Source organism: Schinkia azotoformans LMG 9581, from assembly GCF_000307855.1.
GTDB classification, from domain to species: Bacteria; Bacillota; Bacilli; order Bacillales; family Bacillaceae_J; genus Schinkia; species Schinkia azotoformans.
Window position 1 is genome coordinate 1 of sequence record NZ_AJLR01000046.1, and the last position, 48646, is coordinate 48646.

At 37.2% G+C, this 48646-nt stretch carries 73 protein-coding genes and 1 pseudogene; 59 read left to right on the top strand and 15 right to left on the bottom strand.

Annotated elements, in window-relative coordinates:
* Positions 1-49 precede the first annotated feature (49 nt).
* The gene (locus BAZO_RS08120) at positions 50-289 is read left to right on the top strand and encodes a hypothetical protein (protein WP_003330919.1); all 240 of its coding nucleotides are present in this window, start codon (positions 50-52) and stop codon (positions 287-289) included.
* Between the two features lie 46 nt (positions 290-335).
* On the opposite strand, the gene BAZO_RS08125 is transcribed toward BAZO_RS08120, so the two are convergent.
* Positions 336-812, bottom strand: coding sequence for a hypothetical protein (locus tag BAZO_RS08125; RefSeq protein WP_003330920.1), 477 nt, complete (start codon positions 810-812; stop codon positions 336-338).
* A 113-nt stretch (positions 813-925) separates the two neighbouring features.
* Here BAZO_RS08125 and BAZO_RS08130 point away from each other — a divergent pair, with 113 nt between their 5' ends.
* Positions 926-1117, top strand: coding sequence for a hypothetical protein (locus tag BAZO_RS08130; RefSeq protein WP_003330922.1), 192 nt, complete (start codon positions 926-928; stop codon positions 1115-1117).
* A 107-nt stretch (positions 1118-1224) separates the two neighbouring features.
* Here the strand turns inward: BAZO_RS08130 and BAZO_RS08135 are convergent, their stop codons facing one another.
* The gene (locus BAZO_RS08135; RefSeq protein ID WP_003330923.1) at positions 1225-1647 is read right to left on the bottom strand and encodes a type II toxin-antitoxin system HicB family antitoxin; all 423 of its coding nucleotides are present in this window, start codon (positions 1645-1647) and stop codon (positions 1225-1227) included.
* Positions 1648-1723: 76 nt separating this feature from the next.
* On the bottom strand, positions 1724-1939 hold the full coding sequence (locus tag BAZO_RS08140; RefSeq protein ID WP_003330924.1) for a type II toxin-antitoxin system HicA family toxin: 216 nt from the start codon (positions 1937-1939) through the stop codon (positions 1724-1726).
* Between the two features lie 300 nt (positions 1940-2239).
* Between BAZO_RS08140 and BAZO_RS21155 the strand changes: the two genes are divergently transcribed.
* Positions 2240-2611 carry an ImmA/IrrE family metallo-endopeptidase gene (locus BAZO_RS21155; RefSeq protein ID WP_157382098.1) on the top strand — a complete coding sequence of 124 codons (372 nt, stop codon included), beginning with the start codon at positions 2240-2242 and terminating at the stop codon, positions 2609-2611.
* A 21-nt stretch (positions 2612-2632) separates the two neighbouring features.
* Here BAZO_RS21155 and BAZO_RS22665 read toward each other — a convergent pair whose 3' ends face one another.
* Complete coding sequence (locus BAZO_RS22665; protein ID WP_003330926.1) at positions 2633-2800, bottom strand: hypothetical protein; 168 nt, start codon at positions 2798-2800, stop codon at positions 2633-2635.
* Positions 2801-2893: 93 nt separating this feature from the next.
* On the opposite strand from BAZO_RS22665, the gene BAZO_RS08150 reads away from it, so the two are divergent.
* From BAZO_RS08150 to BAZO_RS08240, 20 genes are all read left to right on the top strand, one after another.
* Positions 2894-3097, top strand: coding sequence for a sporulation protein Cse60 (locus BAZO_RS08150; protein WP_003330927.1), 204 nt, complete (start codon positions 2894-2896; stop codon positions 3095-3097).
* A gap of 25 nt (positions 3098-3122) precedes the next feature.
* Positions 3123-3311, top strand: coding sequence for a hypothetical protein (locus tag BAZO_RS08155; RefSeq protein ID WP_003330928.1), 189 nt, complete (start codon positions 3123-3125; stop codon positions 3309-3311).
* Between the two features lie 90 nt (positions 3312-3401).
* The gene (gene terS, locus BAZO_RS08160) at positions 3402-4139 is read left to right on the top strand and encodes a phage terminase small subunit (protein WP_003330929.1); all 738 of its coding nucleotides are present in this window, start codon (positions 3402-3404) and stop codon (positions 4137-4139) included.
* Between the two features lie 202 nt (positions 4140-4341).
* On the top strand, positions 4342-5616 hold the full coding sequence (locus tag BAZO_RS08165; RefSeq protein WP_087946154.1) for a PBSX family phage terminase large subunit: 1275 nt from the start codon (positions 4342-4344) through the stop codon (positions 5614-5616).
* Positions 5617-5626: 10 nt separating this feature from the next.
* Positions 5627-7066 carry a phage portal protein gene (locus BAZO_RS08170; protein ID WP_003330932.1) on the top strand — a complete coding sequence of 480 codons (1440 nt, stop codon included), beginning with the start codon at positions 5627-5629 and terminating at the stop codon, positions 7064-7066.
* Positions 7059-8663, top strand: coding sequence for a minor capsid protein (locus BAZO_RS08175; protein ID WP_003330933.1), 1605 nt, complete (start codon positions 7059-7061; stop codon positions 8661-8663). Before BAZO_RS08170 ends, BAZO_RS08175 begins: the two co-directional genes overlap by 8 nt.
* A gap of 5 nt (positions 8664-8668) precedes the next feature.
* Positions 8669-8794 (top strand): hypothetical protein, encoded by a 126-nt coding sequence (locus tag BAZO_RS23190; RefSeq protein WP_268869818.1) that lies wholly within the window; start codon positions 8669-8671, stop codon positions 8792-8794.
* Between the two features lie 63 nt (positions 8795-8857).
* Entirely contained in the window at positions 8858-9064 is a 207-nt protein-coding gene (locus BAZO_RS08180) for an Acb2/Tad1 domain-containing protein (protein WP_003330934.1), read from the top strand.
* A 97-nt stretch (positions 9065-9161) separates the two neighbouring features.
* Complete coding sequence (locus BAZO_RS08185) at positions 9162-9767, top strand: phage scaffolding protein (RefSeq protein ID WP_003330935.1); 606 nt, start codon at positions 9162-9164, stop codon at positions 9765-9767.
* Positions 9768-9781: 14 nt separating this feature from the next.
* Positions 9782-10141 (top strand): hypothetical protein, encoded by a 360-nt coding sequence (locus tag BAZO_RS08190; RefSeq protein ID WP_003330936.1) that lies wholly within the window; start codon positions 9782-9784, stop codon positions 10139-10141.
* Positions 10142-10157: 16 nt separating this feature from the next.
* Positions 10158-11207, top strand: coding sequence for a major capsid protein (locus BAZO_RS08195; protein WP_003330937.1), 1050 nt, complete (start codon positions 10158-10160; stop codon positions 11205-11207).
* A 41-nt stretch (positions 11208-11248) separates the two neighbouring features.
* Positions 11249-11431 (top strand): DUF7210 family protein, encoded by a 183-nt coding sequence (locus tag BAZO_RS08200; protein WP_003330938.1) that lies wholly within the window; start codon positions 11249-11251, stop codon positions 11429-11431.
* 1 nt (position 11432) lies between these two features.
* Positions 11433-11780: a head-tail connector protein gene (locus BAZO_RS08205; RefSeq protein WP_003330939.1), complete on the top strand. Its 348-nt coding sequence runs from the start codon at positions 11433-11435 to the stop codon at positions 11778-11780.
* A gap of 1 nt (position 11781) precedes the next feature.
* On the top strand, positions 11782-12147 hold the full coding sequence (locus tag BAZO_RS08210) for a hypothetical protein (protein ID WP_003330941.1): 366 nt from the start codon (positions 11782-11784) through the stop codon (positions 12145-12147).
* The gene (locus BAZO_RS08215; protein ID WP_003330942.1) at positions 12147-12545 is read left to right on the top strand and encodes an HK97 gp10 family phage protein; all 399 of its coding nucleotides are present in this window, start codon (positions 12147-12149) and stop codon (positions 12543-12545) included. The genes BAZO_RS08210 and BAZO_RS08215 overlap by 1 nt, the downstream gene beginning before the upstream one ends.
* Entirely contained in the window at positions 12535-12948 is a 414-nt protein-coding gene (locus tag BAZO_RS08220; RefSeq protein WP_003330943.1) for a phage tail terminator family protein, read from the top strand. The genes BAZO_RS08215 and BAZO_RS08220 overlap by 11 nt, the downstream gene beginning before the upstream one ends.
* Positions 12941-13147 (top strand): hypothetical protein, encoded by a 207-nt coding sequence (locus BAZO_RS08225; RefSeq protein WP_003330944.1) that lies wholly within the window; start codon positions 12941-12943, stop codon positions 13145-13147. Before BAZO_RS08220 ends, BAZO_RS08225 begins: the two co-directional genes overlap by 8 nt.
* Complete coding sequence (locus BAZO_RS08230; protein ID WP_003330945.1) at positions 13144-14454, top strand: phage tail sheath C-terminal domain-containing protein; 1311 nt, start codon at positions 13144-13146, stop codon at positions 14452-14454. The genes BAZO_RS08225 and BAZO_RS08230 overlap by 4 nt, the downstream gene beginning before the upstream one ends.
* Positions 14455-14469: 15 nt before the next feature.
* A complete protein-coding gene (locus BAZO_RS08235; RefSeq protein WP_003330946.1) occupies positions 14470-14931 on the top strand; it encodes a phage tail tube protein in 462 nt (153 codons plus the stop codon).
* A gap of 19 nt (positions 14932-14950) precedes the next feature.
* A complete protein-coding gene (locus BAZO_RS08240; protein ID WP_003330947.1) occupies positions 14951-15352 on the top strand; it encodes a phage tail assembly chaperone in 402 nt (133 codons plus the stop codon).
* Positions 15353-15701: 349 nt separating this feature from the next.
* Here the strand turns inward: BAZO_RS08240 and BAZO_RS23395 are convergent, their stop codons facing one another.
* The gene (locus BAZO_RS23395; protein WP_420911422.1) at positions 15702-15791 is read right to left on the bottom strand and encodes a putative holin-like toxin; all 90 of its coding nucleotides are present in this window, start codon (positions 15789-15791) and stop codon (positions 15702-15704) included.
* Between the two features lie 202 nt (positions 15792-15993).
* Between BAZO_RS23395 and BAZO_RS21160 the strand changes: the two genes are divergently transcribed.
* From BAZO_RS21160 to BAZO_RS23400, 21 genes and pseudogenes are all read left to right on the top strand, one after another.
* Positions 15994-16584: a DUF4352 domain-containing protein gene (locus BAZO_RS21160; protein WP_003330948.1), complete on the top strand. Its 591-nt coding sequence runs from the start codon at positions 15994-15996 to the stop codon at positions 16582-16584.
* A 63-nt stretch (positions 16585-16647) separates the two neighbouring features.
* Positions 16648-18906, top strand: a complete 2259-nt coding sequence (locus BAZO_RS08250; RefSeq protein ID WP_003330949.1) for a tape measure protein — start codon at positions 16648-16650, stop codon at positions 18904-18906.
* The gene (locus BAZO_RS08255; protein WP_003330950.1) at positions 18906-19601 is read left to right on the top strand and encodes a LysM peptidoglycan-binding domain-containing protein; all 696 of its coding nucleotides are present in this window, start codon (positions 18906-18908) and stop codon (positions 19599-19601) included. The genes BAZO_RS08250 and BAZO_RS08255 overlap by 1 nt, the downstream gene beginning before the upstream one ends.
* Positions 19602-19609: 8 nt before the next feature.
* On the top strand, positions 19610-20569 hold the full coding sequence (locus BAZO_RS08260) for an XkdQ/YqbQ family protein (RefSeq protein WP_003330951.1): 960 nt from the start codon (positions 19610-19612) through the stop codon (positions 20567-20569).
* 14 nt (positions 20570-20583) lie between these two features.
* Positions 20584-21003 (top strand): DUF2577 domain-containing protein, encoded by a 420-nt coding sequence (locus BAZO_RS08265; protein WP_003330952.1) that lies wholly within the window; start codon positions 20584-20586, stop codon positions 21001-21003.
* Complete coding sequence (locus BAZO_RS08270; protein WP_003330953.1) at positions 20979-21392, top strand: DUF2634 domain-containing protein; 414 nt, start codon at positions 20979-20981, stop codon at positions 21390-21392. Before BAZO_RS08265 ends, BAZO_RS08270 begins: the two co-directional genes overlap by 25 nt.
* Positions 21385-22422 carry a baseplate J/gp47 family protein gene (locus BAZO_RS08275; protein ID WP_003330954.1) on the top strand — a complete coding sequence of 346 codons (1038 nt, stop codon included), beginning with the start codon at positions 21385-21387 and terminating at the stop codon, positions 22420-22422. Before BAZO_RS08270 ends, BAZO_RS08275 begins: the two co-directional genes overlap by 8 nt.
* A gap of 3 nt (positions 22423-22425) precedes the next feature.
* Entirely contained in the window at positions 22426-22830 is a 405-nt protein-coding gene (locus BAZO_RS08280; RefSeq protein ID WP_003330956.1) for a hypothetical protein, read from the top strand.
* 6 nt (positions 22831-22836) lie between these two features.
* Positions 22837-23838, top strand: coding sequence for a DUF2793 domain-containing protein (locus tag BAZO_RS08285; protein WP_003330957.1), 1002 nt, complete (start codon positions 22837-22839; stop codon positions 23836-23838).
* 12 nt (positions 23839-23850) lie between these two features.
* Positions 23851-24444, top strand: a complete 594-nt coding sequence (locus BAZO_RS08290; RefSeq protein WP_003330958.1) for a hyaluronate lyase N-terminal domain-containing protein — start codon at positions 23851-23853, stop codon at positions 24442-24444.
* A gap of 3 nt (positions 24445-24447) precedes the next feature.
* Positions 24448-25053 (top strand): putative phage tail protein, encoded by a 606-nt coding sequence (locus BAZO_RS08295; protein ID WP_003330959.1) that lies wholly within the window; start codon positions 24448-24450, stop codon positions 25051-25053.
* 15 nt (positions 25054-25068) lie between these two features.
* Positions 25069-26499, top strand: a complete 1431-nt coding sequence (locus tag BAZO_RS08300) for a pyocin knob domain-containing protein (protein WP_003330960.1) — start codon at positions 25069-25071, stop codon at positions 26497-26499.
* 14 nt (positions 26500-26513) lie between these two features.
* The gene (locus BAZO_RS08305) at positions 26514-26858 is read left to right on the top strand and encodes a hypothetical protein (protein ID WP_003330961.1); all 345 of its coding nucleotides are present in this window, start codon (positions 26514-26516) and stop codon (positions 26856-26858) included.
* Positions 26851-27132: a hypothetical protein gene (locus BAZO_RS08310; protein WP_003330962.1), complete on the top strand. Its 282-nt coding sequence runs from the start codon at positions 26851-26853 to the stop codon at positions 27130-27132. Before BAZO_RS08305 ends, BAZO_RS08310 begins: the two co-directional genes overlap by 8 nt.
* Complete coding sequence (locus tag BAZO_RS23195) at positions 27132-27245, top strand: CD1375 family protein (RefSeq protein ID WP_268869819.1); 114 nt, start codon at positions 27132-27134, stop codon at positions 27243-27245. The genes BAZO_RS08310 and BAZO_RS23195 overlap by 1 nt, the downstream gene beginning before the upstream one ends.
* The gene (locus BAZO_RS08315; RefSeq protein WP_003330963.1) at positions 27235-27444 is read left to right on the top strand and encodes a CD1375 family protein; all 210 of its coding nucleotides are present in this window, start codon (positions 27235-27237) and stop codon (positions 27442-27444) included. The genes BAZO_RS23195 and BAZO_RS08315 overlap by 11 nt, the downstream gene beginning before the upstream one ends.
* 33 nt (positions 27445-27477) lie before the next feature.
* A complete protein-coding gene (locus BAZO_RS08320) occupies positions 27478-27663 on the top strand; it encodes a hypothetical protein (protein WP_003330964.1) in 186 nt (61 codons plus the stop codon).
* 36 nt (positions 27664-27699) lie between these two features.
* The gene (locus tag BAZO_RS08325; RefSeq protein WP_003330965.1) at positions 27700-28224 is read left to right on the top strand and encodes a hypothetical protein; all 525 of its coding nucleotides are present in this window, start codon (positions 27700-27702) and stop codon (positions 28222-28224) included.
* An 89-nt stretch (positions 28225-28313) separates the two neighbouring features.
* The gene (locus BAZO_RS08330; protein WP_003330966.1) at positions 28314-28721 is read left to right on the top strand and encodes a phage holin family protein; all 408 of its coding nucleotides are present in this window, start codon (positions 28314-28316) and stop codon (positions 28719-28721) included.
* Positions 28693-29182, top strand: a pseudogene (locus BAZO_RS08335) (peptidoglycan recognition protein family protein); the annotation flags it as partial. The gene BAZO_RS08330 and the pseudogene BAZO_RS08335, both read left to right, overlap by 29 nt.
* A gap of 35 nt (positions 29183-29217) precedes the next feature.
* Positions 29218-29367: a stalk domain-containing protein gene (locus tag BAZO_RS23400; protein ID WP_235786718.1), complete on the top strand. Its 150-nt coding sequence runs from the start codon at positions 29218-29220 to the stop codon at positions 29365-29367.
* Positions 29368-29494: 127 nt separating this feature from the next.
* On the opposite strand, the gene BAZO_RS08340 is transcribed toward BAZO_RS23400, so the two are convergent.
* The 6 genes from BAZO_RS08340 to BAZO_RS08360 all read right to left on the bottom strand — a co-directional run bounded on the left by BAZO_RS08340 (position 29495) and on the right by BAZO_RS08360 (position 33129).
* Positions 29495-30304 (bottom strand): DUF3037 domain-containing protein, encoded by an 810-nt coding sequence (locus BAZO_RS08340; RefSeq protein WP_003330969.1) that lies wholly within the window; start codon positions 30302-30304, stop codon positions 29495-29497.
* Positions 30294-31118, bottom strand: a complete 825-nt coding sequence (locus BAZO_RS08345; protein ID WP_003330970.1) for a HipA family kinase — start codon at positions 31116-31118, stop codon at positions 30294-30296. The genes BAZO_RS08340 and BAZO_RS08345 overlap by 11 nt, the downstream gene beginning before the upstream one ends.
* Positions 31119-31368: 250 nt before the next feature.
* A complete protein-coding gene (locus BAZO_RS08350; RefSeq protein ID WP_003330971.1) occupies positions 31369-31584 on the bottom strand; it encodes a helix-turn-helix domain-containing protein in 216 nt (71 codons plus the stop codon).
* 189 nt (positions 31585-31773) lie between these two features.
* Positions 31774-31914: a hypothetical protein gene (locus BAZO_RS22670; protein WP_003330972.1), complete on the bottom strand. Its 141-nt coding sequence runs from the start codon at positions 31912-31914 to the stop codon at positions 31774-31776.
* A 134-nt stretch (positions 31915-32048) separates the two neighbouring features.
* The gene (locus BAZO_RS08355; RefSeq protein WP_003330973.1) at positions 32049-32666 is read right to left on the bottom strand and encodes a hypothetical protein; all 618 of its coding nucleotides are present in this window, start codon (positions 32664-32666) and stop codon (positions 32049-32051) included.
* 208 nt (positions 32667-32874) lie between these two features.
* Positions 32875-33129 (bottom strand): helix-turn-helix domain-containing protein, encoded by a 255-nt coding sequence (locus BAZO_RS08360; RefSeq protein ID WP_003330974.1) that lies wholly within the window; start codon positions 33127-33129, stop codon positions 32875-32877.
* 157 nt (positions 33130-33286) lie between these two features.
* Here BAZO_RS08360 and BAZO_RS08365 point away from each other — a divergent pair, with 157 nt between their 5' ends.
* The 7 genes from BAZO_RS08365 (at position 33287) to yunB (ending at position 38776) form a co-directional block, all read left to right on the top strand.
* On the top strand, positions 33287-33565 hold the full coding sequence (locus BAZO_RS08365; protein WP_003330976.1) for a hypothetical protein: 279 nt from the start codon (positions 33287-33289) through the stop codon (positions 33563-33565).
* Complete coding sequence (locus tag BAZO_RS08370; protein ID WP_003330977.1) at positions 33558-34706, top strand: FtsK/SpoIIIE domain-containing protein; 1149 nt, start codon at positions 33558-33560, stop codon at positions 34704-34706. The genes BAZO_RS08365 and BAZO_RS08370 overlap by 8 nt, the downstream gene beginning before the upstream one ends.
* A gap of 111 nt (positions 34707-34817) precedes the next feature.
* Positions 34818-35261: a pilin gene (locus BAZO_RS21165; protein ID WP_051015786.1), complete on the top strand. Its 444-nt coding sequence runs from the start codon at positions 34818-34820 to the stop codon at positions 35259-35261.
* A gap of 268 nt (positions 35262-35529) precedes the next feature.
* Entirely contained in the window at positions 35530-36342 is an 813-nt protein-coding gene (locus BAZO_RS08380; RefSeq protein WP_003330981.1) for a sulfite exporter TauE/SafE family protein, read from the top strand.
* 79 nt (positions 36343-36421) lie between these two features.
* Positions 36422-36724 carry a YunC family protein gene (locus BAZO_RS08385; protein WP_003330982.1) on the top strand — a complete coding sequence of 101 codons (303 nt, stop codon included), beginning with the start codon at positions 36422-36424 and terminating at the stop codon, positions 36722-36724.
* Between the two features lie 157 nt (positions 36725-36881).
* Positions 36882-38006, top strand: a complete 1125-nt coding sequence (locus BAZO_RS08390) for an HD-GYP domain-containing protein (protein ID WP_003330983.1) — start codon at positions 36882-36884, stop codon at positions 38004-38006.
* A 23-nt stretch (positions 38007-38029) separates the two neighbouring features.
* Complete coding sequence (gene yunB, locus BAZO_RS08395) at positions 38030-38776, top strand: sporulation protein YunB (RefSeq protein ID WP_003330984.1); 747 nt, start codon at positions 38030-38032, stop codon at positions 38774-38776.
* A 72-nt stretch (positions 38777-38848) separates the two neighbouring features.
* Here yunB and BAZO_RS08400 read toward each other — a convergent pair whose 3' ends face one another.
* Positions 38849-39850, bottom strand: coding sequence for a M23 family metallopeptidase (locus BAZO_RS08400; RefSeq protein ID WP_003330985.1), 1002 nt, complete (start codon positions 39848-39850; stop codon positions 38849-38851).
* 160 nt (positions 39851-40010) lie between these two features.
* Here BAZO_RS08400 and lipA point away from each other — a divergent pair, with 160 nt between their 5' ends.
* Both lipA and BAZO_RS08410 read left to right on the top strand, forming a co-directional pair.
* Positions 40011-40916, top strand: coding sequence for a lipoyl synthase (lipA, locus tag BAZO_RS08405; protein ID WP_003330986.1), 906 nt, complete (start codon positions 40011-40013; stop codon positions 40914-40916).
* 33 nt (positions 40917-40949) lie between these two features.
* Entirely contained in the window at positions 40950-41222 is a 273-nt protein-coding gene (locus BAZO_RS08410; RefSeq protein WP_003330987.1) for a YutD family protein, read from the top strand.
* Between the two features lie 261 nt (positions 41223-41483).
* On the opposite strand, the gene BAZO_RS08415 is transcribed toward BAZO_RS08410, so the two are convergent.
* Together BAZO_RS08415 and BAZO_RS08420 are read right to left on the bottom strand one after the other, a co-directional pair.
* Positions 41484-41720 carry a hypothetical protein gene (locus BAZO_RS08415; protein ID WP_051015788.1) on the bottom strand — a complete coding sequence of 79 codons (237 nt, stop codon included), beginning with the start codon at positions 41718-41720 and terminating at the stop codon, positions 41484-41486.
* Positions 41721-41865: 145 nt separating this feature from the next.
* Positions 41866-42153, bottom strand: coding sequence for a DUF3055 domain-containing protein (locus tag BAZO_RS08420; protein WP_003330988.1), 288 nt, complete (start codon positions 42151-42153; stop codon positions 41866-41868).
* Positions 42154-42312: 159 nt separating this feature from the next.
* Here BAZO_RS08420 and BAZO_RS08425 point away from each other — a divergent pair, with 159 nt between their 5' ends.
* The 3 genes from BAZO_RS08425 (at position 42313) to BAZO_RS08435 (ending at position 44385) form a co-directional block, all read left to right on the top strand.
* Complete coding sequence (locus BAZO_RS08425; protein ID WP_003330989.1) at positions 42313-42750, top strand: DUF86 domain-containing protein; 438 nt, start codon at positions 42313-42315, stop codon at positions 42748-42750.
* Positions 42751-42842: 92 nt separating this feature from the next.
* The gene (locus tag BAZO_RS08430; protein WP_003330990.1) at positions 42843-43469 is read left to right on the top strand and encodes a helix-turn-helix transcriptional regulator; all 627 of its coding nucleotides are present in this window, start codon (positions 42843-42845) and stop codon (positions 43467-43469) included.
* A gap of 145 nt (positions 43470-43614) precedes the next feature.
* On the top strand, positions 43615-44385 hold the full coding sequence (locus tag BAZO_RS08435) for a TIGR01457 family HAD-type hydrolase (RefSeq protein WP_003330991.1): 771 nt from the start codon (positions 43615-43617) through the stop codon (positions 44383-44385).
* Positions 44386-44451: 66 nt separating this feature from the next.
* Here the strand turns inward: BAZO_RS08435 and BAZO_RS08440 are convergent, their stop codons facing one another.
* Positions 44452-44952 carry a phosphatidylglycerophosphatase A family protein gene (locus BAZO_RS08440; RefSeq protein ID WP_003330992.1) on the bottom strand — a complete coding sequence of 167 codons (501 nt, stop codon included), beginning with the start codon at positions 44950-44952 and terminating at the stop codon, positions 44452-44454.
* A 150-nt stretch (positions 44953-45102) separates the two neighbouring features.
* Here BAZO_RS08440 and yutH point away from each other — a divergent pair, with 150 nt between their 5' ends.
* The 3 genes from yutH (at position 45103) to thrB (ending at position 48554) form a co-directional block, all read left to right on the top strand.
* Positions 45103-46113 carry a spore coat putative kinase YutH gene (gene yutH / locus BAZO_RS08445; RefSeq protein WP_003330993.1) on the top strand — a complete coding sequence of 337 codons (1011 nt, stop codon included), beginning with the start codon at positions 45103-45105 and terminating at the stop codon, positions 46111-46113.
* Between the two features lie 155 nt (positions 46114-46268).
* Complete coding sequence (locus tag BAZO_RS08450) at positions 46269-47570, top strand: homoserine dehydrogenase (RefSeq protein WP_003330994.1); 1302 nt, start codon at positions 46269-46271, stop codon at positions 47568-47570.
* Positions 47571-47636: 66 nt separating this feature from the next.
* The gene (gene thrB, locus BAZO_RS08455) at positions 47637-48554 is read left to right on the top strand and encodes a homoserine kinase (protein WP_003330995.1); all 918 of its coding nucleotides are present in this window, start codon (positions 47637-47639) and stop codon (positions 48552-48554) included.
* Positions 48555-48646 lie beyond the last annotated feature (92 nt).

Consider the following 48646-nt stretch of genomic DNA (forward strand, 5'->3'; position numbering starts at 1 on the left):
TTTGATGCTACTTACAAGATTCAAACTATGAAATAAAGGAGGTGGAAAGATGAGCAGTCCAATTACACCAAGTGTACATGGATTAATTAAGAAAGATGCAGATGAATTACGGGAAATAATTTCCGAATTAAAAAGACCATCATTAATGAAACTTTGTCGTGAAGCTATTCATACCATTAAAGGCAGAAATGAGTATATTGACTATATCAAGCGTGAAAACGAGGATATGTACAGAAAATTGAATAGAATTAGTGAGATTATCGAGCAAGGTAGAAAAGAGTTAGAATGATTCGCACTTCGATGATATTGCAAAGTAAAAGAGAAAATTTGGAAGGTTAAGGATTGCGCCTTCCTTCCAAATCCTTTAATGCAAGTTCACGAAAATATAAACCGATATGGATCTGCTGTTCAGCACAGATAGCCTCTATTTCTTCCCAATCATCGTCAGAAAGTCTGATTGTCGGGGAGCGCTTTCTATCGTTTGATTTTAAATGTGACTCCGGAGCCTCGTAAGACTGTAAGGCGTCATTCAGTTTACCGATTTTTATCTCGGCGGCTAGAATCATATTAATTATGTAATCTGACGTGTACAAAGGTAAATGAGCCTTATTGGTAGCAACGGAATGCAAACGAATTTCGAGATCATTTGTGCCAAGATACTCTGTTTTGTAAATATCATCTGCTAGATTTCTGTCGACAGCTAAGAGCAATGAGTATGATGATTTGATTTGTTGTTCTCGGATTCCTGATAGGGCAGAAAGTCCTTGACGGTTTAATTTATTAAGTTCGGATTTGCGGGATTCGATATCCAAATTAATCACCTCTAAGCTTAATTTAGCATAAGAGGAAAAATAGTAAATAGTACGCCAGCGCGAGCGAGAAACATGAAGATGACCTGTGTGATTTAAGAAATGGAGCTGAGGAAATGAGGCAAACATTAGTTGTAAATTTTGGTGAATATGAATTTACCAACTTTGAGCGTGCAGTTAAATCTCTTGAAGAAGAATACGGATATGAGGGCTTCGCTTGGGATATGGTTGTTGCAAGTAATGATTTTGAGATTCTGTGTGAATTTTTATCAGATGATGGAATTGATGCAGAAATAGTAATATGTTAGTTCGCATTTCGATGAAAGGTTTTCATTAAATAAAAAAAGCCTATTCCTAAATGGAAAGGCTTTTAACAGTTAACAATGTACATTTATTTATTTAATTATTATAAGCATTAGTGTTTTGAATCCTTAGTAATATCTAATGCCTCTTTGATTGCCGATTGCAACAACTGAGAAAAGTTCAATCCAGCTTCTTCAGCTGCATCCCTAAGCCATCTTGGTAAAGTACAGTTTTTCGTTACAGCTTTATTTGCATCTTCATTACGATATGGTGGCATATACACGTCTATATAATAAAGACATTCATCTGTTGATAATTCTAGTGATGCAGGGTCAGAAGGCTTAGGTAGCTCCTGTTCATTTTCTTCTAATTCAAGAATACGGGAAGCTAACATTTCTTTTGCTCTCTTAACACCATCTAAAAAGTCAGATGGAATAATTGCGGTTCCAGGAAAGTCAGGGAAGTACATGCCTTGATTACCAACTTCATCTTTTTCGTATACAACTGGATAAGTGTAATGACCTGGATATGTCATATTTATCACCTCAATATTTGTTTATTTTATTTTTTATAAAATTAGAGGTAAGGAAATTGAGTGGAACAAGAGGGGGTTAGAACTTAACCCCTGATGTCCTTTCAATACTACTTAGAGTGCCTTTAGGAATCACTCTACCATCACCGTGGAAGCTTATGTCTGCGAATCTCGTTGGGTCATCTTTATGTATGTATCTTTGATGACTGCCAGGATTTTTGTGAGTCGGCGACTTTATGAATCCTTCTTTTTTTAGTTTCTTTAAGACCTCTCGGACTGTAACTTGTTTTCCCAATTCCTTACCTCCTTTCTGATTTTATTATAACACGCAGTAATTATGCGTGTCAATAAAATAATGCGTATATATTATACGTATCAACGAAAACAGTTTTAGTTATTTTATTTTTTTGTCGTACGAAAATACATATATGAGAGGACTTTTTATTTGTGTCTTATACCGGGCGTTTTATTCTGAAATAAAAATATATATAAATAGGTGATCGATATGATAATTAGGGATCGAATCACACAACGTGAGAAACAGCAACTAGAGAAAATTAAAAAGAATAAATGAGAAAATTTAAGTGAACGACAATTGCGGGAGTTGATGGGAGAGTTTGACCAGAGGCTTGAGCGTGGAAAAGGAGCGTTGAGTATTCCAAATAAAATAAAGGTTGCAGGGATAGTATACACTGTCGAGGAAAAAGATGTAGTGATTATCGATGATTGTGCAGGCTATGTTGGTCTATATAATTATAAAGATACAAGAATTGAAATCTTGAAAGATATGACTCTACAAAGAAAACAGGAAACATTAGTTCATGAAGTTCTTCATGCAGTTTTATTTGAATTTGGATTAAAGGATCATGATGAAGAGTTAGTTGAACGTGCAGCTCAAGTGTTGTATCAAGTATTGAAGGATAATCCAAATTTATTGGGAAACTATCAAACTTCTATTGTGCAGTAGAAGCTTGATAGTTTTGTGGCATTACTTTTCAGTACGAACGCCCTTAAATTTACCACCGGTAGATTTTACGTCCATAAATCGACCTGTGGACGCATCTCTTTTCACGTAGGTATCATTTTTGGGATTGTACGTTTGAGTGCGACCGGTAACTGCACCTTTTCTGTAGCCATCGCCAGTGTTAGTTGCCATGATATCACCTCCTATCTTACAATATTCGGCAATATAAAAGGAAATTCCTTCAAGATGTCGAATTGAGTAGGTGAAAGGAGGAATTTTGAAAAAATGGTTAGAGTTAAATTAATTAAGGACGAAAATGAACAATATTTCGAGAGGCTAGTGAATGAATTTCTGTCAGAGTTATCGGAAGGGCAACTAATAAATATTCAATATGCCACTACACCAACAGCAATTGCAACTCACAGTGAATATGGTGTTTATCCAAGTGTTGAATACTCAGCTTTTATCCAGTATAAAGAATCAAAGTAATATAATAACAAAAGGAAGGTTTAATATGATCGAAGTGAGATATCGCAATAAATCAAATAACCTTGAAGTTATTTATGTAAATGAAGAAAGCGCAGAGCTGCTTAAAGACTGGATAAAAGATGGTCAAAAAGATGAAAAAAAATACTTTACTACGGACAATAATGAAAAAGTTTATTATAAACAGGTTTCCAAAATTGATTACGATTTAACATGAAGATTGTTAAAACATAAGCACTCTCATTATGAGGTGCTTTTTCTTTTGTTCAAAACAACTTAAATATTCGGGGGTGGCAGGTGATGTAGTATGGCTGAAAAATATGTACTAGCTGAAAAAGACTATGTTAAAGGCATGAAGTATAAAGACATAGCTGAAAAATATGAAGTGTCTTTGAACACAGTAAAGTCATGGAAAAAGCGTTATGGATGGAATCGCGAAAGGGGTGCACCCTCTGAAAAAGGTGTGCACACAAAAAAACGTGGTGCGCCTAAAGGAAATATCAATGCAAAGGGCAACGATGGTGGGGCACCTAAGAGAAACCAAAACGCAGTAACCCATGGATTTTTTTCTAAATTTCTTCCAGTTGAAACTCTAGAGATCATGGAGAGTATGAATAAGCGTTCCCCGGCTGATTTAATTTGGGACCAAATACAAATTCAGTATGCTGCTATTATCAGAGCCCAACAGATTATGTTTGTTCAAAGTAAAGACGAAATGATTAAAGAGCTCAAGAAAGCTAAATATGAGTACTTTGAGTTGCCAAAAGATCAGGGCGGAGGCTTTGAAAAGCAAATCACTGAGGAAGAATACGAATTCCAATTCGCTTGGGACCGTCATGCAACATTTCTTAATGCTCAGTCCCGGGCTATGAGCGAACTAAGAAGTTTAATTAAACAGTTTAATGAAATGGCCCATGAAGATGATGAGCGCCGATTGAAGCTTGAGCAAATGCAGTTGAATATCGAGAAAACGAAAGCTGAGGTTGATAAGATTTCATCAGATGATGATAAACCGATTGAAATTCTTATCAAGCGAAAGTCTTAATTTTATACGTGGATCTCGGGAATTAATTGTTTTCCAGTGTAGTAAAACCCTTATTTTTCAACAATGTATAAAAGATTGTATAACGTATCTTAATTTTAGGTTGTTTAAACCACGCAAATACAACAAGTTAGTTGTCGTATTATTACGTAATAATGTTGAATATCTATTCATGAATATGCAGTAAAGGTTTTGATAAATCATGATTGAAAAAGAGGTTAATCCGCATTTTGAAAACTTTTTGTTTGATTGGTCCACTAAGTTTCAGTTTTTAGTTGGCGGGTATGGCTCATCCAAGAGTTACCATATCGCTTTGAAATTAATACTAAAAATGCTAGAAGATAAACGTACCGCTTTAGTTGTCCGTGAGGTGTATGATACCCATAGGGACTCAACCTTTTCCTTGCTGGAAGAAATAGTGATTGACTTAGGTCTTGAAGGCCGCGTTAAATGTTTGTCATCGCCTATGCAACTAAGATTCCCAAACGGGAGTAAGATCATCTTTAAGGGGATGGACAAGCCGGCAAAATTAAAGTCTATAAACAACGTATCAATCATCTGGGTTGAAGAATGCTCCGAGGTAAAGTATGCTGGATTTAAGGAGCTCTTGGGTCGCTTGAGGCATCCAAAATTAAAGTTACACATGTTGCTGTCAACTAATCCAGTAGGTGAAGACAACTGGACATTTAAGCACTTTTTTAAAGATGAGTTGACAGGGCGCTTAGTGTTAGATGACCACGAGCTTTATGAAAAACGTACGGTTATTACAAATGATACCTACTATCACCATTCAACAGCTGACGATAATCTATTTTTACCAGAAAGCTATATCGCACAGCTTGAAGAGTTAAAAGAGTATGATCCAGACCTTTACCGCATAGCCAGGAAAGGTCATTTTGGCGTGAACGGGATTAGAGTGCTGCCACAGTTTGAGGAATGGCCACACAGGGAAGTAATGGCTGCCATTAAAAATGTTAAAAAGCCAATAAATCGTGTTGGCATGGACTTTGGATTTGAGGACTCATTTAATGCCGTTGTTCGAATGGTGATAGACCACAACCAAAAGATTTTGTATATCTATTGGCAGTACTACAAAAATAAAATGACAGATGATTTAACAGCAAAAGACCTGGAAGAGTTTAAACGGACTAAGGAATTGATTATTGCCGATAGTGCAGAACCGAAAGCCATTCAATATTACAAACAGTGCGGTTTTAGGATGAAAGGTGCTAGGAAGTTTCAAGGATCCCGATTAGCTAATACTAAAAAAGTAAAGAGATTCAAAAAAATCATTTGTTCAAAAAATTGCCCTGACGTCATTAGGGAATTAAAATATTTAACTTATCAAGTAGACAGTGAGGGGAACATTATCCCGGATGAGTTCAAGATTGACCCCCATTCGTTTAGTGCAATCTGGTACGGGCTTGATGGGTATGAAGTATCTGATCTTAAAGGCGGTTCCGTATCAGTGTTAAAGTGAGGTGAAGTAAATGTTAATTGAGGACCTATACAGGCGACCATACCATGAATACCTAAACGACATTATCAAAAATATGGTGGACGGTGTCATTTCTGAAAATGAGGTGATCGTTCAGGAAATTAAAGAATGGCTCAACAGTGAAACCAGAAAAAATATGATTATCGGAGAGTCCTATTATCGTAATAAAACTGATATCCGGGATAAAAAGAAACGGGACGTTGATTGGAAATCCAGTGTGAAGCTAGAGCACGGATTTACTAAAAAACTAGTAGACCAAAAAGTTGGGTATCTGCTTACCAAAGAGCCAACAATCGCATCTGAAAATGATTCGTATACAGAGATTTTGGGTGATATTTTTAATCGCAAATTATTAAAGACCATTAAAAATACAGGTAAAGAAGCCATTAATAAAGGTATTGCTTATTTGTATGTTTATTTTAACGAAGATGGAGAATTATCTTTCAAAAAGTTTAAGTCCGAACAGATATTGCCTTTTTGGAAAGATGATGAGCATACGGAACTTGATGCCTTTGTAAGAGTGTACGATGAATACATTTACATGAACGGCAAAAAGGAAAAGCAAACCAAAGTGGAATTTCATCACTCTACCGGCATTAATTTTTTCATATTGGATGGCGGAAAATTGGTGGCTGATGTGCCATCCGGCATAAATAGAAACTATCATTTCACTATTAACGAAGAGCCGTATTTGTGGACAAGAATCCCTTTGATACCGTTTAAGTATAACGAGGAGGAGCAACCGTTAATTGATTCTATTAAGACACTTGTAGACAATTACAACAACCAGGCATCTACAAATGCAGACCTGTTAGCCGATATTCCGAATATCATCTATAAGCTCATTAACTATGGCGGTACGGACCTAGCAGAATTTCTCGCAGACTTGAATTTTTACAGAGCTGTTAAGCTAGATGAGGATGGGGATGTTGATAAGTTGCAAGCGGATCCTGCAACGGATGCAACAGAAAAAGAGCTGGAACGTACAAGAGCAAATATATACGAATTCGGCCGCGGCTTGGATCAGAAGGATAAAGACTTGGGAAACGCTTCTGGTAAAGCTATGCGGCACAAATATGGAGATTTGGATATGGATTGCAATATCTTAGAGTCGGAGTTCCAGTCCTCTATCGATCACCTTCTATGGTTTGTTAATGAGTATTTACTCATGACAGGCAAAGGTGATTATAGAAATGTTCCAGTCAATTTTATTTTTAACCGCGATATTATCATAAATGAGTCAGAAGTCATCGCTGATTGCCAGGCATCAGTTGGGATTTTGGATGATAAAACAATCCGTGAAAACCATCCATGGTACAATAAAGAGGTTGAGCAACGCCTGGAAGAACAAAAAGCCAAAGAGCAGCAAGAAATTGATGGATACCAAGGAACATTCGGCCCCCATCCAAAAGACGTGAACGGCAATGAGTAAAGCCTATTGGGAAAACAGAGCTGCACAACGTGAATTAGAATCGCAGGTAATCGCCAGTAAATACCTTGCAAGCATGAGTCAAAGCTTAAGAGAAGCTCAACAGGATATTATACGGCAGATTGAAACATTCTACTCTCGATACGCTAATGAAAATAAGGTTACGCTTGCTGAGGCTAAAAGATATTTAACAGCAAAGGAATTGAAGGATTTTAAGAATATTGATTTAAAACGATTCCGAGAAATGTCATTATCAGGAAATCCAGAATATGAACGAATTCTTAATGCCGCTAGTTACCGTGTTCGAATCTCAAGATTAGAAGCTATGAATCTGATGATTGAAATGAGGATGGCAGAACTATATGGTGGTCCAAACGGTTTGCGGAGGTATACCTATACAGGCTTGATGGAAGTTTACCAGAACTCTTATTACAAGACCATGTTTGACTTATCTATGCAGGGAGCGATTTCTGGAAAAGTTGCGGCCCTAACCGATGAAACAATGAAAGAGGCTCTCACTTACAATTGGAGTGGTAAAGAATTCTCTGAACGGATTTGGGGCCATCAGAAAAGCACCTTCCAAAGCATTCAAAAAACACTGGAGCGAGGATTTGCAGCTGGCCATTCCATCGACAGAACAACAAAGGCGATTATGGAAGCGACAAACGTATCCTATTCCCGTGCTGAAGCATTAGTTCGAACGGAATCTAATTTTTTTCATAACTTAGCAGCTCGCAATAGTTATGCGGATGCCGGAATAGAAAAATATGAAATTCTAGCAACACTTGATCATCGAACATCGGACATTTGCCGAGAACAGGATGGGAAAATATACAGTGAAAAGGACTTTAAGCCAGGGACCAATGCGCCGCCTTTTCATGTGCGCTGCCGGACTACCACTATACCGTGGTTTGACGAGTCAAAGTACATGGATGGCGAGAAAAGGCAGTCAGCTGATGGATTAATTGATTCGATGACGTATGTAGAGTGGTATGAGAGGTATGTCATAAATCCAAACAGCCAATCATCTCAAAGTCTAAAACAAGCAAAAAATATAGGATCTAAGCATTTAATTACGGACCAAGCTATAGAAAAGGTTCCGTATATTGAAATACCTGGTTATTCGGAAAAAGAAAATAGGTCAATACAGTTAATGCATCAGGATTTATTAAGGCTTGCCAAAGAGCAAAATAATAGTGATGAGGTTATGATGATAAAACCAAAAACAGGGGCTGTCGTTACTGTTCTGGGTGATAATGATGAGGTTGATCCATCAAAAGACCATAATGCTACATTACTAATAAAAAATTCTGGAGATTCGATATTGACAGTGATGCATAATCATCCTGGTCTTAGCGGTTTTTCATTAAATGATTTAAGATTTTTTATTACAAATGATTCAGTAAAAACTTTGACTATAATTACAAACCTAGGTCAAGTGAAATTTCTTACTAAAGCTAACAAATATCATAAATCTAAAATATTTGAGTTGCTTAAAAAGCATTTCGGTGGATATACTATAGATAATGACATTGATTCCAAAATTGAAAAATTTCTTAAAGAAGCAAATGTTTATGGAATAATCTCTAAAAGGAGGTAAACCTTATGGATCTTCACCCATTAAATGATAATAATACCCAAGAAGCACTAGAAGGTCTTCTGAAAGCTGTTGAAAAATCAGTTAAAGAAGATGAAGAAAAGAAAAAACAACAAAATGTTAAAAAGGAATAAAAAGCACTTAACCAATCAAATGGTGGAGTGCTTTTTATTATGCTTTGAAAGTGTGGTGAGAAAATGAATTCACAAATTGAAAATAACTTTATGTACCATTCACCGAAGGAAGGACAGCCAGAAAAATATACTGCTATTCGAGAAAAAGCTAAAGAGCTTGCTTATCTTATTGATGAAGTTTGTCCAAATAGCCGTGAAAAGTCAGTAGCTTTTACTAATTTAGAAACGGCAGTGATGTGGGCAAATGCTTCTATTGCACGTAACGAGTAAATATTTTGTCTTTTTACCGCTATTGCAAACGTTAAAGAACAAAGGGAATACCTAACGTGTCATTGCATGTAAAAAGCGAATTAGGGGGTAAATAGGAATGAATAAAGAGCAATTAATGGCTTTAGGTCTAACGGAAGAACAAGCCAATAAAATTATCGAAGGTTTCGGTCAGATGATACCTAAATCTCGTTTAGATGAAAAAATCAATGAGGCTAAGGAATTAAAAGATCAAATGGCTCAACGTGATAAGGATCTTACTGAACTAAAGAAAAAGGCCGAAGGAAATGAGGAGCTGCAGTCCAAATTCACTGATTTGGAAAAGAAGTACAAAGATGATACGGCTGCTTATGAAGCTAAGATTAAGGAAACTCAAATGTCTAGCGCATTAAAGCTAGCTCTTGCTGGCAAGGTACATGATGCTGACCTTGTGGCCGGCCTTATTGACAAAACCAAAATTGAATTAGGTGAAGATGGCAACATCTCCAAAGGACTTGATGATCAGATTAAAACTCTGAAAGAATCGAAGTCCTTTTTGTTTACCGCGGAAACAAAGCCGAGTGGTATAAAAGGAGCTACGCCTCCTGGAGGAGATCCAACAATTCCACCAAACAACCCATCGGACAGTTTCGGCAAAAAGTTAGCTGAAGAAGCAGCAAAAGGAAATAAGGGATTAGAAGAAGCTCGAAAATCTTATTTTGAATAAGGAGGAAAAAACAAATGAGTAAATTTGTAGAAACAACCTACACGAATAAAAAAAGCATTTTAAAGTTTCCTGACCATTATGTGAATCTTACAGTTACAGTTAGCGACGCTGGCATTGTTGCAAATGCAGATGGCAAAAAGATTGTACCTGCAGGAACAATTATTGGTGGAGGATTCTTGGCAAGCGAGTCTGTGGCAGCTGTTAAAAAGAATGGGACCGGTGCCGAAGGTGTTTTATTCAATGACGTGGATGTAACTTATGGTCCTGCATCCGGCGCGGCCATGATTCATGGTTTTGTTGCACTTAATAAATTACCTGAAGCGCCAACAGCTGACGCAATTGTAGCGTTAAAACAAATTACATTTTTGAAATAAGAAAGGATGAAGAAGAATGCCAACAATTTTTGATTTAGTAAATGCAAAAGAAATTGCAACTTATTATGAAAATAACCCATCAAATAAGGTACCGTACCTTGGAGCAACACTTTTTCCAGCGAAAAAACAATTAGGTTTAGATTTGTCATGGATTAAGGGAGCAAATGGGCTTCCAGTTGCTTTGACACCATCAGAATTCGATACTAAAGCAACAGTCCGTGACCGTATTGGCTTCAGTAAAGTGCAAACGGAGATGCCTTTCTTTCGCGAGTCAATGCGTATTGGTGAAAAGGATCGTCAAGAGCTTAATAGGCTTTTAGCTTCAAACCTTGATGGAGCCTATAAAACTATTATCAATAACATTTACGATGATGTAACAACTTTAATTAAAGGTGCAGAAGTGCAGCCTGAACGCATGATCATGCAGCTGCTGTCCACAGGAAAAATTAAAATTACAGCTAATCGAGTTGATTTAGATTACAACTATCGTATGAAAGATGATCACAAGGAAATACTAACAGCCGGTGCCCAGTGGAGTGATTCTGATTCTACGCCAATTCAAGATATCTTGAACTGGATGGATACTGTGGAAGAAAACACAGGGGTACGACCAACGAATGCGATTATGACTCGTAAAACATTCGGCTATTTACTTGAGCATAAGAGTATTCGTATTGATATGAATCCGTTAGGTGGGCAAAACATCATTATGACAGATTCCATGCTAAAACAATATTTATCTACTAAATTAGGTTTATCAGTCGCCATTTATAACAAGAAATATCGTGCGGAAGACGGAGCATTGTATAATTTCTATCCAGATGATCACTTTACACTGATTCCTGACGGTAATCTTGGAAATACGTATTATGGAACAACTCCGGAGGAATCTGATTTAATGACGGGTGCTACTAAAGCCGATGTATCGATTGTTAATACAGGTGTTGCGGTTACTTCCGTGAAAGAAGAACACCCAGTAAATGTGATGTCCATTGTCAGCATGATTACATTACCAAGCTTTGAAACTATGGATAATATTTTCATAGCGAAAGTTGCAGGAAACTAAGGAGAGAGGAGCTCTCCTTTTATTAGTAGGAGGTGTTTTCAGTGGCTGATGAAAAACCAATTAAAAAGACGACAGCTAAAAAAGAAGTAAAGAAAATAATTTTTACTGAGAATATAAAGCATAATCAACATCGCTATAAAAAAGGCGAATCGGCAGAAGTGTCATTGGTTGATTATGAATTGCTTTTAAAAGCGCAGGTCATTCAAACAGAAACAGGTGATTGATGTGGGTGTTCTAGAAATTGTAAAGGCAAAATTACCTAACTCACAGCTCACGGATAATGCCTTACAAGTGTACATTGACGAGGTTAGTCAATCGATTAAGACTTATTGCAATCGTTCTGATATCCCTTCGGAGCTTGCCTTTGTTCACGCGAACATGATAGTTGACTTTATTAACGGTGAAGAAAAGAAAGCGTCTCCTGATGATCATAGAGCAGTAACAGCTATTAAAGAAGGCGATGTTCAAGTTTCTTTTGGCGGAACAGTTTCCGCTATTGGTGAAGCTGCTGTTGAAAATCTGCTTCATAATTATAAAAGCCAGTTGAATAAATTTCGTAAATTGAGGCGGTAGTATGGATATTCGCAAGTTAATGTCTAAAGCAAAAGCAGCTGCTGAATTTATGTACAATAAAACAGCCACCATCAAACGATCTGAGGAGTATACAAAAATGAATGGAGCCAATGGTATGGATTGGGTTGTTAAATACACGAACGTGCCTTGTCGCTTATCCTCTACCGGTATGCAGTCGGTGAATAATACATCTCAAGGAGAAGCAAATGTAATTCAATACGACTTGAAGATGTTTTTATCAAGTGAGTATGAATTAAAAGCCGGTGATTCCGTCATCGTCGATGGTGTTGAGTTTGAATCAGCTAAAGAGCCATTTGTATATATATCCCACCAAGAGGTTCTCATGAAGCGAAAGGGATACGCATAATGGGATTCGAATACAGCGAAATGAAGGCATTTAGGCGGCAAATTGCTGATTTACGGAAAGCTTCCTACGATATACACATGAAAGTGGCTAAACGGATTGCGCTGCTGGCTATACGAAAAGTAAAGAAGATGACACCTGTTGATACAGGTGATTTACGTAATAGTTGGGAATTTTCAGTAATCAAAAGAGGTAACGACTATATTGTTACTATTTTTAACCCTAAAGAATATACGTCATTCGTAGAAAATGGTCACCGTATAGTTGTCGCAGGGAAAACAGTAGGCTGGGTAGAAGGGCGGTTTATGTTAAAACTCACCGTGGATGAAATGGAACGAATTGCTCCCAACATGTGGAAAAAGGAAGTTGAAAAGGAGATGAGAAGAATCTTTGGTAACTAATTTAAAAACACTCATCATCCAACAAATCAAAAGCGTATTTCCAAGTGCAAAAGTATATGATGAGCCAGTGCAGCAGGGACTTCAAACACCTGCTTTTTTAGTTCTCATTATTAGTGATTCACAAGAACGAAAGTTGGGAGCAACGTCAGAGTGGGAATATGTTGTTAATATCACCTATTTCCCATCTGATTCCCGTAATACTTATTCCGAGAGTGATGACGTAAGCCGGGCATTCAAAATGAACTTCCGGTATATCGGCAATCAGTTTCATGCTAATAAACTTACAGCGGAAAAACATGACGGCACACTTGTTATTACTTTTAACGTAAAGAAATTAGTTAGGGAAATCTTCGATGAGACGAAGATGCAAACACTGCAATTTGGAGGTGTGTATAGTGAGTAAGGAACAGGAAGCAACGCCGCAAAAATTTAGTAAAGAGGCCTTTTTGGATGCCTCCAAAAGTACACAAGAAAGATTAATTTTACAAATCGTGCTACAAGATGATGTCTCTTATACAAAGGAAGATGTAGAAAAACTTGTTGGGGATTGGAAAAAGAAGCCTGTAGATGATTCGAAGAAGAGGGAGGCTAAAAAAGCATGAGTGGAGGACAATGGGAAACACAGAATAAAGTGCGCCCAGGTGCGTATATCAATTTTGAAACGAATGATTTAGTTGCTACCGGGCTTGATTCCCGCGGCACGGTTGTAGTACCAATTACTGTTGACTGGGGAGAAACTAAAAAATTTATTAAAGTTTCTCCTAATACAAAATTCACAGAGTTATTTGGTAAACCGCTGGGCGAGTTAAAGCCCATACAAGAAGCGTTTAAAGGAACAGGTAATGTTATTGTCTACAATTTGAATGGCGAAGGTGAAAAGTCTAAAGCGATAATCAACTCATTCACAGCAATAGCCGTTCATGGAGGTTCTGATGGGAACAAAATTACGGTCATAGTTACCAAATCTTTAAATGGTGGAGCTACTATAAAAACTTATTATGATGGTAGTCAAGTAGATTCACAGGTAGTAGAAAAGGCTACCGAATTAACTGCGAATGGTTTTGTTACATTTACAGGTGAGCTACCAGCTTCTGATGCAACTTTAAAGTTGACAGGTGGGAAGACGATAGCTGCCACGAATGAATCTTATTCGGATCTTGCTTCTGGTTTGGATTCACAAATATTTAAAACCATCGCTATCGGAACTGATGACGATTCTATTAAGCTTTTGTTTACATTGAAAGTGAAACAGTGGAGGGAAAACGAAGGTAAAAATGTGCACTTCATCACCAACAATTACAATGCTGCCGACCATGAAGGAGTCGTTTCAGTATTAAATGGAATTTATGATGGTGCTGAATTAATTTCAGCTAAAGAGGCTGTTTACTGGCTAGGTGGGGCTTACGCGAACGCCATTACCAATTCCCTTACTTACGCACAATATCCAGGAGCAACCGATTGCGAGCGACTGTCTCATGATGAAATTGTTAAAGCTTTGAAAGAAGGTCATATTGTCTTTACTTACAATGAAGGAGCAGATGGCATTGATCGTGTAGTAGTGGAACAAGATATTAATACGTTCCGTTCATTCACACCAAGAAAAAATCAAGATTTCCGTAAAGGAAAAATTGTTCGCCAAATGGACATCGTATCAAATAATGTGCAGCATATTTATTCGCGCTTTTTCATTGGAAAAGTGGATAACAATGAAAATGGCCGAAACTTATTCAAAGGTCAAATTATGAAAGTAGTCCTTGACCCTTTGGTTAAAAGTGGGGCTATTGATCCGTATGACCCGAATGAGATTATAATCGCGCAGGGCGCAGAAAAAGATGCAGTTGCAGTGGATATGGGTCTTAAATTTGTGGATGCAATGGAAAAACTATACATGACTGTAAAATGTAAATAACGGGGGGTGTGTTAAATGAGCGATTTAAGAAATAGCGATTCCATAAGTGCAAAAGAAGGTGTCGTATATGTCACCATTGAGGGAAAAGTATACGAATATGCAGAAGTCGTTAGTTTAAAAGCTGAAATAAAATATATTAAAGCTGATATAAAACGAGTCGGTAAACGTATGAAGGGTAGTAAAATTGTTGGGGCAGAGGGGACAGGCTCCATAAAGGTGGAATATCACCGCCCAGAAAATCGTGCACTAGCTCTTGCGTATGTGAAAACAGGCAAGTCTCCAGTCATGGATGTTCAAGTCGTCAACGCAGATATTACAAGCCGTGCAGGAAAACAGACGGCTCTATTAAAAGATGTTGTCCCAGATGGTGCTTTAATCGCACAAATCGATGGCGAATCTGATGATTTGTTATATGATGAATTCGATTTTACGTTCGATGATTTTGACTTCTTAGATCAATTTAAAGTGATTGAATAATAGAAAGGTGGAATAATAGATGAGTAAATTCAAAGCATTTATGAAAGGTAATGTAAAAGAAGCTGAAAACGCCTCGTTGAAACTTGATCGTTTTGGTGAGGCTATTATTTTGCGCCCTTTGTCAGCTGGTGAAGCTGATGCGATTAGTGATCGATGCTATAAAAATAAAGTTGGCAGGAAGGGAAAACAGGAACGTGTCTTTGATGCCGTTCGCTATAATCGTGAAATTTGCGTTGCATCGATGGTGCATCCTGATTTAAACGATTCAGATTTACAGGACTCATATGGAGTACGCGGGTCTGATAATCTATACAACGAAATGTTTTATTTTGGTGAAGCAACGCAAATACTTGAAAAGGTTACCGAAATCAGTGGTATTGACATTTCAATGGATGATGAAATCGAAGCAGCAAAAAACTAATTGATGGAGGGGATGATGAGGTTGATAGTGAGGCACTATTCGCTCACATTGCCCTCCACAGGTTTAATATCCGTCCTCGTGAATTCCTTGAGATGGAACAGAAAGAAAAAGCGTTTGTGATTGCTAGTATTAAAGTGGAACTTGAAAAAGAAAAGAAAGAACAAGATAGAATTAAGAATTCACGGTAAGATGTGTTATGATATAATATAATTAAGCATAAAATAAAAAGAGACCATAGGTGCGCTAACACCTATGGTCGAGTACAATAGCCGTCCCTCAAAGAGTGGCTGGCTCGAATTGGGTAATGAAATAGACCAATCCCTACAAGTTGTCTAGGCTCAAGGGAGGTCTATTTCTTTTTGTCGAGTGACAACATAGCAACAATCAGTAATCCGAATGTTAACATTAGCATTAATGCTTCAAATGTTGTCATGGACATCACCACCTTTCAATCGGGGGAGTGAGTCAGACCGCCTTTGAGTGAGCCGATTCTATTGTACGAAGATTATTATACCAAAACACTTCCAGAGAGGGGGTGTTTTGGTATAAATGTAAAATCTTGAAAAATAGAAAGAGGAAAAAGGCGATAATGTGTCGAACTCCTTATTTGTATAATTGTGGATAGGGAGGTATTGCGTACAGTGAAAAAGTTTTTAAAATTAGGTTGTGGCGGTCTTATTGGTGTTATTGTACTAATAATTGTTATTGGTGCGCTTTTTGGGGATGATAGTAAAAAGACAACTAATGTTGAAAAAGAAGCTGTCGAAGCGACAGCCACAAAAAGCAATGAAGGAAAAAAAGAAGAGTCTACAACTGAAGAAGCTAAAAAAGCTAGCATAGGTGAAGAACTTACTATAGGTAAAGCTGTTTTCAAAGTTAACTCTATGGAGGAAACTAACAAGATTACAGCTGGTAATGGAATGTTTAAATATACACCAGATTCGGAAGGTGCCGTATTCTTAATCGTAAATGTAACAGTTAAAAATAATGGTACTGAAATGATTCAAACTGATTCTAGCTTCTTTAAATTAAAAGCCACCAGCGGTGCAACTTACTCACCATCATCTATAATAGTAGCAGATGGTAAATTTTTTACATTTGAAGGCATCAATCCGGGGCTTGCTTTAACGGGTAATGTGGTATTTGAGGTACCGGCAAGTTTAACAGGACTTGATTTGCAAGTGCAGACTGGTTTTTGGGGAACTGAAACAGGAATAATTAATTTGAATTAATTTCACTAATAAAAGTCACTCTTTGAGTGGCTTTTTATTTTACGTAAAAAGCAGGTGAATTCAATGACAGGAGCACAAACAAGTCTTACGCTAACAGACCGATTAACAGGTCCTCTTACACGAATGATGAGAGCGATGGATAGAACCATTAGTATTATGGAACGTATGGACCGTACAGCTAATAATGTTGATACTAGAGGACTGCAACGAGCAAGAAGTGAAATACAGTCCGCTTCGGCTGAATTAGAACGTTTAGCATCATCAGCAAGAACGCAAAATGCTGTAGCAAGTAGTGGAATTCAAAGATTACAAAATCAGTATACAAATTTACCAGGACCAATAACAGCAGCAGGAGGTGCAGTAAGAAATTTCTTTGCGGGATTTGCTGGGGCTGCGGCTGCATACTTATCTGTACAAGGATTAATTAACGGGTTTAAAAGCTTTGTCAATTCTGCTGATGCTTATACATCTACTTCGGCTCGTTTGTCAAATATTAATGATAACTTACAAACGCAAGCGGAATTACAACAAATGGTGTATGAAGCCGCTCAACGTAGCCGAAGCGGTTATATGGATTTAGCTAGCTCTGTTTCAAAACTCGGTCTTCTTGCGGGAGAATCATTTAAGGACAACAAGGAAATGATTGCTTTTGGTGAAATGATGGGAAAAGTGTTTACAGTCTCCGGAGCCTCTACCTTTGAGCGTCAAGCAGGTATGTACCAATTAACTCAAGCGATGGCAGCAGGAAAACTTCAGGGTGATGAATTCCGTTCAATTATGGAAAACGCTCCGATGTTAGCGCAGGCGATAGCGGATTTTACTGGAAAAACTAAAGGTGAGTTAAAAGAAATGTCAGCAGACGGCACGATTACGGCTGATATTATTAAAGGCGCTTTGTTTAGTGCGGCTGATGACATTGAGAAAAAATTTAAAAACATGCCTTTAACCTTTGGACAAGCATGGACCATGTTCAGCAACTGGGCCACAAGAGCATTTGAACCGCTTTTTATTCGTTTTAACCAGTTTGTTAACTCGGATGCGTTTGGTGTATTGGCAGGCCATGCGATGTGGTTTATCAGCGTTTTTCTTGCTGGTATGGATATGTTATTCGATGCACTTGAGTGGTTTTATAATACAGTTGTGGCAGTAGGTCAATTTTTCACGGATAACTGGTCCGTTATTGGTCCTATCTTAACTGTAATCGGTGCCGCTTTAGGAGCCTTAGGTGTCATTCTTTTAGCACATGCGGCAAAGTGGGCAATGGTTACTGCTGCCACAAAACTTGCAGAATCGGCGACTTGGGAATACATTGCAGCTACGTTAGCGAATCCCACAACATGGGTAATATTAGGAATTGTCGCTGCCATAGCGCTGGTTATTTACGCCCTTATCAATTGGGCAAACCAAACAGCGACAGTTATTGGGTTTATAACCGGATTATTTACAGCACTAGGTGCCGGGATTTGGAATATTTTCGTGTATTTATGGAATTTCATCATGTCATTTGTCGAGTTCCTGCTTAATGTGTTCGTTGATCCGGTCTATGCAGTAGAAAAGTTATTTTATGACTTATCTAAAAACGCAATAAACTTTATGACTTCTATAGCTGGGTCTTTCGATAATGCAGCCAATGTATTAGGTAGTGCTTTTGTTGCAGGGGCAAATATTGCGATTGGTGGGATAAATACGCTAATAAAAGCCCTCAATGCAATTCCGGGAGTTAAGATCGGTGAAATAGGCAAATTTAGTGCTACTACTGGAATAAAAATGTCTGAGAAGCTAATAAACTTTGCTGAAAATCTCAAGCCACCTGAGAGAAGTAAAGGCACGGTAAACATCCCGAGATTAAATTTTGTAAATATGCCGGCAGCTGCTAATGCCGCATATGATGCTGGGAAATCACTTTCATTAGCGGCAAGCGATAAATTAATGAAAATGGCTGACAAAATATCCGGTGCTCTAAAGGGTCCGAAAGGTCTAGATGACAATCCGTTTACAATGAGTCCAGGGGAAAGTTTGCTAAATAGCCCCGGAACAAAAATGGAAAAAGGTGCTGCTAATCCGACGGGAGGGAAGCTTGACAAAGTTGGTAAAATTGGCGATGAAATCAACATTGCCGAAGAAGACTTGAAAATGCTTCGGGAGCTTGCTGATATTCGTTCCATTCAAAACTTTGTGACGCTTACACCTCAAGTATCTTTTGGTGATATGACTATTCGTGAAGAAGTTGACATAGATAAGATTGTTGCTAAAACACTAAAAGGGATTGACGACATGATTGACGACGGAATGAATCGTGGTGTGAAGGGGGCGTATTCGTAATGCATGGAATTATCTTTAGTGCAAAGAATGATTCAGAACGCTTCCATCTCCCGGTAAATCCAGAGAAAGTCAACGTGAAGATTGAAGGAGACGGCGAGACTTTTAAAATTGCAAAACTTGGAAGTGTGAACATTCCCAAAGATGTTGAACTTAAAGAGTTTTCTCTTGAATCCTTTTTTCCGTCTCAAGAATACCATTTTCTTGAGACGGATTTTTTTGAGCCTTCTTACTATATTGAAAAACTTGAAAATTGGATGGAAAAGAAGGAGCCGATCCGCTATATTTACGTGAACGGCTCCTTCACGATCAATGAGCTTGTAACGATAGAGTCTTTTCAATATGATGAATCATTTGGAAGTGAAGATGTCAATTTTTCTTTATCATTGAAAAAATTTGTTCCATTTGCACCGAAAAAAGTAATTATTGTAAGCAAAACAGTAGCAAATAAGGATGTTGCGGTGGCACAAGTGACAGCCGTAAAAAACCAGGTGCCGCCTAGACAAAACCAGCCCCCTATACCAAAGACATATTCCTTAATTACGGGAGACAGTCTATGGAAAGTCGCTCAGAAATACACCGGTAATGGTAACAACTATAGAGAACTTCAACAATTGAATGGGATTAGTGATAGCCAATTAAGGAAACTGCCCGTCGGTTTAAAGTTAAAAATACCACCTGCCTGGGAAAAGAAGTGAGCGCCTATATGGAAGTATTAATCGATAATCGGACGGGCGAAGTTGTAGAAATGCCCGTTACTAAAATTGAATGGAAAACAGAGAGATTGGGAAAAGCAAGTGTTTTAGATGCTTCGCTCATCATTGAAAAACCTTTGGAGTTTCCAGTTAATAGCGGTGCTATTATCAGGGTTGTAGACGAGGATGCTAAGATTTTTTACGGATTCGTTTTTGATGTGAAAATAATAAATGGTGCGGAAGTAGCTGTAAGGGCCTATGATCAGCTGCGTTATTTAATGTACAATGACACGTTTGTTATTCCGGCCTCTGCCGCTTCAGAAGCTATTAAAAAAATCGCATCGATGGCAAAAGTAAAGGTTGGCGTATTTGAAGATACCGGTTATGTTGTTCCCGGTATTGTTGAGGATGATAAGCAAGCGTTTGATGTTTGTGTAAAATATCTTGATTCAACATTGATTGCAACCAATCAAAACTTTGTGCTATTCGATGATTATGGCGAGCTTGGTTTAAAAAATATTAATAACATGGCCATTCGAGCAGATGAGTTCTATATCGGTGAGGATAGTCTGCTTTTTGATTTTGAGTATAAAAAGTCAATTGACTCTGAAACTTACAATCGTGTAAAGCTCGTTCATGTTGATAAGAAAGCTGGAAAAAAAGAGAGGTATGAAATACAAGACAGCGCCAGTATAGCCAAATGGGGACAATTACAATATTTCCAAATTGTTAATGAGAATATGACTCCGGCACAGATAAATGACTTGGCTGATAGAATTATTAAACTAAGAAATAAAGAAACTAAAGCATTAGAAATTAGTTGTCTTGGTCACTGGAAAGTTCGAGCTGGTCGAATGGTTTACTTGCTTATTGAAAAGTTAGGAATCAATGAATATTTCATGGTTGATGAATGCAAACATTCTTGGAATGAAGGTGTACACACCATGTCACTAAAATTAAAAGTTATTTAATAGGGTGATTTTAGATGTTCGACAAAATGAAAAGAATCGCAGTCGAAGCTGTGAATGCCACAAATCCGGTAAACCTTATATACGGCACTGTTACGAAAGCAAAACCTATCGAAATTGAAATTCACTCAAAATTGAAGCTTACTGAGGAATTTCTTGATATCGCGGAACATCTAACCAGGCATGAGCGTATTGTCACCATTGAGCATCAAGAATCAGCTAATCGTGAACTTGGAGATAAAACAGAAATTGATAAATTAAATACGACATATCCATCTTCTTCGTATAAACATAACTACGTAAAACTGATTTTCGAGGATGGTCTTAAAAAAGGTGAAAAAGTCATACTGGTTAGAATGCAAGGCGGTCATAAATTCCTAGTATTTGACCGTTACAGGGAGGGTAAGAAGATATGGTCCTACCCACAGAATCAATAACGCTTGTTAAAAATTTAAAAGTTGTTGATGCATCGGAACTACCAACACGAACGTATAAGCTTGATTTTGAAAAAGGAAGATGTTCGGGTTTTATTGACCGTAGAGAGGCGATGGAACAGGCTATTTATAAAGTTCTACAAACATTGTGGAATGCGCACCTAATATATTCCCCGCGCTATGGATTTGAAAATATGATTGGGTACGAAGAATTATTTGTTCGTGGTGATCTCCCAAGAAGGGTAAAAGAAGCGCTACTGCAGGATGAACGTATAACATCCATTGAAAAATTTAAACTTGATTTTATAAAAGATGAAGTATTTGTAAGTTTTACAGCTGTAACTATATACGGTGATGTTGATGTACTAAGGGAGGTGATCCCATTTGTTTGAACAAAAAACATTTGAAAATATCCTTCAAGGAATGCTTGATCGTGTTCCAAATGATGTGGACAAAAGAGAAGGCTCAATTATTTACGATGCCCTTGCTCCAGCGGCTATGGAGATAGCTCAGACATATGCCGACATTGATTTACTCTTAAGACTAATGTTTGCAGATACTGCAGACGGTGAATTCTTAGAAAAACGTGTGGCGGAGCATGGCATTTACCGAAAACAAGCTTCAACAGCCCTTCGAAAAGGTGTCTTCGTTGACACAAATTCCCTGCCGCTGGATGTGCCTTTGGGTAGTCGTTTTCGCCTTAATAACATTGTTTATGTTGTTGAGAGCAAGATAACGAGCGGAGAGTTTGCCTTGCGCGCTGAAACGTCTGGCGCAGTTGGGAATATTGATTTTGGCCTATTACTCCCAATAGAACAAATCAATGGTTTAGGGACGGCTACATTAATAGATGTAATGACTCCTGGTGAAGATGTAGAAACGGATAATTCTCTTCGAAATCGTTTTCTAGAATTAGTCAGATTACCAATTACAAGCGGTAATGTATACCATTATAAAAAATGGGCCAAAGAGGTTGCGGGTGTTGGTGAGGCTAAGATTACTCCTATATGGGATGGCCCAGGAACAGTCAAAATTGTTATCGTTAATTCGGAAAAACGTGCTGCAAGCTCTGAATTAGTGACAGATGTATACAACTATATTGAAGAAAATAGACCTATCGGTGCAACTGTTACAGTTATTAGTTGTAGGGAGATTCCTATTAGTATTTCTGCAAACATTACATTGGCAAATGGATATACCATCGGTCAAGTAAAAACAGCTTTTGAGCGATCAGCCATACAACATTTTGCAGATCTTGCTTTTAACGAAACTTATGTTTCTTTTGCGAAGATAGGGAATCTCTTATTGGATACTCCAGGTGTGGGTGATTATTCGGATCTTAAAATAAATAGCAGCCAATCAAATATCTTATTGGGTGAAGAAGAAATTCCAGTCTTGAATAGCGTATCGTTGGGGGTGTAATAAATGACGTACCCAAACCAAATTGATAAGTTTACTGAAAAACTAAATAAAGTTGGTACGGTCTATGTGATCGAAGAAGAAGTCTCACCAGTTAACGGTGTTTATGAAGGGATACTTAATCATGATAATGTAACGACTGCAAGTGTGAGAGTTTATACAGGCTCTAAATTGACAGGTGAGAAAGTCGAAAACTTCTTATTATCGATTCCAAGTCAAACACCTTGGAAGAAGTCCATTAAGATTTTTTCAGACAAGCCAAGGTTGTATATCACGTATGAAACAACAGGAGATCAAGTGGAAGCCGATGATATTAATGTTTTGCAAGACAGCATTGTCAACACACAAAAGGAGCTTGAGCGTTATAAAGTAGATGGGCTTATAGACGGTGGTACTTTTGAAAGGAGGTAATCTTTGATGGCACAGACGATAAGAATCAAGCGAGGGACTAAAAGTCAACTAGATACGTACGGTGCATTGCTTCAAGGGGAAATGGGTTTTTGTACGGATACAAAAGAAGTTTTTATTGGGGATGGAACATCCAATATATTACTTTGCCGCGTGATGTCCGGTACTTTAGCTGCAAGACCCAATGCAGGGGTATTAGGACGTTTATATTATGTAACAAGCGGGACGGATTTAGGTTATATCTTCATGGATGATGGAGCAACGTGGAAAAAGTTAAATGTTCAAACACTTGATGATTTACCAGACGGGACAACCTATTCACGTGTGAAAAAAGCGGATGTAACAAACGGCAGCGTAAATAAAGTATCAGATGGAACAAACACCAAAACGGCAAAAGAAATCAAAGACCATATTGATGACGTTACACAGCATAGAAAAATAAATGATAACGGTGTAAGTGTAACAGACCTTTGGTCTGCTCAAAAAATCAATACAGAAATTTATAACGCAATAAGGGGATTGGAATGGCAGGATAGTGTTAAATCAAAAACGATTACTGCACCGCCAGCATCTCCAATTAAGAATGATCGCTACCTTATTCCATCGAATGCGACAGGCGCATGGTCTGGAAAGGGAGATCAAGTCGTTCATTATAATGGAGCTGCATGGGAGTATTACGTTCCTAACCTTGGTTGGAGCATATACGTAGATTCGGAGAATAAAAACTATGTTTACAATGGAACATCGTGGGTTAGAAGCGGTGAGGCAAACCAAAACATTATCGCTGGTAACGGTCTAACCGGTGGCGGCCAGGGAGATTCAGTAACCTTAACAGTTGGAGCAGGCAACGGGATTACTGTTGCCTCCACATCAATTAGCGTGAAAGCGGGAAAAGGGATAACTGTTAATAGTACAGGTGTAGAAGCAAATATAGATAACGACAGTATTATTTATGATAGTGCAAATGGAAATAAACTTACGGTATCAGTGGTTGACGGTGGTACGTTCTAGGAGGAGAGGAGGATGCCGAGAAAAGTTTTGATTCAAATTCGTAGGGGCCTTGAAAAAGATATTGGGACTTTAGCTGTCGGTGAATTAGGATATTGCACCGATACGCAAAAGCTGTATGTTGGAACAGCCAGCGGGAATGTATTGTTGGTAGCTGCTCAAACTGTAGGGGATATGCTGAAGTCCATTTATGACACAAACAACAACGGCAAAGTGGATGCAGCAGAAACGGCTGATACGGTTTTGTGGTCGGGAATAAAGGAGAAACCAGATTTGGTCAGAAAAGATGGAGATATTTTTACTGGAAAAGTTACGTTTCCGGCCGGAGTTATAGGTGAAGCATCGTTAAATCTCCCGCACGGAGTAGCGCCATCTAGTCCTGAGAACGGAGATTTGTGGACGACCACGAGCGGCTTATTCGTTAGACTTAACGGGACTACACGCACATTGGCGCATACATCACAATGGAGTACCATATCGCAAGCGGAAGCAGAAGCGGGAACATCTACGACAGCTAGATTGGTGTCAGGACAAAGAATTGCACAAGCTATTGCAGCGCAGGCCATGCCAAAAGGACCATTAACATGGAACGACCTCAAGGGGGTGTAAAGTTTGTATGGAGCCTTCCAATATGGTGAATTGAAATACGGTGAAAATAAAGTAACAGATGAAGATTTAGAATCATACAGCCCCAACCTGTTAAATTATTTACCGCCCTTATACAGGGACATTCTTGAGATGGAAAAACTACAAAACAGTCTTTCAATCGAACTAGGAAACTTGTATTTTTCCAAAAGTGATATTGAGAATCAACTTTTTATAGAATCGGCAACATGGGGCTTAACGTTCTGGGAAAGAGTATTTGGGATACAGTCAAATCTATCTTTATCATACGAGGAACGTAGAGAAATCATAAAAGCAAAAATTAGGGGCTATGGCACTGTCACAAAAACAATGATAAAAGAGGTTGCATTGGCTTTCACAAACGCTGAAGTAGATGTGATTGAGCATCCAGAAAGTTATTCATTTGTAGTCAAATTCATTGGAGTAAAAGGTATACCTAAAAACATGGCTGGATTTCTTGAAATCATTGAAATCATTAAGCCTGCCCATCTATCGTATTCCATTGAGTACACATTCACTTGGTGGGATAAATTGAAGGAATTAACATGGACAAGTGCCAAAGCAAAAACCTGGAACGAATTAAGAGTTTACTAGGAAAGGAGCGGTTTTATGAAATACACAGGAAATTATAATTTGAAGAAACCTGATGGTACAGATGTCGTTAATATACAAGATTTAAACGACAACATGGACATCATCGACACTCAGCTTAAAAGTTTGAATGATGATAAAGTTCAAAAAGAGACCGGTAAGGGCTTATCTAGTAACGATTTTACAACGGCTGAAAAAAATAAATTAGCTGGGCTCAGTGGTAACTATAATGATTTAACTAATAAACCAACTCTAGGTACAGTAGCTTCTAAAAACACAGGAACAACAAACGGAACAATTCCTGTAATAGGAGCAGACAACAAATTAGATGCATCAATCCTACCAGCTTTGGCTATTACAGATACGTTTGTAGTTAATAGTCAAGCTTCAATGTTAGCACTAACTGCTCAGATAGGAGATGTCTGTGTTCGAACTGACATAAATAAAACATTTATTTTAAAAGCATCTCCTGCTACTACATTAGCAAACTGGCAAGAATTATTAACTCCAGCTGATGCTGTATTATCGGTAAATGGTAAAACAGGAGCCGTAAGTCTAGGTGCCGATGATGTTGGAGCAATACCTAAAACAGGTGGTACGTTTACAGGTGATATTACTTTTTCTGAAGGAAAAGGGATAAAACTGGGTAATGGCGGTAAGCTAGTAGACCAAGTAACAGAATTCGTAAATAGAACTGCTTTACAGGCAAACGGAGATAGTTTTGAGGTGCTTACAGAGAATGGAACTGATTTTGTTTTTACTGCGAGTAAGAATGCTGTTGCTCCTACATTCAAGAGAAACATTATATACCATTCAGGCTATCAAGGACATGGAACTGAGATGAATGCTGATATGATAGATGGACTTCATGGGTATATGTTACAAAAGTCTGTAATTATAAATGGAAACATCTCTAGTGATCCAAACACCACAGTGGATGATTTCATTTTGACAGACCATGTTAATGCTCCAAAAGTGTCTGGCTATAGTAGCTATTGGTATGTTCATACACATTTCTTTTCAGGGAAGTCAGACCTCAACAGTAGATATCAAGTAGCAGTTCCATATTTTGCTATAGCGCCTACAATGTTTGTCCGATACTTTTATAATGGATGGAGTGCTTGGAAAGAAATAGGAGGAGGTGGGACAGTGATTAATGCAAGTAAAATTAGAGAGATATCTGATTTAAGTACCGTCACTGGTAAAGGTTATATCTATAGAACAATGTCAACAAGAGTTGGTGGTTCCGTATATTTGAGTAATAGAGCATACACAATAGACGCCTTTGAAAATTCTATAAGTGTAGATGACGGTGCCGCATCAAGTATGACGCTGAGTATAGATTATGAAGCTACTATTCGCGATTATAGTTACATCTCAGCGCCTATACGCTTTGAAAAAGGATTTAAGACAGGCAGAAATGTAAAGGCTTATTATGTATTAGACTAAGGAGGTAATTTGGCATGGAAATTCAATTAAAAGAAAGTCCGCTAGGTTTTTTATACGAAGAAACAGAAATAAAAACAGATGCGCAAATAGCTATGATAAAAAAGTTTTACGACTGGAAATATCATACTGAATTAAAATACAAAAAGGCTAAAATAATTGCAGAAGTTTATGATTATCTAGACAATTTCGTTGAAGATTATAATGGCGATATTATCTTTGAGTACGAAGATAATCAAATCACAGTACAAGCGGTAAATGGTGTAGCTGAAATCGACTTCGTAGCTGATGAAGGACTAGAATGCACAGTGCGTACAGTGATTCCTAATTTTAGAAACGGGGAAGTGACTTTCAATGTCTAATGTCGATGTACAAAAAACATCAACTGGCTTTGTTGTAAAAAAGTTACCAGAACCTCCTACAACGGAAGAACGTGTAACACAGCTAGAACAAGATAACGTTTCAACTATGTTGGCTGTTACTGAAGTATATGAACAAAATATGAATTCAGATGCCCAACGTGAACAGGAAGGCATAGAAACCATGTTGGCGCTAACGGAAATGTATGAAACAATTTTGACGCAGCAAGCAAAAATAGATGAATTAGAAGCTAAGTTAAACGGAGGTGCTGCTTAATGGCCCAAATTTATGTAAATCTAATTAAAAAAGGTTTAAAAACACTGGACGAGGTACCACAAAATTTAAAAAGTGAAGTAGAGTCCATACTGGCGGTTGATCATGCTAACTAAGTTAGTTGTTCAATCGCTTTTATTTTTCCTAAAAATCATAAAAGGAGACGATATTATGGTAACGGTATATGTAACTTTGATTATTAAAGGATATAAAACTTACGCCCAAGTGCCCATGAATTTACAGCCTGCAGTAGAGGTAGAGTTAGGACAACTTGGTTTAGGTACTGATGGAAAACCGTTAGATGTTACGGCATAAGTAGGACCATATTGAATGAGGTGATTACAACAAATGAAAGTAGATAATTTATTCCACGCAACCCAAGAATTAAATAATGCAATAAGTAGTCTATATCAAGCGAATAGTAGGATTCTTAATGAAAAAAGAATTCCGGATGAAATAAAGCAAGAATTAAAAGATATTAAGGAACAATTATTTAAAACTCTTGGGAAAATTCATAAAATACAAGCAGAATAGTGGTATACTCTTCCAAAAAGGAAGGGTGTTGATTTAATGGGAATTGAAGAACTAATATTGCAAGTTGAAAATTTACGCCAACAAGTTGAAAACCTACACCAATATGTAAAAACAATTGAAGGTGACTACAAGTTTCACACCAGTTGGCTATTAAGTGTACTCGCTTTTATTGTTACGGCAGCAGGGGCATCGCTTTATTTTATAGCAAAATCAATTGTTAACAACAGGATAACAAAGGAAATGGACAATCGTCTAATTAGCTTATTAAAAAATAATCCGCCAATATTCAGTGCGTCTGGCTTGTCAAAACCAGATGAAAATAAAAAAATCTATCTTAGTTCCGCCATACAAGGAATAGACCAATTGGAACTAGCTAACATTATTTTGCTTAATGTAAGCCCAGAACAAATGACATTTAATGATTTTCAAAGAAAATTCAATCCTAAAATCAATAAAAACGAACTTGGGATTGTTGAGATTGAAATACCTGAATATCATGAAAATAATGGGTCGGTACAATGGAAAATAGTATGGTTAAGGAAGCATTATGACTTCAAATGAGGACCCTAGTGTGTAGCTGTTAAACAAAATAAAATGAAGTCACGCCTCGTACCTAGCGAGGCTATTTTTATTGGAAAAGAGGCCATAACGTGATAACTATTCAAAACCTACATTTACTTGAGTCTTTACCAAAAACATTAACTTATATGCTGCTGTTTTATTTTTTGGTTAAAGTCTTGGATTTTGCAACAGGGCTTTTAAAGACTTGGAAAGGAGTATCGCCATACCAATCGGCTGTTATGCGTGACGGCATTATTCGTTGGATTGGTGAGCTGATCGGCATCATATTTGTGCTTGCTATCGACTTTATATTGGGACTTAACTTTTACCTCACAGGTTTCACGGTGGGGTTATTTATTTACAAAGAAGGCGGAAGTATTGTAGAGAATCTGAAAATGTTGGAAGTAAATCTCCCCGGGATTGTACAGGACAAGCTGAATACGTTTGATAAAGGAAAGGATGATAAAAATGATTCAAGCAAGACAAATGCTCGTTAAAGAAAGTCAACAGAAAACTAAATGTCCCAATCAAATGGACGCTAAATATATTACCATTCATAATACCGCAAACGATGCCAGTGCAAACAATGAAGTGCAATACATGATTAATAATACTAATCAAGTGTCATACCATTATGCAATTGATGATAAAGAAGTTGTACAAGGCATTCCATTAAATCATAACGCCTGGCATTGTGGTGATGGCTCAGCTGCTAATTCGGGCAACCGTACATCAATAGGTGTAGAAATATGTTATAGCAAGTCTGGCGGAGAGCGATATACAAAAGCGGAAGCATTAGCAACTAAGTTTATAGCTCAATTATTGCATGAACGGAATTGGGGCATTGAGAGAGTTAAAAAACACCAGGACTGGTCCGGCAAATATTGCCCACACCGAATTTTAGCCGAAGGTCGTTGGCAGGCTGTATTAAACGCCATTCAGATGGAATTAAATGAACTAAAAAAATCTAATGAAAAGAAGGAGAGTGAAGAGATGCAGAAGGTTAATATTATAGCCGGGACAAAGCTAATTGATGGTGTGAATATTAACGGAGTGACATATGCACCAGTAAGAGAATTAAGCGAGCTGTTAGGTAAAAAAGTGGAGTGGGACCAAAAAACAAGTACAGTTACGCTTAAATAATTAATTTATTTTAGTTGCGTATACTGATTCTACATCAGCTTAGAACTACTCACTAAACAAAATAGCCCCAACTCGATGAGAAGGGGCTATTTTGTTTAGTGAAATGTTTTTTAAAAACATAGCGTTGTTAAAAAATGGATAATTGTTCAGTTCTTTGAATTTCTGCTCCATTAAGCAATTCAGCAAATTGTTGGACTGTATATACATCTACTTCCTTACTTAGAAGATCATAAGCTAATTTTTCAGAATCATTTTCTATACTTGTATTATTTATTACAACTTTTATATTCTCATAACCCATTTCTTTGAAATAACTTAAATCGAATAAGAAGGATTTAATCTCAGTATATAGTCTATTGTAATTAGTATAATCAAAACTTAAGGCTTTAATTAATAATGTTTCCCCTTTCAGACTTACAGAAAAGTCAAAGGGATGCTGTTTAAATACATTCTGCTCGTTTGGGCGTCTATCGACATCTTTTAGTTCATTTAAAGTGAATAGCTTGGACACTAATCGTTTAACCCGATCCGCATTTATTCTATTCGATTTTTTTTGATCATAATAGAGGTACATGTCATGCAAATCTTTAATATCTTCCTCGACTGTGCTACTATTTAATGCCCTTATTTCACTGAATTGAATTTGATTAACAAAATATACAAGCTCATTTTTCAAGTAATCAGGTGTTGGAGGTTTGCCTAAGATTGGTTGAAAACGATTATTAAATTGAATTTCCAATGATTCTAAAAGGGCTTTTAGAACATCCATTTCTAATTCATCATCAAAATTTATAACCCTGGTTAAATTCCGGGTTTTCTGAAAATTACTTTTTCCCAACTCTGGTATAAAAGTCAAAACGCCAACATTTATAAATTCACCTCTTATGATGTCAGGAACATACCGACAAATGGTATAAAAAATGGTCTTAGAATTCAAAAATATCGCCTCCTTTCCAATCATGGCATTGTTCCTTAAGTAAAGATAAAAATTTATCTATATTTTCAATTCTATACCAAAGAAAGCTTTTTAATGCATGCTCATCACTTTTATTTAGTTCCCATTGTAAAGGAAGTTGTTCAAAACACCAGTCAATATCATCTTGACTTATGCCCTTTATTTTTTGTAATATTTTATTAAATGGGTTGAAGCCATTTACGAATTTTAATAAAACCTTGTAGTTATGTCCATGAAAGTCTTTGACTAGACAAAGATCATCTTCATGGATTTTTTTTAGCTCTATTTCATTCCATAAAGCTCCTAGTTTAAAAGTATGACTATGGTCTATAGCTAATAACCTTTTTGTTTTTATGTCAATCAGGAGATTTCCTTTGTTTTCGGTACGGTCATTGTTATAGATTATTTGGTCAAATAAGATTATAGATGGTATGTCATCTTTATTTGTTACTAAATTTAATAAAGGTGGCTGAATTGATGGTTGTGCTTTTGGAGCAAGTCTACTACCGAAATGAAGCCCTGTCTCCACACCTAATCCTTTTAACTCAGGGAACTGATTAAGTTTCGTAATATCAATGTCAATTAAAGCAGCGTCTGGTATTGGGATATCTAATAATTTGGCTAATTTATAACAAACAAATTCATTAATTAGAATCCTTGTACCATGCTCGTTGCCTACGAATTTAACAACATAATAATCATCAGTTGTTTTCATCAATAATGGATTTGTTATACCGTTCCCCATACCGCGCTCATACTTAATCAAATCATATGAAGGAATTTCGAAATGTTTCAAGTAATCACCTGCAGTGCTCTGATTCTCTTTAGTGCTTATCTTATCTAGAGAGAATCTTAACACAAAATACATCAATTTGTGACAAAAACAATTTAAAAATTTCTGTCTTAAAAATAGATTTTTTTAAAGTGATATATAACTACTTCTACATCTTGGAAAAATACCCTTTAAAGTCAAGTGTATTTATTATAATAGCATCACAGCTTAGAACTACTCCCTCGAAAAATAGCCCCTCTTGAATGAGAAGGGGCTATTCCTTTTTATAACTCTCCAATTTTTCTATGAGTTCGTCTAAAGATAATCCGATTGCTTCCGCAATTTTTTTAACCGTGCCAACTTTCATGTTATCGACATCCGTATTCCTTGTTACCAAATTAGCTAATGTTGAATCATTCACTCCACTTTTTTTTGACAGTGAGTATCTAGTTAAACCGAATTCTTTACATAGTTGGTCAATGGGATGCATAAAACTTCCTCCTATATTTATCTATCTCCGTTTGTTTTTTCGTCATAAAGCTTATCCCTTTCTTCCTTCAAATTATTTCTAACATTTCTTAAAAATAGATAACGGATTCCTAAAACCAAAATGAGTATCCAAATGATTATCAGTAATATTTTCATATCGTTTATGTTATACTTAGGATGAGAGGGAGGATTAACCTCCTCCTCTTCTCAGCTTTTTAATTTCTAGCTCTAGCTTTTTGATTTCTAATTTCGTCTTTCGGTTGGTAAGCCAGAGCTGACGAAGCGTTAGAATCGAAACCGCTAGAGCTATTACTTTTCCTAAGATAACCATTTGTTCACCACCTTTCTATACTTTTATTATAACTCACTAAGGTGAGTTAATCAAGTGAATTTATAGACTTTTTATCCTTTTTTTGCAAATAAAAAAAATAAGAGGCGTATTCAATATGCCTCTTTAAAATATCATCATTGTAAACGACCGCCATCAAACACCAACGAATGCAATTGGACTTCATATTTTTCGTTCCAATTCGCTTTTATTGAATCTGGCACTTCTGCAATAAAATCACCTAAATAATTAGGTTTAATATCAATAGCATCCGCAACTGGATGAATATACATTAACTCTTCCCCGATTCGATTTCCGGATTCATCTAAGTAATATAGTTTTAGCAATCCATCTGTGATTGTCTTTTCTCCTTTATTTTTTATCGATCCGCTAATAGAGACAAAAGTGGTAAAATCCGCTTTATTAACTTTTGAATTAACTTCGATAAATTGAGAATACTCTTTAGCGTTGTTCATTTGATTTACGCCAGCTTTAATATCATCATCTAACCATTCCTCAACCGCCAAGTTTTTGTGGTATTTCAGGCTTTCCTCAAATAATTCTTTCGCTTGAATAAACTCTTTATTATCCCATGCTTTAAGTGCCTGCTTAGCAAGTTGATCAGCTTTTTCTTTGTCAGGTCGAATATTTTCCGCTTCTGTAGATGTATTATTGCTCGTTTCAGTTGTATTTTGGGAAGAACAACCGACAACAAGAATGGATAAACCAATTAATAATATTACTATTTTATTCAAGACAATCTCCTCCTTGTTTACTAATCTATATTGCTAGTACCGATATTAGTAGACTATGATATTATAAAATATATTTGATGGGGATCTAGCTGGACATGCATAATTAACTTGTCCCCTTTCATAAGCTATTACTAGCCTAAAGCGTAGTATTAGCTTTTAGTCTCATATCCTGTCAAATCGTACCGTCAAAAACGGTCTTTTTTAATGTCTACTCGATAGTATCGGAACTATCAATTTCCTCGTCAACCCATTCGTAAAAATCATCCGTTTTACATTTGCATATCTTGGCTAAAATGAATAATCGTTCTACATTTGGTTTAGATCTTCCAGTGCACCAGTTTGAAATTGTCTTTAAATTTACCCCTTTTCCTTTACCTTCATATTCCTCTATTTTCATAACGATATAATCTCTTGTATACCCACTTTTCTTTATCATTTCAGCGACTCTCGGAACTAATTTCATAAAATCACCTCAATGTTTTTTTTCTGCATTCATTTTAAATTTCCTTCTTTTGTCTTTGAATCCAATTTGATTTATACAGAAAGGTAAAATAATTTGGAATATATTAATCATACCGATAATATCATTTACCAAAGACCAACGGAAAGGAAGTGTTTATATGAGCGCGAACAAATGGGTAAGATCAATTAGCTTTAACAGGACCAATCCGGATGACATTAAGCGGCTAAAGTACATCGGCAAAAAGTCATTTTCAAAGTTTGTAAAAAAGTTAATTGATGAAGAAATTCAAAGGCAAAAAACGGTAACACCTGTCGATCTTACCAAAACCGCTACACCACAAGTGCAGCAACAGGTACTACCAAAAAAGCAGAACCAATCGATAGCACCATCAATACCGAAAATGAACGTTAAAATCGGAGGGAAAGAGTATGTTTGATGTTTTGTTAGCAAGTGGTGTTTTAGCTGGTTCGTTTTATATAAGAAGAGGAGGTACAGATGCACAACGAATTCAGCGAATATGCAGAAAAGCGGGACTGTATGTTAAATACGATGGCAAAGAGGACACAATGAAGCTGCTAAGAAGTAAGAGGGGCAGCAACTTTATTGAATACGTGTTTAGGATCCCAGAAGGATTAAGCTCTAAAGATTTTATAAAAAAGAAGGACGTAATCGAAGATGGTTTGAACACTTCTAAAAATACAGTACTGCTCTATTTTAAAAAGGAAAAGTCAGAACGAAAAGAAATAGAGATATCATTTGATAAAGTGCTAAAAATTAAAGTGTTTAACAAACCCATGCCTGAGCTAGTGCCTTATGAAAACAGCGCCAAAGGATGGAACGTTCCAATTGGACAGAGCCGATCAGCATCAATCTATCATGATTTCGAGAAGATTCCACACATCGTCGTTGCGGGGACTACAAGATACGGAAAGTCTGTCTTTTTAAAAAATGCTATTACCACATTAATCGTTAACCAGTCAGGATCCGTTACGTTTACATTAATCGATTTAAAGGGCGGCTTAACCTTTAACAGGTATCGAACATGTAAGCAAGTCTTAACTGTCGCAAGTGACACGGAAAGCGCTCTGGAAGCACTAAGGGAAATTAAAGCTAATATGCAACAGGTTATGGACCATTTAATGCAGTTGGAGGCTGAAAACGTTCAGGAAGCGGGAAGGAAAGACCGTCACTTTATCGTTGTAGATGAAGCAGCTCAGATAGCTTCAGCTGGTGAGACTGATCGTGAGATCAAAAAAATGAAGGTAGAATGTGAGCAAATCATTTCAGAAATAGCACGGATAGGTGGGGCCTTGGGATTTCGTATAATCTATGCTACTCAATATCCTACAGCTGACACACTGCCACGACAAGTCAAACAGAACTGTGACGCTAAATTATGTTTTAAGCTGCAGACCGATGTTGCCAGCCAAGTGGTACTAGATGAAACAGGGGCGGAAAGCCTGCCATTTATTAAAGGCCGTGCCATCTATTTGACGGATAGAAAACACATCGTGCAGACGCCATTTATCGAGAATAAACAAATAGAGGATCTGATAGAGGAACGTGGAAAAAGATAGTCGGAGAAATAGCTTTCGAAGCAGCTACATTTGGTCTTAAGCAATACAAAGCAAAGAAGAAAAAGTCTACTCGTAAGCCAGCTAAGAAAAGAACAAAGAGGGGGAAATAACATGATGTTAACTAATAGAATTCAAACAGTAGGGGCAGTTAATGAGTTTTTATCTGGGGAGTATCGTTATAAAAAAGTGCTTAATAAGACAAATAAACGCCTAGCAAAAATCGGCTTAAAGGTAGCCATCACTGTTGTAGCTGGTAGCCTATTTCTCGATATCACAACACCATTGGCATTTGCCCAAGAAGTAGCTTTACCATCTGTAAAAGAGACTTTTGGAAGTGCGGTTAATACAGCCCTGCAGCCTCTTATCGATGTCTTGAAGGAAATCTCCAAGCCGATTGCCGGTGTTATGGTCACTTGGGGTTGCCTCCGATTTATGATTGGTCAACAGGAGCAGGGCATATCAAATATGCAACAGGCGGCAATTGGATATATACTTGTGCAATTGTCCCCAATTATATTAAAATTGATCACAGGGGTAGGCGATGCTGTAGCATAAAAAAAAGAAGGCAAATAGTTTGCCCACCATTTGCCCACAAAGGTAATATATTTTATGATTTTTTATTATAAGCAATAACTTAGAAATGCTTATTTAACGCATTTTGATACATGTTATTACCTATTAATATATACGAAAATAATCAAGTTTGAAATGGAAGGGTCTATCGGCTAAACTAAATATGTTTAACCAATTAATGTAAGACTCGAGGCTAATCAAATAGCCTCGAGTCTTGTTATATTCATAAGGTAATAGGTGGTGAAGTATGATGGAATGGATTATTTTGTTTTTTCTTGGTTTGTTTTCAGGGGTTGTTGGGAGTTTAATTGGTTTAGGTGGAGGCATCATTATTGTGCCATCGCTATTGTTTCTTGGCACCTATACAGACTGGATTAGCAATGTAACGCCGCAAATTACGGTTGGAACCTCTTCGTTAGTTATTATTTTTACCGGTTTATCGTCGACGTTAATGTTTATGAAGCATAAAACAGTCGATTATATCAGTGGCTTACTCTTTTTTATTGGGAGTGCTCCAGGGTCAATAATTGGGGCGATGACGAACAAATATTTAAATGCGGAAGAGTTTAGTCTTTATTTTGGACTTTTTATGATATTTATTTCGTTTACTTTAATGATTCGGGGGAAATTGAAGCCTGTTTCCGCTTCTACGAGCCGCTTTAGGATTAGTAGAACGAATGTGGATGTAAAAGGGAATACAGATACATATAGCTTTAATATCTTTTTTGGAATTTTTATATCTTTCGTCGTTGGTTTTCTAGGAGGAATATTTGGAATTGGTGGTGGCTCATTAATGGTTCCGGCCATGCTGTTAATATTCAGATTTCCTGCGCATATTGCAATTGCAACATCAATGTTTCTTATTTTTCTTTCTTCAACAGTCAGTTCATATACCCATTTTACGCTTGGGAATATAGACTGGCTGATCGCGATTGCCTTAATTCCGGGCGCATGGATTGGAGCAAAATTAGGAGCGATTATTAATCAACATTTAAAAGCTGAAACATTGGTTAAAGTTTTACGTGTTACTTTAATTTTGATTGGCATCCGTTTAATTTTATAATCCTTGAAAAAAAGGACAGACACCCATACCAATTCTTCAAATGATCATAAATTGATTATGGAAAGGATGTGGTATTTGGATGATTAAAACGGAGCCTATTTTCATAAATGATCACCAATTTACAGCTATTACAATTGCGCTGCCGAAAACAAATTTTATGGCGGTGACAAGTGATAAAGGATATATTATGTGCGGTGCTTTAGATGTAGCTTTATTAAATGAAAAGCTGAAGGAGAGAGGAATTATTGCAGGGAGAGCAGTAGGGGTTCGGACGATTGAACAACTGCTAGAAGCACCTCTCGAATCTGTTACGATCGAAGCTGAAAATCGCGGTATTACAGTGGGAATGCAAGGCAAGGATGCTTTGCTTAAAATGATCTGAAATGCTTGACTGAAGTGTCTGAGTCTGTATCCAGACACTTTTTGTTTTCAGCAAAATTCGATAAAATTCTATTTCTTCCGACTAAATTTTGGTATGATAATAATCAGTGAGAAGTAGTATTGATTATTTTTTAGTTAGATAGGGGTATGGTAGTTTTATGAGATTATTATCAACAAAGTCATTACAAAGGAATATGACACTCGCCAAACCTATCTATAATGGAAAAGGGCAGGTTTTGGTAGGTGAGGGAGTACCGCTAACTCCTCGAATAATTGATCGTCTCATTGAGTTAGGAATAACGTATGTTTACATAAGCGACCCTTTTACAAATGATATCGAGCTAAAATCACCAATCTCAGAAAAAACTAAGAAAGAAGCATTTCAGACAATTGAACAGACATTTGAAGTTGTAAAAAGTGGAAAATCGCTTTCAAATGTATTTCTTTTCGAACAGCTTGGTAAAAAGTTTTCGTTTGTAGTTCAAGATATTTTGAATCAAATAAAAAATCATACAGATGTCATTTCGTTATTATCTGAAGTATCAGCTTATGATCATTACATATTCACACATTCATTGAATGTTACGATTTATAGCCTTGCACTCGGTGTAGAACTGAAGCTGCCAGAGCGGAAGCTAGAAGAGCTTGGAATGGGAGCCATGCTTCATGATGTGGGAAAGATGCTCGTTCCATATGATATTTTGACGAAACCCGGGAAATTAACAAATGAGGAATTTTACGTTATACAGAAGCATGCTGAAGATGGCTTTAATATTTTGAGGAATATTCCTAATTTGCCGTTAGTTGCTGCTCACTGTGCATACCAGCATCATGAGCGGATGGATGGAAGTGGATACCCAAGGTCATTAGTCGGGGAAGATATTCATTATTATAGCCGTATTCTAGCGATTACGGATGTATATGACGCTGTAACATCCAATCGAGTTTATCGTCAAGCATTGCTTCCACATGAGGGTCTGGAAATTTTATATGCAGGTGCAGGGACGAAATTTGATTTAACTATGATTGAAGCCTTTCGGAGATCCATTGCCGCCTATCCAACAGGGTTATCAGTTCACCTAAATGATGGCCGAAAAGGGATTGTTATTAGACAAAACACCGGCACAAGCGAAAGACCGGTGATTAGAATTATTGAAGATCATGGAGCCCGTGTGCAAACACCATACGAATTAGACTTACTGAAAGAACTCTCCGTTGTTATTGTTGAAACAGATACAACCTTATTAGGAAAAAATGAAATAGTCCCGCCTAAACAAACATAGATTGTTGTTAAGGGGGGATTTTTTTGGCTAAATTCAGGCGGCGTTTTCCTAGGAGAGGACCCTTACCTACTAAAACTGTATTTATTATAACGTTTGTTATCTTTACCCTTTTTACTTTTCAAGGGTTATGGATTATAAATAAAGGCATTGAACCGACGTTAATGAGTATTGCTGAAAGCAAGGCAGAGCAATTTGCAACGTTAGCCATTAACGAAGCATTAAGAGAAAAAATTGCAGAGAGTGATAAGCAAATTGAGGATTTAGTCATTATCGAGAAATCAGAGGACGGCAGAGTCTCAACTATCGGATGGGATACGGCGCAAATAAGAAATTTTTTATGGGAATCAACACAAGTAGTGCAAGATTATTTGCATGCAATTGAAAGAGGAGAAATTCCTCCGTCTCGTTTAACGGGGGAACATATAACAATGGATCAAAAAGGGATAATTGCAGAAATTCCATTGGGTCAAGCAACTGGAAATGTGTTATTGGCAAACTTAGGTCCAAAGATCCCAGTTCGGTTTTCAATGGTTGGTGAAGTAAATACAGATGTAAAAAATGAAATGACTGAATATGGAATTAATAATGTCTTAATAAAACTATTCGTTAATGTAATCGTAAAAATTCAAGTGATAATTCCATTTAAATCAAATATGATAACCGTTTCAACAAATATTCCAATAGATATACGAAATATCAACGGAGAAGTACCGTACTTCTACAATAGTGGTGAAGGAGGAGAACCCTCGATAGAAGCACCGCTGCCTTAATATTATAGTAATTTTTGGGGACGGCTGACCGCAAAAGAATTGCGGCAGCCCCTATTTTATTCTAATATTAATTTATTTCTTCTTCCTTTGCTGTCTTTCCTGTCTCTCCCAGTTACGCAACGAAGGATACGGATCAAAGGACCATTCTGTCATGCCGTTATCTTTATAGATTCCGTAATGCAAATGTGGCGGGAACTTTCCAGATGTACCTGGAGGGCCATAGCCGGAACTTCCAACGTAGCCAATCACTTCGCCGGCTTCAACTAATTGGCCAGGCTTTAATTTACCCTCAAAACCGGATAAATGAGCATAGTAGTGATAATTATTATTTAGATCACGAATACCGACTCTCCAGCCGCCGTATTTATTCCAGCCTTTTAGCTCAATGACACCATAACTTGTAGACCGGACAGGGGTCCCGTACCCGGCAAAAATGTCAGTGCCTTCATGGATGCGAATGCCGCCCCATCCTCTTCTGTCGCCCCATGTGCTTCGGTAGGAATAATTCCATCTTAATGGTACCGGAAAAGCATGTTTATCCACAATGTCTAAACCGTATTTTTCAAATAAAAGAGCATTGTTTATGATAATACCGACAGCTTTGTCTCGTTTGTAATACTCCCAAAGCGCAATTTTTATATTCTTTTTATCAAAACCAAAGTCAGCTATATAATTGGCAAATGTAAATAAAACATCCTCGTCATCATTTTGGTCTGCTAATCCATCTCCATTTCCATCCAAGCCAATGCCTCCGAAAAACTGAATTGTCTTTGCGTTCGTATCATTTAATTCTGGGTTTAGAGGGCCAGCCCATTGTCGTGGAGAAAAATATATTCCAATAAACCCTTGTTCCTTAGGGATATCCTTTCGAGCACGCCGGGTGCTCCGTTCATATTGGTCGATGGCACCTAAGTAGTACCAAGGGATTTGCGTGATGGCTTCTACTTTTTTATATAAGGCTAATCTTTCGTTATAAATATCTTCGGGTTTCTTTTGTGTATTTGCTTTTGTAAGGTCTGGATCTATACTCAGGCAAAATAAAAGTAAGAGTATAAAAATGACAGTCCGCTTCACAACGTCAAATTCCCCTTTCGCAAATGAATTACTATTTATAGTTTGCAAAAAAACCAAAAATTAATAGGTGGAAAATGGAGTCAAATATTCGAAAAGTAGAAAAGGTGAGTGCATTATGGTAAATTGAACACTATACAATCTATCGTTTGGAGTGATGTAAGTGAAAGACAATCATGTTCCTAATAGAAAACCTGAATGGCTAAAAATTAAGTTAAATACAAATGAAAACTATACAGAATTAAAAAAATTAATGCGGAATAAAGAATTACATACAGTTTGTGAAGAGGCAAAATGCCCGAATATCCACGAATGCTGGGGCGAAAGAAGAACAGCGACCTTTATGATCCTTGGTGATGTGTGCACAAGGGCATGTCGATTCTGTGCGGTTAAAACAGGTCTTCCAACAGAAACGGACTTGGAAGAACCAAAACGGGTTGCTGAATCAGTGAAAGCGATGAATTTAAAGCATGTTGTCATCACAGCCGTTGCCCGGGATGATTTAAATGACGGCGGTGCATTCATTTTTGCTGAAACTATAAGGGAAATACGAAAAAGTTCGCCATTAACTTCAATCGAAGTTTTGCCGTCAGATTTAGGGGGAAATATCGAAAGCTTAAAGCTTTTAATGGACGCCAAGCCGGATATTTTAAACCATAATATTGAAACAGTTCGAAGACTTTCTGATCGAGTTCGTTCGAAAGCGAAATATGACCAGTCTTTGAAATTCCTTTATAATGCCAAACAATTTCAACCGAGTGTTCCAACGAAATCGAGCATTATGATCGGATTAGGGGAAACAACGGAAGAAATCATCGAAGCCATGACGGATTTACGGGTACATGATGTTGATATTTTGACGATTGGTCAATACCTGCAGCCGACGAAAAAGCATCTGTCGGTGGAAAAATATTATCATCCGAATGAATTTACCGAGTTGAAAAAGACTGCTTTTGAAAAAGGCTTCAAGCATTGCGAAGCCGGGCCGCTTGTAAGGTCATCTTATCATGCCGATGAGCAGGTAGAAGCAGCTGCTAAAAATGCTGAAAATAAAGAAAACTATGCCTGAGATATGGTGAAATAAGGGATAAGAGGTGAGAGGATGTTAATCAACGGGGTACAATATGAGCTCGTAGAGGATTACCGAAATGGATTTAATGAAGATGCGATCAAAGAACGTTACAGTGATATTTTAAATAAATATGATTATATTGTTGGTGATTGGGGTTATAATCAATTGCGTTTAAAAGGATTTTTTGATGATTCCAATCAAAAGGCAGCACCAGATACGAAAATTAGTACACTGTCCGAGTATCTGTATGAGTATTGCAATTTTGGCTGTGCGTATTTTGTTATAAAAAAATTAAAAAAGTAATAATTACACCTAAATATTCTGTATTTCATAAGTCGGATATTGCGACCGATCTTGATCGGACAACGTGATAAATTAATGATTTTATACAAACCACAAGTCTCTAAGCGTTAAAACCCGAATGTAGTCTCACTTCCTGAAATACCCAGATGTTCATTCGGGTTAGCTTAGAGGCTTGCTTTCTTGCAATTACTTTTGTATTGTCCGATCACAATTGGAAGCGAGATTCGGCTTGTGGAATACCACTCCAACTTGATAATACATTTACGGTGTTGTATATGGCAGCTCGTGATCTGTATCTGGATCATCATGCGGTGGATGGGCACCGGGATATTGCCTTGGAGAATCTTGATGCATCGATTTGAATTCATAGTTGAAAGCACTATATCTACGCTGTCCTTCTTCCCAAGGAGTACTTTTCAGTTCTACCGGCTCATCCTGCCTAATTGGACAACCATAGGCCCCATCTGGAAATTCTTCTGCAGTCAAAAAATTCCTCATCGTTTCAACATTAGAAAAATCCGTATATTGCTCACGTTCTGTACCTTTTTTCTTCCAAAAACCCAAAGAAACCACCTCCTATAGATAGAATGGTCTATAAAAGATGGTTTCATGTGGTGAAACTTAATCCAATTTACTGTACTAGTTATACTGAAGTGATTTGCTTTAGAAAATGATGAAGCTCAGCTGCATCCTCTTCATCTAAATTGTAAATATGTTCAAGATACCCCGGTTCGTCTAAATCATCCTTCCCGATAATCGCAAAACGATGGCTTTGAATATCAAGAACTATATTTTTTCCGTAAAAACGGTCTGTTTGAATGACAGCCAAATCAAATCGTTGTTTAGATCCCATAAAACTTATAAATCGCGTTTTAGTTTCTTCAGTATCATCATATAGATAGAAAAAATCTGTAATGATAATCCCCTCCATTTTGATTCTTAGCTTACTGTGCTTTATTTTACAACAACAACCATCTCTTGTCGAAAATTAGTTGAAATAATGCTACAATAAAATATACATTACGATAAATTAGGTGTAGTAAAATGGTAAACCTATAAAAAACAAATAATTTTTAAGAGGTGTATTGCGTTGTATTTTGTAGATCGTGAATTTCTCGAACAGTTATTGCAACATATTGAAAAAAATATTGCTATTTTAAAGGAAAATTCAAATTGGGATGGCCCCCTTGAAAAGCTTGCCCTTGAGCGAGTTGTGCATATTTTAATTGAGTCAATTTTGGATGTTGGTAATACATTAATTGATGGATTTATTATGAGAGACCCAGGCAGCTACGAGGATATCATTGATATTTTATTAGATGAAAAAGTAGTGAAAGCCGAGGATGAAGTTCCATTAAAAGCAGTCGTTGCTTTTCGTAAAATCCTGATTCAAAATTATTTAGATATTGATCATGATCAAATTTTACAGAGCTTAAAAGAAAATATTGTAAAAATTGAACAATTTCCTAATCAGGTCCGCATCTACCTTGAAAATGAATTAGGACCAATAAACGCCTTTAAAGCATAAAAATGTTAACAAAGTATTCAATATTATATAAATATAGAAGTTTAAAAATGTCGAAAAGTAAGCTATAATGAATTCAAGGGTGGTGATCTATAATGACTAGTAATACGTCTTCAACAAGAGATGAAATATTAACAATGTTAAAATTGAATAAACGTATGACAGTAACTGAAATGGCTAATCAATTGCAAATTACTGAGATGGCTGTTCGGAGACATTTAAATACGTTAGAAAAGGACCGCTATGTTGAAACTATTCTTGTTCGACAAGCAATGGGACGTCCTTTAAACATTTATCAACTTTCAGAAGCTGGAGAAGAACTCTTCCCACGAAACTATAAGAATATCATTCTAGAATTCATCGCTGATATTGAAGAATTAAACGGACAAGAAATGGTCGATCAACTGTTTGAACGACGTAAGGATCGGATGAAAGTGACCCTTATGAAGCGGATGGAAGGTAAATCATTGGAAGAAAGACTTCAAACTCTTGTTCAAATTCAAAATGACAACGGCTATATGGCTGATATCGAACAAAATGAAGATGGAAGTTTTGAAATGTCCGAGCATAATTGTCCAATAGCTTTAGTAGCCAATAAATATCAATCTGCATGCCATCGTGAGCTTGAATTATTTAAAGAAGTTCTTGGCACTGACAAAATTGTCAGACATGCATGCTTAAGTGATGGCGATGGAGCTTGTCAATATCATATTAAGAAATGATTTAACTTTATTCAAAGTTAAAGCCTTCGGCAGATTAAAAAGAGGCTGTCTTAAGAGTGTCCAGCAGACATGGATACCTTTGGGACAGTCTCTTTTTGCTTTTGTATTCAAACATTATATAATAATTTGTGTTAGGAGTGATTTTTTGAAAAAGTATAATGCTTATTTAATTGACCTTGATGGCACCATGTACCGTGGAGCAGAACGGATTGAAGAAGCTGTACATTTTGTTAAAGCGATACAAAAAAAGAACATACGTTATTTGTTCGTAACGAATAATTCATCGCGGCGACCAGACCAAATAGCCGAAAAATTAATATCCTTTGATATTCCTGCAACACCAGAGCTCGTTTTTACATCTAGTATGGCTGCTGCTAATTACATTGCAGATCAGAAGAAAGATGCCGCTATTTATATGATTGGTGAAGAAGGTCTGCAGCATGCCCTTCAGGAAAAACAGTTCACCTTTATTGAAGAAAACCCGGATTACGTTGTCGTTGGAATTGACAGGGATCTTACGTATGAAAAATTGGCAAAAGGCTGCTTGGGGATTAGAAATGGAGCTACTTTTTTGTCAACGAACGCAGATATCGCGATTCCAACAGAAAGAGGATTACTGCCTGGAAATGGCGCCTTAACCTCTGTTTTTTCGGTTTCTACTGGAGTGAACCCGATCTTTATCGGAAAACCTGAATCAATTATCATGGAGCAGGCTCTGCGCGTCCTCGGTGCAAATAAGGAAGAAACTTTAATGGTTGGTGATAATTATGATACCGATATTGCGGCCGGCATGAGTGCAGGTATAGATACATTGCTCGTCCATACAGGGGTGACCTCCAAAGAAAAATTGACCGAATATGAAGCCCAGCCAACCTATGTAGTCGACTCTTTATCCGCATGGATTGATAAAATATAAAAGCTGTCTAGCCTCAGCGCCCAGCGACTCGTAAACTTCGCTAAATGGGCGCTTCGGCTTTTCGTTTTACTCCACATTTTTAGCTCGGTGTGCTAACCGGCTTGAGGCCGCCGCTGCAATGGCACCAACAATATCGTCCAAAAATGTATTGCAGACACCCTCATGGTGCTCATTAATTTTTTCTAATATTCCCGGCTTCTGCTTATCAATGTACCCATAGTTCGTAAATCCGATTGATCCGTAGACATTAATAATGGAAAATGCAATGATTTCGTCTACCCCGTAAAGACCTTCATCATTTAATAATGTAGTTAATAACGGCTCTGAAATTAGCTTTTTCTCTGCCAATATATCTAATTCAATTCCCGTTATGATCGCATTTTGAACCTCGCGTTTTGATAAAACACGTTCTATGTTCGCTAAGCACTCTTCTATTTTTAAATTCTCGTGATATTTATTTTGTAAATAATATACTAAATCGGCGATATCTTTAAGTTCGACTCCGCGTTCCTTTAATAGCTCCCTTGCACGTTTTTCAATAGGGTCCATGTGTTTTTCATCCTTCATCATGTTTTTCACCTTTTCTTATCATAATATACGTTCATTTTGCTTTTTATGTTCATTATATACTTCTTAATTTTTCCAATGAGCAACAATTTATACTTACGGGTAAGCCTACATACATATTAATAAGGTATTAGAAAGGGGTGCTTGGAAATGATCGAAAGAGATCTATATGAACAATATCGATTGAATAGCTCTCAATTAATTAAGTATAAAAACTTTCAAGCTTTTCACGAAAATGGCAGTTTGTATGTGATCGTTCCGATTCCTGAAATAGAACGGGAGGAATTATTGGAACTGAAGCAAATAAGCGATTATTTGCAATTTCAAAAAGAAGATAGAATAGCCAATTTTGTCCCGACCGTTACAAAAGAGTTGATTGGTTATATTAATGGTGAAAGCATCGCTCTTTTTAAGCTTCCTGATATAAATCATCGGAGAAGACTTTTCGGTGATGGCGGGGATTTAGCCAGATTACATCAGCTGGGGCGTTATTACCCATATCCACCACAAATAGCGACACGTCTAGGTCTATGGAAAACAATGTGGGAAAATCGCCTTGATCAGTTGGAAGAATGGTGGGGCCAAAGGATTCAAGGACTCCCGGAAAATCGTTTTGAGAAATTATTTTTTGAAACCTTTCCATACTATCTTGGTGTATCTGAAAATGCGATCCAATATGTTGCCGACTGTATGTGGGAGGACGCTCGCAAGGAGGCACAAATAGGTACGATTTGTTATGTGAAATATAAACCGCAAACCGATCCAGACAGAGTCATTTTCCCAACTGACCTAATTTTTGATCATCCAACACGTGATCTTGCAGAATGGATTCGATCCAAGTACGTAACAGGTGCAGACATGCAGGAAATAAGCAGCTTTTTAAATCAATACGAGCGGATTATGCCATTATCAACAGTAAGCTGTCGATTATTATTTGGCAGGTTATTATTTCCACTCTCCTATTTTGAGGCAGTTGAGGGATATTATTCAGCATCTACGGAAAAAAGAAAAATGAAATATGAAAAACAATTTTTTAGAGTATTAGATCAAGCAGAGGACTATGAACGATTTTTAAGTACATTTTCTAAAAATTTTGGTGGGGTTTCATCGAGAAATTTGCAAATTCCTGAAATAGAATGGCTTCAGGGTATAAAAGGTTAATTGAATTATGTTAATATTATAAAAGTAAGGAAAAGCTGTTGTCCAAAAATTAAGTAAAAACAACTCTTGTATTGAAAGGTAATTCCATCTATAATGTCCGTATGACAAAAACAGATGTATCGTGTATGTAGACATGTGGGAAGGGTGAAAATAATATGATTAAATCAATTTCTATCGGATTGCTAGGATTAGGAACTGTAGGAAGCGGTGTTGTTCAAATCGTTGAGCGCCATCAGGATAAATTAATTCATCAAATCGGATGTCCGGTTGAAATTACAAAAATTGTAGTAAAAAATTTGGATAAACAGCGTGATATTGAAATTGATCCATCTAAATTAACAACAGATCCGAATGAAGTCATTGAAAATCCGAATATCGATATTGTTGTTGAAGTAATGGGTGGTATTGAAGATACTAGAAACTACGTGGTTAAAGCACTACAGAATAAAAAACATGTTGTAACAGCGAACAAAGATTTAATGGCACTTTACGGGGCAGAGCTATTACAAATTGCTTCTGAAAATGGCTGCGACTTATTTTTTGAAGCTAGTGTTGCGGGCGGAATTCCGATAATTCGTAGTTTAGTAGACGGCCTTGCATCAGACCGGATTACGAAAATGATGGGGATTGTAAATGGAACAACCAACTACATCCTTACTAAAATGTCACAGGAAGGCCGTCCGTACGGTGAAGTATTAAAAGAGGCTCAAGAGTTGGGCTATGCAGAATCAGATCCAACAGCAGATGTTGAAGGTCTCGATGCGGCAAGAAAAATGGCAATTCTCGCTACTTTAGGATTTTCCATGCAGATCGATTTGGATGACGTAAAAGTCAGCGGTATTTCAAGCATAACAGAAGAAGATTTAGACTACAGTAAACGTCTCGGCTATACAATGAAATTAATTGGTATTGCCGATCGTGAAGAGGATAAGGTTGAGGTTAGTGTTCAGCCGACATTATTGCCTAATAATCATCCGCTCGCAACTGTTAATGATGTCTATAATGCTGTTTATGTTTGCGGTGAAGCCGTTGGTGAAACGATGTTCTACGGACCAGGTGCAGGTAGATTTCCAACTGCTACATCAATCGTATCGGATCTAGTTGAAGTAATGAAGAATATGCTTTTAGGTGTAAATGGAAGCAAATATGTTGCACCACAATTTAAAAAAAGCCTGAAATCTGATGAAGAAATTTTATCGAAATATTTCTTGCGTATCCATGTGCAGGATCGCCCAGGGGCTTTTGCGGCGATTACATCATTATTTTCAAGCTATAATGTTAGTTTTGAGAAAATTTTGCAATTACCTTTAAAAACGAAAGGTGTAGCAGAAATTGTTATCATCACACATCACGCTAATAAGCAAGCTTATAATGAAATTATGGAAAAACTAAATACATTAGAAGTTGTCCGTGGTGTAAAGAGCAGCTATCGAGTTGAAGGGGAAGAAGTACTTTAATGCCAGCAACACATCTTACTTTCTTAAAAATTTATCTGATGAACATATCCAAGGAGCTGTAACTTAATGGTAAATAATAAGGCTTTTAGAATAACTACTCCTGGCAGTACTGCTAATCTAGGGCCTGGCTTTGACTCAGTTGGCATGGCTGTAAATCGTTATTTAGTTTTAGATGTAACACCAAGTGATGAATGGAAATTCATTTCTAAATCAGAAGAACTTACTGGACTTCCAGAAGGAAAAGAAAATTTAATGTATAAAGTTGCTACCTCTGTGGCTGATGATTATGGCTTTGAACTTCCACCACACAGAGTTGAAGTTACGAGTGATATTCCACTATCAAGGGGACTCGGCAGCAGTGCGGCAGCCATTGTTGCCGGAATTGAACTTGCAAACCAAATTCTGAATCTTGATTTGTCCGCTGAAGAAAAGTTAAGAAGAGCAAGCAATATCGAAGGTCATTTGGATAATGTAGCAGCATCCTTATATGGCGGTCTTATCATCGGCAGCCATCGTGAAGATGGAACAGATATGGTTCATGCGGGCTTTCCTGACATCGATATGGTTGTCTATATTCCAGCCTATGAACTTGAGACCAAAAAAGCACGGAGTGTACTCCCGGAAACAATGGAGTTTAAAACAGCCGTGTTCGCAAGTGGCATTAGTAATGTGCTTGTAGCAGCATTGTTAACATCCAATTGGGAGCTGGCAGGGAAAATGATGGTGAAAGATTTATTCCACCAGCCTTACCGTGGTGAACTCATACCGGAGCTCGGAATGGTGTTTTCATTGGCGGATGAATTGGGCGCCTATGGTGTAGCGCTTAGCGGTGCAGGACCGACCATTATTTGCTTTGCACCAAAGGGCAAAGGTGAATCTATACAGAAGCACCTTCAAGAAAAGTTCCCAACTGCAAGAATTGAGACATTGAAAGTGGACCAATCTGGTTTGTCTATAGAAAAAAAAGAAAAAGCTGTCAAATGACAGCTTTTTCTTTTGATGTTGTGCATCATTGTCTAGCTCCAGCGCCTATCGCCTAGCAAACTTCAGGTCTCCTCCCTACGATAAGTCAACTA

Bases quoted from the DNA above. Each gene is read 5' to 3' on its own strand.
- BAZO_RS08265 (WP_003330952.1), top strand. From the start codon at position 20,584: ATGTTCGACAAAATGAAAAGAATCGCAGTCGAAGCTGTGAATGCCACA.
- BAZO_RS08285 (WP_003330957.1), top strand. From the start codon at position 22,837: ATGGCACAGACGATAAGAATCAAGCGAGGGACTAAAAGTCAACTAGAT.
- BAZO_RS08310 (WP_003330962.1), top strand. From the start codon at position 26,851: ATGTCTAATGTCGATGTACAAAAAACATCAACTGGCTTTGTTGTAAAA.
- BAZO_RS08385 (WP_003330982.1), top strand. From the start codon at position 36,422: ATGATTAAAACGGAGCCTATTTTCATAAATGATCACCAATTTACAGCT.
- BAZO_RS23195 (WP_268869819.1), top strand. From the start codon at position 27,132: ATGGCCCAAATTTATGTAAATCTAATTAAAAAAGGTTTAAAAACACTG.
- BAZO_RS08440 (WP_003330992.1), bottom strand. From the start codon at position 44,952: ATGAAGGATGAAAAACACATGGACCCTATTGAAAAACGTGCAAGGGAG.
- BAZO_RS08260 (WP_003330951.1), top strand. From the start codon at position 19,610: ATGGAAGTATTAATCGATAATCGGACGGGCGAAGTTGTAGAAATGCCC.
- BAZO_RS08270 (WP_003330953.1), top strand. From the start codon at position 20,979: ATGGTCCTACCCACAGAATCAATAACGCTTGTTAAAAATTTAAAAGTT.
- BAZO_RS08365 (WP_003330976.1), top strand. From the start codon at position 33,287: ATGAGCGCGAACAAATGGGTAAGATCAATTAGCTTTAACAGGACCAAT.
- BAZO_RS08210 (WP_003330941.1), top strand. From the start codon at position 11,782: ATGGATATTCGCAAGTTAATGTCTAAAGCAAAAGCAGCTGCTGAATTT.
- BAZO_RS08325 (WP_003330965.1), top strand. From the start codon at position 27,700: ATGGGAATTGAAGAACTAATATTGCAAGTTGAAAATTTACGCCAACAA.
- BAZO_RS08150 (WP_003330927.1), top strand. From the start codon at position 2,894: ATGGTTAGAGTTAAATTAATTAAGGACGAAAATGAACAATATTTCGAG.
- BAZO_RS08155 (WP_003330928.1), top strand. From the start codon at position 3,123: ATGATCGAAGTGAGATATCGCAATAAATCAAATAACCTTGAAGTTATT.
- BAZO_RS08305 (WP_003330961.1), top strand. From the start codon at position 26,514: ATGGAAATTCAATTAAAAGAAAGTCCGCTAGGTTTTTTATACGAAGAA.
- terS (WP_003330929.1), top strand. From the start codon at position 3,402: ATGGCTGAAAAATATGTACTAGCTGAAAAAGACTATGTTAAAGGCATG.
- BAZO_RS08185 (WP_003330935.1), top strand. From the start codon at position 9,162: ATGAATAAAGAGCAATTAATGGCTTTAGGTCTAACGGAAGAACAAGCC.
- BAZO_RS22670 (WP_003330972.1), bottom strand. From the start codon at position 31,914: ATGGTTATCTTAGGAAAAGTAATAGCTCTAGCGGTTTCGATTCTAACG.
- BAZO_RS08390 (WP_003330983.1), top strand. From the start codon at position 36,882: ATGAGATTATTATCAACAAAGTCATTACAAAGGAATATGACACTCGCC.
- BAZO_RS08130 (WP_003330922.1), top strand. From the start codon at position 926: ATGAGGCAAACATTAGTTGTAAATTTTGGTGAATATGAATTTACCAAC.
- BAZO_RS08250 (WP_003330949.1), top strand. From the start codon at position 16,648: ATGACAGGAGCACAAACAAGTCTTACGCTAACAGACCGATTAACAGGT.
- BAZO_RS08255 (WP_003330950.1), top strand. From the start codon at position 18,906: ATGCATGGAATTATCTTTAGTGCAAAGAATGATTCAGAACGCTTCCAT.
- BAZO_RS08195 (WP_003330937.1), top strand. From the start codon at position 10,158: ATGCCAACAATTTTTGATTTAGTAAATGCAAAAGAAATTGCAACTTAT.
- BAZO_RS08170 (WP_003330932.1), top strand. From the start codon at position 5,627: ATGTTAATTGAGGACCTATACAGGCGACCATACCATGAATACCTAAAC.
- BAZO_RS08410 (WP_003330987.1), top strand. From the start codon at position 40,950: ATGTTAATCAACGGGGTACAATATGAGCTCGTAGAGGATTACCGAAAT.
- BAZO_RS08240 (WP_003330947.1), top strand. From the start codon at position 14,951: ATGAGTAAATTCAAAGCATTTATGAAAGGTAATGTAAAAGAAGCTGAA.
- BAZO_RS08315 (WP_003330963.1), top strand. From the start codon at position 27,235: ATGCTAACTAAGTTAGTTGTTCAATCGCTTTTATTTTTCCTAAAAATC.
- BAZO_RS08370 (WP_003330977.1), top strand. From the start codon at position 33,558: ATGTTTGATGTTTTGTTAGCAAGTGGTGTTTTAGCTGGTTCGTTTTAT.
- BAZO_RS08230 (WP_003330945.1), top strand. From the start codon at position 13,144: ATGAGTGGAGGACAATGGGAAACACAGAATAAAGTGCGCCCAGGTGCG.
- BAZO_RS23400 (WP_235786718.1), top strand. From the start codon at position 29,218: ATGCAGAAGGTTAATATTATAGCCGGGACAAAGCTAATTGATGGTGTG.
- BAZO_RS08420 (WP_003330988.1), bottom strand. From the start codon at position 42,153: ATGGAGGGGATTATCATTACAGATTTTTTCTATCTATATGATGATACT.
- yutH (WP_003330993.1), top strand. From the start codon at position 45,103: ATGATCGAAAGAGATCTATATGAACAATATCGATTGAATAGCTCTCAA.
- BAZO_RS08415 (WP_051015788.1), bottom strand. From the start codon at position 41,720: ATGAGGAATTTTTTGACTGCAGAAGAATTTCCAGATGGGGCCTATGGT.
- BAZO_RS08450 (WP_003330994.1), top strand. From the start codon at position 46,269: ATGATTAAATCAATTTCTATCGGATTGCTAGGATTAGGAACTGTAGGA.
- BAZO_RS08215 (WP_003330942.1), top strand. From the start codon at position 12,147: ATGGGATTCGAATACAGCGAAATGAAGGCATTTAGGCGGCAAATTGCT.
- BAZO_RS08350 (WP_003330971.1), bottom strand. From the start codon at position 31,584: ATGCATCCCATTGACCAACTATGTAAAGAATTCGGTTTAACTAGATAC.
- BAZO_RS08280 (WP_003330956.1), top strand. From the start codon at position 22,426: ATGACGTACCCAAACCAAATTGATAAGTTTACTGAAAAACTAAATAAA.
- BAZO_RS08135 (WP_003330923.1), bottom strand. From the start codon at position 1,647: ATGACATATCCAGGTCATTACACTTATCCAGTTGTATACGAAAAAGAT.
- BAZO_RS08235 (WP_003330946.1), top strand. From the start codon at position 14,470: ATGAGCGATTTAAGAAATAGCGATTCCATAAGTGCAAAAGAAGGTGTC.
- BAZO_RS21165 (WP_051015786.1), top strand. From the start codon at position 34,818: ATGATGTTAACTAATAGAATTCAAACAGTAGGGGCAGTTAATGAGTTT.
- BAZO_RS08300 (WP_003330960.1), top strand. From the start codon at position 25,069: ATGAAATACACAGGAAATTATAATTTGAAGAAACCTGATGGTACAGAT.
- thrB (WP_003330995.1), top strand. From the start codon at position 47,637: ATGGTAAATAATAAGGCTTTTAGAATAACTACTCCTGGCAGTACTGCT.
- BAZO_RS08290 (WP_003330958.1), top strand. From the start codon at position 23,851: ATGCCGAGAAAAGTTTTGATTCAAATTCGTAGGGGCCTTGAAAAAGAT.
- BAZO_RS08380 (WP_003330981.1), top strand. From the start codon at position 35,530: ATGGAATGGATTATTTTGTTTTTTCTTGGTTTGTTTTCAGGGGTTGTT.
- BAZO_RS23395 (WP_420911422.1), bottom strand. From the start codon at position 15,791: ATGTCCATGACAACATTTGAAGCATTAATGCTAATGTTAACATTCGGA.
- BAZO_RS08320 (WP_003330964.1), top strand. From the start codon at position 27,478: ATGAAAGTAGATAATTTATTCCACGCAACCCAAGAATTAAATAATGCA.
- BAZO_RS08180 (WP_003330934.1), top strand. From the start codon at position 8,858: ATGAATTCACAAATTGAAAATAACTTTATGTACCATTCACCGAAGGAA.
- BAZO_RS08175 (WP_003330933.1), top strand. From the start codon at position 7,059: ATGAGTAAAGCCTATTGGGAAAACAGAGCTGCACAACGTGAATTAGAA.
- BAZO_RS08190 (WP_003330936.1), top strand. From the start codon at position 9,782: ATGAGTAAATTTGTAGAAACAACCTACACGAATAAAAAAAGCATTTTA.
- BAZO_RS23190 (WP_268869818.1), top strand. From the start codon at position 8,669: ATGGATCTTCACCCATTAAATGATAATAATACCCAAGAAGCACTAGAA.
- BAZO_RS08430 (WP_003330990.1), top strand. From the start codon at position 42,843: ATGACTAGTAATACGTCTTCAACAAGAGATGAAATATTAACAATGTTA.
- BAZO_RS22665 (WP_003330926.1), bottom strand. From the start codon at position 2,800: ATGGCAACTAACACTGGCGATGGCTACAGAAAAGGTGCAGTTACCGGT.
- BAZO_RS08120 (WP_003330919.1), top strand. From the start codon at position 50: ATGAGCAGTCCAATTACACCAAGTGTACATGGATTAATTAAGAAAGAT.
- BAZO_RS08360 (WP_003330974.1), bottom strand. From the start codon at position 33,129: ATGAAATTAGTTCCGAGAGTCGCTGAAATGATAAAGAAAAGTGGGTAT.